Here is a 49,041-nt window from a genome sequence, read left to right on the forward strand (position 1 = left end):
AGCGACCTTGGGGTATATCCACTTAAATTATTTAGGCTGCAACTTCCTTTTGCAATATTATAAATCTTATTTCCTACCTTAATTGTTTCATATTTCATTAGTTATTCTCCTTTTTTATGAATTGGTTAGGTACGTGCAATTAAGTGAAAAACTATATCCTATCGGAAGATTAACCAATGGATAAATTTGTATATTACCATTTCTAATATAACACGATCCAATTTCATTAACTTGGCTAGGGCTCACAGCCGTATCAATAACAACTTCTTTTGGAAATCCATGTAATTGATATAGCACTCCTGCTGAAAGAGTTGTTATACATGAGAGATGTATGTTTATGGTTACCATTGCTGTACCACTCACGTTTCCATTCCTAATATAACCACCAGTATTGATCTTTCCCCAAGTACAAGATAATCCGGAGGAAATTATGGCTGATATTTGCGTACCAGACTCATTGAAAAGCGCAGCTCCGCCACTGCGTACAATCCCATTAGTTGACCCTGGAGAGGTACCAATTACTTTTATAGTAGCGTCACCTAATGTTGAAATTCCTGTAGTATTACTGGAGCCTGTACAATCCCAAATATATCCACTAGAGTCCATAAACTCTATTGCTTTGTTTCTGAATGATAAATCACAGTGATATAGTTTTATATGTATACCCTTAGAAGCATAAACACCAGTATTACTGGACGAGTTTGCTATTTGTAGATAGTGAAGATATACATCAGATGATGATATAATAAAGACTGCCGAGACATTTGTAGTGTTTGAAAATTTAATACCCTTTACTGATATAGATGCTGTGCAATATGAAATATCCATTCTGTCCACAGTTACAGAAGAGGAAATGACATCTGGGGATTTACTCGTAATGGTTAAGTATCCATTATAATAGCCTACCACATTCACAGATTCATCATAGACTCCGTTGGCAACACTTATCACCACTTGATGACCGCCTAGATCTTTAGGAATCATCGTTAAGGCTTTTTGTATAGTTTTAAGGGGTTGTGCTTCTGTACCTGTTCCGAATTCATCAGATCCTGTTGCAGAGACATACCATGTAGTATTGTACGGAAGTGTTCCAATAACCCCACCATAATGGCTAACTACTATACTGCTATTGCGTGCAGTAGTTTCAGTAGGGGTTATAGCAGACAAATCATTTTTTTGCCAGCTTACCTGAGAATTAAGCCTTAAAACAGTTCCAACTGCAAATCCACTTCCTGTAATTGTACCAAAATAACCAGTGGATGAAGCACTTAGGTAAATGGCAACGTCAGTATTACCTGTAAAAGTTATATTGCCAGTTGCATAAATTTTGCTGCATAAAGATGCATAAAAAGATACTTCATGATCTGATGGATTAAAAGATCCAGTAAGCATAATGTTTATTTGTAGATAAGATGTCCATGAAGCATAATTAGTAACACTAATCCACCGAGAAGTAATTGTATGAGAAGTTGTATCGAAACTCCTGCAAGTTAGAGTGGTCTTATTTACTATTATACTAGTTACTGTGATATCTCCACTTAATAACAACTGTAATCCTCCAGTAAATCCAGAAATAACTAAATCTTCCGGGTAAGTTCCGCCAGCAACCACAACCGAAGCCGTATAGCCACTTAATGTCTTTGGAATTTTACTAAGCGCATATGTAATAGTTTTATACGGTGCAATCTCAGTACCATCCCCCTCGATATCACTTCCAGTAGTTGCAACATACACCGTCATGTCTGCTTCAAGAGGTTTGACGTGTTCCATAAACCTTTTAACCTTAGCCATGTAAACTTTCGCCGTCTCCCCTGCCTCAGGAATGGGATACTGTTCATTACCTGTTTCCAGCGTTTCAATTACCGTCTCTGATATATCCCCACCTAAAGCCGCAACCTTCCCATTCCAGTCGCCTTTCTCCTTCTCCGTCACAAACCGGTGGGCTGCATCAGGAATAATATCCTTTGCTTTGCCGGAAAAAGCCACATCTTTCATTTCTGAAAACCACTTTTTTACTTTCCCATGAGTTGTAGATAGTGTTTCACCGGATTCAATGTTCTCTCTTAATACTTCCTCTTCAAATTCCGTAACAGCTTGGGAAGCATCTCCCGCTTTATCCAGTTTTGATTCATTCATCTCCGTAAGGGAATCATCCAAAGCATCCATTGTCTTGTTATATTCCCTGATGTCATAAAAATCGTCCGTTTCCGGCTTTAGAAATTTATAATTTTTTGTTTCATTCGCCATCAATAAGCACCTCATCTCTTATATGCCTGTGACTCCAGGCTCCTAATTGTTTGTGTTTGTAGTTGCTGATTAAACTGTGCTGATTGTAAAGTAAATCTAAATCAATCACCATATTGCAGGGTACAAACTCTTCCAGCATTTCCTTTACTTCATTTAAATTTCGTTTGCTCTTTAACGCCACCCGCACAATAACTTTCTTTTGAGGATCAATTTCCAACGTATATCCATCTTCCCCACACAATACCGCCAGTCTTTGCTTTAACGTTACTTTGGTATAGGGAATAATCCGGTTCCACTTTGTTAATGCTTTAAACCTTCTGTCTTCTAATGTCTCATGAGGCATTACCGGCAGTTGGAGCATTTTTTCATAACGCCTTAAACTCTCCAAATTGGAACTTGATATAAATTGATTATCAAATAGAACCTCCGTTTCATTCTCCATTGTTTGAATCTCTGGTTCCATAACTTCCTGAATTACCCGCATTTCTGTATAATCCTTAAGAAAATCAGGGATATAGGAAAGTAAACTAACTTCTCGAATCAATTTTTATTCCTCCATATACGGGAATCTGAATTTTATCCAGTTCCAAATTTCCTGCAACTCCATTAATCTGTGTGTTTTTAATATCATAAATTCCTTTTACGGTTAAAATTCTTGCTTCTACCTGGGATATTCTTACCATGCAGCCATGATCACCAAGTCCTTGCCAGGATGTCCGAAGCTCTTCCAGATAAGCTTCAACCGCACCTTTGATTTCCTCCAGTAGACCTTCTTCCCCATAACTGTTCTCATACTCCAGCTCACATTGAATGTGAATGATTACTTCTTCCGCTGTATCAACCGTCACCATATGGTCAATGGGAGCCAGACCATCTCCATTGCCAGCTACAGGATCCATGGTTTCCTGCACCGTCTGAATCAACACATCTGATGCTTTGTTATAATTGGAATCCAGAATGGTCAGCTTTACTGTGGACGGACCATTAAAGGCTCTTGTGATTTTTGTTGCTCCCACTCCTGGAATGCCATTGGTCTTATCCAGATAATCTTTTCGGTTTCCGCTAAATGCTTTTTCCATGAAGGACTGGATGTATGCCTTTCGAAATTCCTCCGTACCTTCTTCATCCTCTCCAGGTATCAGCAGATCGGTTACCTCCATAGAGACAAGTCCCGTAATGCTTTCCACTGGAATCAATCGTCCTGCCTGACGGTTTCCAATTACACCCGGTGTTTCACAGGTTAATTGAACCATTCCATCTCCCAGTAACTTTGTGATGGTATAATAAAGAGTTCCATAACGGAATCGCTGACCAGCTTCCAATACCACGGTCTGGGGTTCTGCAATGCCTTTTAAGACAGCTTTTGTTGCAGGATCCGGTTCCATTCCCCTTTCCGAAGCTCTGCGAACCAGATTCTCTCTGGAAGCGGTTTCCGCAAAGGTTTCTTTTAAAATCGTATCAAACTCTATGTACATCACCTGCATTTCCGCTGCCGCCGCCGATAGTGCTGTATAAATAAGAGAACCTTCCCTTTTATCCAGCCCTTTTGGAACCCGGTCCAGCATTCGCTTTATGATGACCTCATACGTCATATCTTCATACATTAAATCTTCACCTCTTTCTCTGCTTCAATTTCTCCCCATAGGCTATGTACGGTAAACGTCACATGCAGACTCCGTTTCGACATTTCAAACGAAAATGAATTCACTTCTGTTATTCTGTCATCCTGCTTTAGAGCTTCCCTGATCCGCTTCTTTACCTTGGCTTTTACAAATCCTGCTGATTTACCAAATAAGTCATTTAATTCTGTACCATAATTCCAGCTATAGATCAGCCATTCAAATCTCTCTGTATTGAGAATACAGTATACAGATTGTCTGATTGCTTCCAGACCATCTGTCATATCAACAATCCTCTTTTGATCCGTATCCAAACGAAATGTTTTGGAAGGTTTGTATACAATTTTTAAATTTTTTTGTAAAATATCTCCTGTTACCGGAAGCATTACACTCCTCCTTTCTACCAGGTTCCAATGACTGCAAACTGTTGTCCGCCCTTTTTTTGTAAGAGAAGGACCTTTTGACCGGTTTTTAACCCATTTTTAATGAGAACAGATACTTCACCAATGCCCGGAATGCTCATAATCTGAGTGTAATCGGTAAATTGTTTTGGAATAATAATCTGGGATTGAAATAAAACGGTCTTTTGTCCGATCTGTATCTCCATTGGATTATTCCTGAGCACAGTTCCTGTTATTACATCACAAGGATCCTGAGCTTCAACTGCCTGAACAACAATTTTTTTAATATTTTCCACCCACTGAACATCAGCCATAAATATTTGCTCCTCTCAATGTCAAATCCATAGTATGAACACCGGCATCAATTTTATGGGTTACCGATTCCACCAGAAGGTAGTTATTCAGTTTCATATCTTTCAAACCCAAAGTAACAGGAATCAGACAGCCCGCCCGAACTCTGATATCCCCAAATGCATCCTTGATACTCAGTGTTTTGGACGGCTGGTTATATAAGGTCAAATACTGTTCTGCAAGCTTCTGTCCGTCAATTCCTTCATCAATGGATTCATCTTTTTGAAGAATCCCCCACTTGTTAATGGATTCGGTGTTTTTGGTCATGTAGACCTCTCTTTTTTTTGTAGTACTATCGTCATGATATACCTTGATCTGATTAAATGTATTGCTGTCAATGCTGATCTTATAGTCATAATCCTGTGCTGTCTGGTCATCAATTAAAAGATCCAACTGCATCTGTTCCATGTCCCGCAATGTCAGCTTGCCAACATCATCATAAAAAACATACAGCTTCTTTTTACGAATCATTGTCAGATTCAGACTGTTCATGATAATGTCAAATAACGTTTTGTCCTTTTCATTTCTTTCCAGCTTCTCTCCGGTATCCTCCAGTTCCCCAACGTTTAAGTTGTAATCCCCGGCAATCATTTTAATTACATCTCCAGTCGTTAAACCTGAATAATTGTAGCTATCTTTATTTTTTAAATACCGGAGCTGGTCATAGGCAGTCACTTTCATTTCACCAGTACTGTTCCAGTTTCTTTCAAATATAAACCCGAGAAAAACCGGAGTTCCATTTACATCCAGCCGTACCGCATTCCCCTCTTCGATTTTTAAAATCTCATCAGGCATTACGGTAAATGTACATTTTCCCGGCTGGCTGCTGCGTTGTATTTCCCAGTCTATGCTTCCCTGGACAACGGGTTCGTAGACCTGCTGTTCATGCTGTATATATAAATGTACTTCCACTGTTTATTCCTTTCTAAGGCATTGTAAGAACCTGTCCCGGATAAATAAGATTTGGGTTCTTCACCTTGTCCTGATTTAACTGATGGATTTCCTGCCAACGATTCCCATTCCCAAGCTTCTTTTTTGCAATGGACCAGAGACAGTCTCCTTTTACTACGGTATAACTGGACTCTAACACTGGTTCCCCTGACCGTTCTCCTTCTGTGTTCTCTCCTTCCGCTGTCTCTTTATCAACAATCTTAAATGTTTTAAGTTTCGTCCCGTAATGTCTGTACTCTTTTAAAGTAAGGGAAACGGATAAATCAAGCCCCTCACTGACATCATCGGAAACCTTAAACTCTTCCAGGGTCACATCCATACTTGTATCAAACAGACTTTCTCCTCCCATGCTTTCCCGGATTACCAGAAACTCAAACGGTTTTCCCTGCTGTTTCAGTTCTTTCAGTTTTTCTAAAAAATCTTCTGCGCTTTCTACACTTCCATCCCAGACTGCACTTGGATAATCCATCTGCGGTATGATTACGTCAATGCTGATTTCCGCCAGAGCTGCAGGCTTTACAAGATTGATTTCTTCTCCACTGATTAAATTTACCGTCTTATTCTGCCCTCCATATTTTACCGGAATCTTCTGGGGAGGCAGGGGCAGAAGCATATCATCAATATAGATTTCATAAGCCATTATCCATTTACTCCTTCCGCCCAGGAACTAAGCACCTCTGATGTGGTATCGCTGAGCATACGAATCACATTGTCCACATCTGCTACATTCTTTATTGTATTGTTATTGTTGATATCCAGTTTTAAATCTGCAAGGGTAAACCGGTTGATAATCTCCTGTTCTGCGGCATCCCTCATATATTTCAATTCCTCATCCATAGAGTCCATCTGATCTGCCATGGCGGCGGTATTCATTGCCGTATCTCCTGTGTTTTTTGTAATACTTTCTGGAATTCCGGCTCCACTAAGCGGATTATTCTCAGCAGGATTTTCACTATAAGCAGATTGATCAAAGGCATCTGTCTTACCTTTTAAGATGCTTCCAAAATCACCTAAGCCATCCTTTAAAGACTTCATCCCTCCTTTTCCGGCCTCGTAACCCTTTTTCATGTTATCCCCATAACTGATATGATTCATAGATAAATTCATATCCGCCATGACCTTATCCATATCAAGAGGTCCCTGTTTCCTTTCGTACTTTCCGTTACCCAGCTTATCTGCCAGCTTATCTCCATAGGAGGTTAAATTTTCACGCCATACGGTTACAGTTGCTGCCATTTTTGTTCCAAAAACCAGATCAATTGCTTTTGCTATTTTTTCAATTACACTTAACACTCCATCTGCCATATCAAAAAACAGATGAATAATGGAACCTATGGGATCATCAAACAGATTCCCAATAAAGTTCGCAAATGCAATAAATGGATTTACTAGAAACTCAATTACACCAAACACAAGCTCCACGAAAGCCATGAGAATATTTTCAATGAATGCCAGTGCACCCATAAATGCCCCACATATAATTCCTGTAGCACTTACAGAAGTTCCAGCTAACTTATTAAAAACTGCTACTGCAGCAAAGAACAATGCGATGATTGCAATAATTAATATAATAATCCAGGTAAGAGGACATGCTGCTAAAGCTGCATTTAAGCCATTCTGGGCTATAATCATTGCAATGATTGCCGCGGTTTCAGCCCAGTCACAAATTGTTTTCCAAGCCATGACTGCTGCTCCTTTTAGTGTTGTAAGCCAGCTTAACCCTGCTGTTGAATTATATACAATTAAGGCTGCAATTGCTCCCCATATAACAGGTTCCAAAATGGACCACGAATCAGAAATGATGCCGCCTATGGTTCCGGCAACCAAACCAATTCCTCCAAATATTCCACTGATTTCACCCACATTTCCCTGTAGACCAGTAGTAAAGTCCCTGATCGCACCTGCAATATGATTCACCATATTTCCCACCGTCTGTGCCAGCCCCAGATTTATTGTATTAACAAGGGAACCAATGGCATCACTTGCATTGTTATACTTTATCTGATTTAACTCCTCTAAACGACTAGTGGAAAGTTCCACCGAACCATTTAAATCCGCCATTGCATTGATACCATTCTGACCGAGTTCCCCAAAAGAACTTCCAAACAACTGCATTCCTGCTGCATTTCTGCTTATGGGATCTTCTATTTCATTTAGAGCTGCAATTGTCTGTTCAAATGCCGCCCTCGCCGTTTCTCCGCCGCCAGCAAAAGCAGTCTGCATACTTTCTGCATTAAGCCCCAGAGCGGAAAAAGCCTCTTTAGCCTCTGCTCCCCCGCCTAAAACTCTGGTTGAAAATTCATTCATTGCATTTCCCATGGTACTGATCGAAACATTTCCACTTGCTGCACCATTGATCAGCATATTAAACATATCCTGTCCGCTGAATCCCAGTTTCTTAAAACTGTCTGCATTTGTATTAATAGTACTTAGAAGTTCTCCATTCTTATTCAGTCCTGACTGGGTTCCCTGAATAATCAAATCAAAGGCCTGTGCACCTGTTACTCCAAACTTCTGTTCCAGAATTCCCGCAGATTGAATGCTGTCAGTCAAACCGTATCCAAAGGTATCCTGCATTAATAATCCAGCTCGGGTTAATTGCTCAAGTCCAGCTCCTGTCTTCCCAGTCATCTGCTGCACCGATGCAATACTGTTTGCGGCATCTTCTGGACTCTTACTGACATGATCGGCATAAAGATTATTCGCACTCTTTTTTGCCATATCAAGGTCAGCTCCCCCCATACCTGTTTTGGCCTGTATCATATTACCGGCATCTTTTACGCTGCTTGCCCGGTTTACCAGATCCATAAGACTGGTATCAACACCTAATTTCCCCAGCTTAGAAGTTACACTGCCAAATCCTTTCGACAGCTTCTTCCATACGTCTTTTAAATCTCCAGTCTTTTTCTTTCCATCTTCAATGCTCTTATTTAATCCTTTTTGCTGTTTTTCTGCTGTAGAGATGCTATCTGTAATCTCCACATACTTCCCATCAATAATATCAAGATTCTTTCTTATTCCTGACATTCCTGGAAATACCAAAGATTTTGAAGCACTTATCTGAAAAGCCTGCAGCGATCTGCCTGCCTTTTGAATGGATTCATCAATCACCTTTAGTGCCTTACTTGAACCATCATAAACCTGAAGTGCATATTGTACTGAAGCCAATTGTCATTCCTCCTTTCCTCCCTATTAGGAAGAACGTTTTCAGGCGTTCTTCCTTTCTACTATCTTCTTCCTGCCTTTGCTTTCGCAGCTTCCTTTTTGTCATTTTCCAGTTTTAGCTGTACTGCTGCAATAATAAAAGCCCGTTCCCTTCGTTCCAGGTTTAAAAATTCATGAGGCCATCTGTGAAGCTTGTGGAGGCAATAATAGGCAATGTTTGCCTCCATATCGCCTCCTTCAATTAGTTTTTTGCTTCTTCAACCTGTTCTTCCAAAGTAACATCAAAACCATTTACCTTCTGAATCTGCTCCACATATCCAGCATACTCTCCTGCTGTCAGCATGACCTTTAATAAAGCATCTGCCCCCATTGCCTGATAGGAATCCTGAAGAGTCTTGTCATTTAAATTTGGATAAACAGTGCATTCTGCCGCCAATTTACCAAGGTATAAGTTAAAATCAGTCTCCTGGGTGTACTGTCCTTTTTTTCCTGTTACTGGAACCCGTTTGGTGCATTCTTTTCTTAATTCTTCATCTTTTCTGGAAGTAATGGCTTTGATTTCCCATTCAACCGGTTTTTTATCTGCTCCAACAAACCTTTTTGAGGCTATAAATTTTTCTTTGTCTACCTTAATTGCATTCTGACTTAAAAAACAACTTAATTCTCCCATTGCTTTACACTCCTTTTTTCTTTACTGCATTCCTTCTACTGTTCCAAAACGTTCCGGCATCTCCCAGCTTTCAAATGTAAACTCAAATTCATCTTCCAGATATTCTCCAGTTGCATCAAATTTGGTGACAAGACCGCCATTTAAGTTACAATCTTTTAAGATAATAGTCTGTCGTCCAACACTGGAAGTAGGATCTTCGTTGGTAACCTGGATATCAAAATAAATATCCTTTCCAGACTGCTGGTATTTGTATAAGAGATCCCTGAAAATACTGGTGTTATAATGAAATGAAGCAGAACCGCTTCCTTTCATCCCTACCGTCTTATTTCCTTTCATTGCCCGTCCCAGAATCGGGATTTCGGATTTTACTTTCTCAATTTTTGCCTCCAGCTTTAAAGCCTGCATAAAATTGTAACGTTCATTTTCAATTGTAATATAGCACTCCGCTTTTGCAGCACTGATTGCATCCCATGCGTTCATCGTAATCTGATTCATTTTTTAATCCCCTTTCTTATGATACAACGACTGTCATGTATAAAATACTCATGCAGTTCACCGGCTGAACCGGGAAGTTAACAACAACAGATCTTTTTCCTTCGCCTTTATCTACGGTAATAGATTCTGCGTCAAGCCCTTCAATGGCTCTTAAAACCGCTAGCTGTTTTCCATATGTAACAACATCATTCCAAAGCCCTACCCTGCCTGCAGCATCATTGGAAATCTTTCCAAGATAGCGGGTATTAAATAAAGATGCAATATCATTTCCAATCTGGTCAAGAATCCGGACTGTCTGATTATTTGAGAAATCCTCTCCTTTTTCATCCGTATAGGTAATCAGAGTATTCATATCGGAAAGTACGCGGACATGGTCCCCTACTTTATGGAAGAAAAACTTACCAGCCCTCATACCATTTTCAAGCTGTGCCTGTGTATAAGAAGTTTTCACGGTATATTCTCCATCGTAGACCTTATTCTCATTGGTTTTATTGATTTCACAGGCAGCTTCTGCACCTGTCACCCAGTAAACAAGACCTGCTGCCGATTCTTCCGCTTCGTTTTCAACGGAAATAATTCCTTCATAGTCAGCTTTTGAATACTGATGGACAATTGTCTGAAATTTAATCCCCCCTTCCTCTCTTAATCGTTTTGTATAAGCCACAAACAGAGCTTTTACTTTGTCATCTGTAGAAGGACAGCACAGAGTCTGGAATGATGTGCTCTCGATCCTGCCTAGAAATTCCGCATAATCTTCTCCTGTCACGCTGGCCCCATTGGTTCCTCCTGTGAAAGAAGTCCCAGCAGTTTCTGCAAGATCTGCCTCCTTTTTAAATGCAGCATAAGAGTTGTCTTTTAGTTCCATAGCACTTGCAACAGTCTGAGAATCCACCTCTTTTCCTGCAAACAGAGTCTTTACATCAAACTTATTTTCATCGTCCACATTTTTTGAAATCACTGTCATCAGACTGTTTCCACGCTCTCCGGAGTATCTTGCTTCCGCATAATCATTGGAACTGCGAGTACCTGTATTTAACCTGTAAAAAATGCCCTTTGTCATATTTTTAAACAGTTCCCGAACCGGAAGCATGGAGGGTTCATCTGAGGAATAACCAAAGATCTCCTTTGCATTTTTCTGAAAATCTTCAGAAGTAACTTCAAATACCTCTTTTTCTGGTCCCCAGGAAAGAACCATGGGAATTGCTGCCACTCCTCTCTTTCCAACGAATACATCTGCTGATGCGCGATTCACAAAGTTTATATACGCACCTGGAAATACTTTGTTTTGAATTGTAAATTTTCCTCCACCTAACATACTTTCACCTTTCCTTTCATAAATCGTTTCATAATTTCATCTGCTTCTGACAGAGAATACAACTTCCCGTCATCAAGCAATGCACAGAGCAGATCGCTCTGATTGCAATACTTCTCTGAACACACAAGCTGTCTTTTTGTAAAACGTTCTGAACTTGTCTGTTTTTTTGTTTTCTGTTCACTCTTTGCCATAACTGCACCTCTTTTATCTTAGTTCCACATGATCCATGGATTCTTCTTCCTGGCGGGTTTTTAAAACATAATTTCTATACTCCACTTTAAAATCCAAAATCCCATCTTCCATTGACGCATTTTTGCTGCTTCCCCGAAAAGAACAGCCATCTTCTCCTGTAATCTGATCCAGACAATCCATTAACATTTCCAGTACACGGCTGCTCTCTTCTCCTGCTTTCGGTCCTTCTTTTGGATAATATTGAATAGAAACCTGTGTATTCCGAACCCATCGGTTTCCATTTACCGGACTTTCTGTTGCCCGAAGAAGGGAAACTAAAAAATATGGTGTTTCCTTCTCTTTCTCACTCCAGGATGAAGCAACTTTTATTTCCGGAAAAAATTCAATAAGCTTTTTTTCAATGGCTTTTGTCATCTGATTATACATGTTTCATTACCTCCCTCCCCCTCCTTCTCTTTCATATGTAGTCATATCGTCTACATCTTCAGTAAAAAAAATTTCGCCCATCTTTTTCAGCGATGTAATTCTCAACAACTGGCACAGCCGTTTAATCTCTCCAGCCTTAAACTGGTTTTGATTCTTCATCTTTCGAAGAAGACCATAACTGGACAAGCCAAGTTCTGATGCAATCCAGCTTTTTTTCAGCCCCGACTGTCTGATTTCCTCGTTGAGACGAATGGTATCTGTCATACCGTCCCTCCTTTCCTGTGATTTTTTGTAGTCATTTCGTCTACAGTCATTATCATACTCTACTGTTCTGCCTTTGTCAACACTCTTGGGAAAATTTGTTGAAATTATTTCTACAGCGTGGTATAATCATAGTATGGAGGTGATCCCATGGATATAGGACAGATCATTAAAAAGAGACGGGAAGAACTGGGAATTTCACAGGAAGAACTGGCACAAAAAGCAGGATACAAATCCCGCTCTTCCATTAATAAGATTGAAGTGGATGGCAGAGGACTTCCTCAGGCAAAGATCGAAGCAATCGCAAAAGCACTGAGAACTACCCCTTCATTTTTAATGGGATGGGAAGATAATACTTCTTCCCCGTTGGAATATGTAAACAGCAGTTTTGGAACAGAAGCAGGAGAGATCCTTGAGAGTTTCAACTGTCTGAATGAAAAAGGCCAGAAAGAAGCATTGAAGCGTGTAAAAGAGATGGTGCACATTCCAGAGTATCGGAAAGAACAGGAACTTATTAAAATTCCAGATACCAGAGACCGGTCCTATCTGATACCGGTTGCCGCCCATGAAAGGACAGACATCGAAGTAACGGACGAGATGCGGTACCATGATGATGCCTTTTTTGATGAATAAACTTTATTTTCTGAGGTGATTTATTTGAACTATGACACATTATTAGAAGAGGCAGAGTCAACGGGTATTACAATCAAGGAAAAACCGCTGATTGCCAATGACGGACGAATCCGTGGGACAAACATCTTAATCCGCCAGGACATGCCTGTCTGCCAGAAGGCTTGTGTTCTGGCAGAGGAACTGGGCCATTATTATACGACCACAGGTGACATTTTAGATCAATCGGAGATTTCTAATAAAAAACAGGAACGTACTGCCAGACTGTGGGCATACAATAAGATGATTACAGTAGAAAAACTCTTAGCTGCAAAGGAAGCCGGTTGCCAGAATGGATATGAGATCGCAGAGTATCTGGAAGTGACGGAAGAATTTCTAAAAGAAGCCATCTCCTGCTATGGAGCGAAGTACGGAAAAGGATTTCAAAAAGATCAGTATATTATTCTTTTTGAACCCTTTAATATCTATAAATTAATGGATTGAATGATTTCTCTGTCTTGTATGAGATTTCATACATATACTACTTAGAGGTGATGTCTTTATGCAATCCTGTGAACTGGTCATGTTTATCTCCTCTCTCGCCTGCTGCATTGCCAAAGACAGGACCGATGAGGAGATCGCATTGCTCAGTTGTATTTTTTCCCAACTGGGCGATACTCTGGGCACAATCTCTGCCCAGGAAGCGCTATGTACTTATTACGAGGAGAATCCATCCTGCTGTGAAAAAGAGTTCTGAAAGGATTGGTCAGGATACACTGGAAAACCCAAAAGTGCCATAACACTTTTGGGTTTTTTATAATAGAATAAATCAATATTTATGAGTCAGCAGCAGTTCTACCGCAATCCGGTCTCCCAGTTTTCCTGTTTTAACCGCTTCTTCTGCATCCACACACAAGGTTACATAAGATAATATATCTTCTTTGGAAAATGACCTTGCCTGAGGCATAATCTTTCCTGCTGCAAAAGGAGGAATCTTGAGCTTCGAAGCAATGCCGCTTTTATCCACGCCCTTTCCCATCAGCTCCTTTACCTGAAGCAACTGGTTAAACTGGCGGGCAACCAGGAAAAGAATTCTCATGGGAGGTTCTTTTAATGTAAGCAAATCTTCATACAGATCCATGGCTCTCTTGGTCTGCCGGCTGACGATGGCAGAAACCATTTCAAAAATTTTATTGGTGATTCGTTCCGTACAGATAGCCTCCACATCCTCAGAGGTAATTACATCTCTTCCCAGGGTATAACTGATGAGTTTCTCCAGCTCCATACGGATATTTTCCATATCATCTCCTGTTTTGCTGAGAAGCAGCTCCATGGTATTACCTGTAATCTTCTTTCCCTCTCTGGAAAGAATCGTACCTGCCCATTTACCAAGCTGTTTCATATCCTGGCGCTGCATCTCACAGGCATAGCCAAGCTCTTTTACTTTTTTATACATCTTGTTCCGCTTGTCCACTTCTGATTCTACAAATAAAAGGCAGGACGTGTCGGGAATCTGGGGAAGATAAGCTGCCAGTTCCTCTGCAGAGCTTTTAAAAAAACCGCTGTCTTCAATCAGAATAAGACGTCTTTCTGCAAAAAAAGGCATGGTATCTGCCAGACTGATCAGTTCCCTTACATCAATTCCTTTTCCCTCAAACTGATTGAGATTAACCGTATCGCCTTCCGTTATGGCAGCTTTCATTCTGTTTTTATAGCTGTTCTTTAAAAATGTTTCCTCTCCATAAATGAGATAAACCGGCTTAAAGCTACGATCCTGCATATCCTTATTTAACGTCTGCATGATATGTTTCCTCTCCTTTTTTCCTTCTTTTATTATACCCATGGAATCCGTCTCCGTCAATGTAAGTGGAAAAATGAACTCTTTTTCCATCGGTCCACAGCCGGATGGCACCGCTTTCTCCTGTCTTAAATACTTCAGCGTTCAGATCTTCCAGACGCTCTAATACTTCCCTATGAGGATGTCCATAAGTATTACGTTCCCCATAAGAAATAACAGCCCAGCGGGGAGATACCACCTGGAGAAATGGTTCACTGGAAGAATTCTTTGATCCGTGGTGAGCCGTCTTTAATACGTTAATGATAGAAAGCCCCTTTTCTCCCACACGCTCCAGCAGACGTTCCTCCTCCTTCTCTCCCATATCTCCGGTAAAAAGCATATGGCAGTCTCCATAATCCATCCGGAGCACTTCCGACTGCCCATTAACCGTATCTGCCACATCATCTGTTCCAGGATAAAGACAGGCAATCTTTAATCCTTCCACGGAAACCCCATCTCCTTCTTTCAGATAGACCACTCTGGTTCCCCTCTTTCGTGCAAGCATATCCAGATTCTTTATTTCCTTATCTTCCTTTCCCTGATACGGAAGCATCACAGTTTCAATCTTCACATCTTCACTTTCTTCCAACAGATACCGTACTCCGCTTAGATGATCCAGATCTCCATGGCTTATAAACGCATAAGTAATGACAGAAACTCCAAGACTTTTAAGACAAGGTTCTAACGTGTACTCTCCCAGCGATTTCTTAGAAGAACTGCCTCCATCTACAAGAATCACAGAAGTCTTTGTGCGCACAAGGATACCGTCCCCCTGACCTACATCAAGAAACAGAACCTCTAATCCCCTGATTGGAGCCGGTATAAAAAATAACATGCAGCATCCATAGACAATAAATAAAAGGAAAAGACGTCTGAGGCAGGAACTTATGGGTTCCTGTTCCTCTTCATTCTGATCTTTTTTCTGTTTTTCTTTTCTTCTCCGCATCGTATAAGCCAGATGTAAAAGAAAAAGAACAGCCAGAACAAAAGATCCATAGCCAATTAACCGCTCTGGTCCAGGTCTTCCAAAGGTCAGATTGTAAAAGGGAAGTCTGGCAAACCATTTACAGGCGAATTCATAAAAGGTAAGAATATAATTTCCAATTCCAGCCGCATAAGTCCCAAGAACCGGACAAAAGCTTCCAAAAAAGATCACAGCCAGACCAGAATAAACAACACCGTCCATAAGGGGGATTGCTAAGAAGTTAAGAAAGATTCCATAAAGAGGTAACTGATAGAAGTGATAAAGAATCACCGGAAGTGTAACCATCTGAATGGCGATTGAAGTGGATATTGTCCGGGCAAACAGTTTTTCTGTTCCTACCCAGTCAGCGATTACAGGCATCACACCGCCAATGGCAAATACAGCACCAAAAGACAATTGTACTCCGCCCTGCATGAGAATAAAAGGAGATTGAAATGACAAAAGAATAATTGCAAAAGATGCAGAAGACAGAAGATCATATGTTCTTCCAAGATAAGAAGCATAAAACCCAAGAATCATCATGATTACAGCCCTTGCCACCGATGGAGAATTGCCGGTTAACAGCCCGTAGAATACTACAACCACAGAACTAAGGACTCCTGCCAGACCATAACCAAGACCAGCCCTTCGAAAAATCCGATAGAAGAACAGTCCAATGACTGACATGTGCATACCGCTGATGGCTAAGAGATGGGCAATCCCATTTTTCTGATACAGATCCTTGATCTCTTTTGCAACTCCCTCTTTATCGCCAATCACAGAAGCCACAAAAATTCCAGCTTCTTTTTCCCCAGTCAGCCTGTAAAAAGTCCCGATAATCCACAATTTTGCCCGTCTTATCCCCTCAGGCACTACATCTTTCTGACTATTTACAATGGAAAACTCCTGGCCATAAATTTTCATATCCAGGTTCATTGCCTGATAAAACTTTTTTGAGTCGAACTCTCCGGGATTCCTGGGTTTTGTAAACCGTTTCCCCGTTCCCCTTAGGAAAATGGTCTCTCCAACTCCCAGAGCTTTCATAGAGGGCGCTTCTCCCTCTTTTTCTTTCTGTTTATAATCCTGAATGGTTACAAGCAGCCCATGGATCTGAATGCCTTTTTGAGCCTTTTTTCCTTTGTCGGCTGCTTTCCACAACCGGTTATCTTTCATGGAAAGTTTTAGAATCCCATCTGATTCTTCAATTGAAGTAATTCTTCCAAGAATCTCAAGCTCCTGATCTTCCAGTTCTTTTGTTTGTTGATCTCTTTTCTCCCAGTTATTTTGCTGTATCTGGGTCCAGCCGGCACCCAGGAACAGACAGATCAGAGGCAGGAACAAAAAGCGAAAATCTCTGCCTCTCAAATAACCATATAAAATCATTCCGGCAACAAGTAAAGCCGGAATCGTAAGCCATGATGTCAGACCCAGCAAAGCGGCAGTCTCTCCAAGTACAAATCCCCCTGCAATCAGACATAATGGACGTTTTATTATTCATTTCCTCCTGTTTCACTTATTGCTTCTTCATTTTCTGCATTGTAATCCAGATTCCGTTCAAATAACTGATTCAAAGAAATGGAATCCCGGAACATAAATTCCTGAGAACCATTGACTGTAATCTGTACCTTATTGATTGAAGTTACAGCAGCCAGAGAATTGACAATCGAATAAATGGGAATATATTCCTTTACTTCCAGGGTGTTATTTAAAAAGGAAGAATCAAAGTTTATATAGCAGACATTTTCATTCACTGACACATTGAGAAGTTTTGTCTCTTTCGGCAAGGTGGGATTTAATCCCGGTCTTCCAGGTCCGCTGATCAATTGTTCAATAACCAGCTTCTCAAGAGATGAATTCACATTATGAACCACTTCCCTGGTTTCCCGCTCCAGCTTCTCTCCCGTCTGGTCAGAAAAATACAAAACCAGTTCCGTCTTTTCATAGGAATTGACGTTACTGATGTTATCAATAAAATCAGCATTTGCCATGGGACCTACCGGGCTGCCCGAATTATCCATCAGAGGCTGCTCTGCCGTATAGAGCACCACATAATCCACCCCTTTGATCTGGGTCAGAGTTCTGACTAAAGAAGCTCTGCACAGAATCTCCCTGGTGTTGTTCATCATGGCATAATTATTATCAAAATACAGATAAAGTACCTTATCCTCCAGTTTATACCGTTCAAATCCCACTTTGTCAGGCACTGCTGCCTGCCGGTCTAAATCATTGGGTACGGTACGAAGCTGTTCCAACAGATTCATAATCTCCCAGTCTGTCTGCGCTTGTTCATAATCCTCTGGTTTCTCCGGCAGCACATAATCCTGTGGCTCCATTCTGGTCATTGCTGAATTCAAATAATAAATCTTATATTGTTCCACCTTATTCTGTTCTAAGGGATTCCTTCTCTCACAGCCAGTGAGACAGAGTGCCATAACCAGGAGAATTAAGTATACCGTTCTTCTTTTCATCATCTTCTCCTCCTGTTTTATGAAATATAAGTAAGAGGTATCCGGACGGTAAACGTGGTTCCCTCTCCTTCCTTACTTTGAAGTTTCAATGCTCCCTGATGCATCAGTATGATCTTCTTTGTAATCGACAGACCAAGACCTGTTCCTCCGGTTTCCCTGGACCTTGCCTTGTCCACCCGGTAAAAGCGTTCAAATACATGTTCCTGGAATTCTTCTGGAATTCCAATTCCCGAATCAGCCACTTTTACATAGAAAAATTTATGGTCCGCATCAAGGGTAACCCGTACCCAGCCGCTTTCCACATTATACTTAATGGCATTTTCCACCAGATTGCTGAGAGCCAGAGAGAGTTTCATCTCATCCACATCTGCAGTCACCTCACGAATGCTCTCAAAGATCAGCTCGACGTTACGCTTTCCTGCAATTGGACGAAGTCTTTTTAAAATCAGTTCCATCAGACCGTTGATGTTAACCTGGGCAATATTTAAATTCCCACCGGAAGTTTTGTCCATGCGCACAAGAGCCAGAAGGTCATCAATGATCTTGCTCTCCCGCTCAATCTCGACAGAGATATCACTCATAAACTCCCGGTACAGCTCTACCGGAACTTCCTCCATTCCAATGAGTGAATCTGCCAGCACACGGATTGATGTAATGGGAGTTTTCAACTCATGGGAAACGTTTGATACGAATTCCTCTCTTGACTGATCCACTGCCTTAAGTTTTTTCAGCGTAAGATTAATGGAATCCGTAATCTTCATGGTTTCCTTATAAGCATGGGAACTTATGGTTTCATCCAGATTCCCTTCTGCCGACCGGTCAAGAAGCCTTTGTAGTTCCTTAAAAGGCTTCATAATCAGCTTTGCAATAAGCGCAACCACAATGGCAAGAATGGACAGAATCATCAGGTTTAAAAGAGCACCCTTTTCCGATACATCAGAAACCCGGCTAATGAGATCCTCACTGGAAGCCGTAACAATCATCACGCCTTCAATCTCTTTGTCCTGGCTATTGGAATAGATCGGTATGGTGAGAGCCGAATAACGCTTTTCCGGATTATATTTGTTGGTATTTTCTCCGTTAAAACACCGGATCACTTCTTCTGACACATTCAGTCTTCCAAGGGAAAGAGAGAACGTGTCGCTGATGATTCTGAAATTCCGGTTAATGACCGCAATCCTTCCATTAAACATGTCGGCTTTCACGGACATCTCATTGTCCAGCAAAGGATCTTTGGGTTCCATGGTCAAATAGCCGCTTCTGGTCATCTTATTGCTTAAAATCCAGCACTGATTCTGAATATCCTGCATCCTGGATTCAATCAGACTTTGCCGGTAAGAACTGAGTAAAACGGGATTCTGAATAAAAACCGGGATACTTCCTACAATGAATAAAACAATAATAAGGGTCACACGCAGGCTTATGGTGTGCTTTATCTGAAAAAACTTAAACGGAAACATATCCGCATACCTCCAACTTCATCCCCGTCACAGTTCCAGATTTTTCGTACAGGCAATGGCAAGTGCACCGGAACCAGTGTGGCAGCATACACTTAATGATAAATGATCCACATAAATCTCACCTGTTTCTGGAAACAGCTCTTTCAATTCCTGTTTCAGTTCCAGAGCCGCCGCTTCATTGTTGGAATGAACAACAGCAATCTTTGTATGCTTCCCATACGGATCATGAAAACGTTCTGCCATGTCCTTTTGAATCGCTGTAATCATGATGCTCCTTGCCTGTTTCATGGTTCTGGCTTTTGCATGAGCATCTAATTTATCTCCCTGAATGGTGAGCACTGGTTTAATCTTTAAAAGTGATCCGATCATGGCAGCAGCAGGAGTAATTCTGCCTCCCTTTTTTAAATGTTCCAGTGTGTCCACTGTAATATAAATCGTGGACTCCATCTTAGTCGCTTCCAGCTTCTCCTTTATTTCACTGCCCGTCATTCCTGACTCTGCCATCTGCTTTGCATCAAGAGCTGACTGCCTTAAAGTAACAGATATTCGCTGATTGTTGACAACAAAAACTTTTCCTTCATAATCTTCCGCCAGCAACAGAGCCGTCTGACACGCACTGCTTAAACCGCTTGACATGGGAATATGAACAATCTGATCAAAGTCTTTTAGTATCTTATTCCATAGATCCAATATGTCTGCCGGAGAAGGCTGGGAAGTGGAAATATCCACTCCGCTGTCCAGCTTTTCATAAAATTCACTCCTGCTCAAACTCACATCTTCATAAAATGTCTCTCCGTTCATCATAAACGGCATGGGCACTACATAGATACCAGCCTCTTCTCCCTGCTTCTGGGTCATTCCGCTGTTACTATCTGTGATGACTGCTACTTTCATATCTTCTCCTCTATTCCTCAATCTCAGCACCCTGTTCCTGTTCCCTTACAGAAGTATAAAGCTGATAATACATTCCACGTTTTTCTAACAATTCTTCATGATTGCCTTCCTCTATGATCTTACTGTCAGAAAGAACCAGAATCCGGTCTGCATTCTGAATCGTCGTAAGGCGGTGTGCAATGGTAAGAGTGGTACGTCCCTTTGACAGCCGTTCTAAAGACTGGGATACCACCTGCTCGCTCTCATTATCCAGGGCAGAAGTTGCCTCATCAAGAATCAGTACCGGTGGATTTTTCAAAAATACTCTGGCAATGCTGATCCGCTGTTTCTGACCACCGGAAAGCTTGACTCCCCGCTCGCCTACATAGGTATCGTATCCTTCTTTCAGCCCCAGAATAAATTCATGGGCACCTGCCAGTTTTGCTGCCTTATAAACATCTTCTTTGGATGCCCCCGGACAACCGTATTCAATGTTCTCAAAAACAGTGCCGGAAAAGAGATATACATCCTGCTGGACAACTCCCACAGCCCCTCTGAGACTTTCCAGCGTCACCTGTCTGATATCCTGTCCATCAATGAGAATCTTTCCTTCTGTTGGATCATAAAAACGGGGAATCAGATTACAAAGGGTCGTCTTTCCACCGCCGGAAGGGCCTACGAGAGCCACTTTCTCTCCCGGTCTGATCTCCAGATCAATATGACTCAATACGGAATTATGATCATCCGGATATTCAAAAGACACATCTTTTAAAGAAATGCTTCCTTCTACCTTTGTGAGAGGAACTGCCCCTTCTTCATCAAAGATATCCACATCTGCATCCATAAGCTCAATAAAGCGTTCAATTCCCGTGGTTCCTCTCTGGAACTGTTCCGCAAACTCAATGATTCTGCGGATGGTGGTTAAAAGGGTGCTGACGTAAAGAGTATAAGCAACCAGATCTCCTGGTTCAATCAGTCCCTTAATCATGAAAATACCGCCGGCAATAATAACCACCACATACATCAGTCCGTCAAACATGCGGATGGTGTTCTGGAATGCAGCCATATATTTGTAAGTGGTTCTCTTAATATTTAAGAACTCCTGATTATCCTGGTTGAACTTTTCAATCTCAATCTTTTCATTGGCAAAAGCACGAACCACACGGTTTCCTAAAAGACTGTCTTCAATCCTGGCATTTAATTCACCGATATGGTTTCTCTGATGTTTGAATGCCCTCTTCACCTGCAGGTTAAAATAGATACAGGAAACTGCCATAACCGGAATTAATAAGAATATAATGAGGGTCAAAGGAAGGCTGATTCTTGACAGAATGATAAAAGATACCAGAGTCTTTATAAATGCAATAAAAAATTCTTCCGGACAATGGTGGGAAAACTCGGTCACGTCAAATAAATCACTGGTGATCCTTGACATGATCTGCCCTACTTTGGTGTTGTTAAAATAATTATCAGACAGCTTCTGCAAATGAGAAAATGCATCCTGTCTCATGTCGGTCTCAATGGCTGCTCCCATAACATGTCCGGTATAAGCCATATAAAAACTTGCCAGCCCATCAATAATCCGAAGGAGGAAATAAATCATACCAATGCTGACAATGGTCTTAACCGACAAGGAGGCTAAATCTCTTAGCCCCTGATTGGTTATGTAGCGCAGCATCAGCGGCAGCACCATCTCACATATGGTGGTCAGGGATGCACAGAATAAATCCATGACCATAATTTTAGTGTATTTTCTATAATAAGGCACAAAACGTCTCAGTAATGCGCCTGTTTTCATCTCTTTTTCTTTCATATTATCCTCTACTCTGTAATTTTAATATTCTTTATCAGCTCCATTGCCCAGTCTTTTTCTCCTGGCTGTCTGCTGATAATATTTATATTCATACGCTGCTCTTTATAAATAATCTGAGCGGATACTCCATAAAGAACTTCATCTTTTTTCTCTTCTGGTTTATAAACGGCGGCTCTTGCTTTCGCATCCCCAATGTCAAAATCAAGCATCTCCTCCACACTTCCCTGTTCAAACCATTGCTTTTTAAACTCCGCCTGGCGTCCCTCAAAAACCGCAGCATAAATATAATAATCATGCCCCCCGTACAACGTTCCGTCAAAATAGTGGTCCATGACTCCAGGATTGTCTTCATCATATAAAAAATTCCCTGGAATGCCAAAACTCATATTCCCAATCTTACGGTAAATCAGGTTTTTCCGGCATCCAATAAAGCCCTCTTCCTCAATCGCACTGGTCCCGGAAAGCTCAATGGGTGTATGGGAATCAAGCTCACAGACCTCCAGATACTCTTTCTTTGGGAAAGGAATACCCGGTTCCATCCGGATTGCCTTTTCCAGAAGTTCTATGATGGCAGAGTTAACCTCCTGATCCTGTTCACTCCGCTTTGACGGCATAAAATAGCAAAACTGATTTAATAAAACCAGCCCGCTGTTTCTGTAAAACCACGCATCTTTCTCCAATTCGTTCCACACAAAAAAGTCTCTGGCAAACGCCACGCTCATGCCAGAATTCGCCATTCCTTTCAGTTCCTTTAATGAAAATGCCCGAATATGGGTAATCAGTTTTTCTTTCTGCCGCTCCGGTATGTAGTAGACTGCAGGCCAGCAAAACATATACTCTTCACCCTCATCCCACTTCGATACCAGATCCACAAGCTGTGAAAACCACTGATAAAAGTACTTCTGCCTCATGCCAAGAAAATCCCGTCCGATAAAATACCCCGTCCGGTCTTCTACTTTCAGCTTTAACCGCTCTTTCCCTGCAAGACGTTCCAAAAATTCAATTACTGCTGCATGAAACCCGGGTCCTGCTATATTGGTCTGACTCTCCCCTTGAAACTTATTCCGATTCCATTTGAACCAGATATAGCCTTCGGGACAGAACTGCACCAGTAAAAAGCCTTCCAGCCGGTAACAATGATATCCCATCTCCTCTACCAGATTCCTTGTCATCCGTTCTGCATTCTGCCTGCTCCACACAACTCCGGAGAAAATCTTCCTCTTTGGTTCCAAAGAAAATCTGATTCGAATACTCATCTGAAACCCTTCCTAACATATCTTTATCTATTCTATCTTATTTCTGTTAGAAATGGAAGCCCAAAATATTGGAGGACGAAATCTTCTTCTGGTTAAAATAAGGGCTTTCCAGTAATCTATACCGGAAAGCCCCCACTTTTAGTACTTTATTTTATGATCAATGATTTTCCTGTCATCTCTTCCGGCTGCTTCATACCCATAAGTTCAATTAAAGTAGGAGCAATATCTGCCAGGCAACCGCCTTCCCGAAGCTTGTAAGAAGGATCAGCATTTACCAGAATAAATGGTACCGGGTTGGTGGTATGTGCGGTAAATGGCTCTCCTGTCTCATAGTCCAGAAGCTGTTCTGCATTTCCGTGATCTGCACAGATAAAGAGCACTCCATCGGTTTCTTTAATGGCATCTACAACCTTACCGACACAGTTATCAATGGTTTCAATTGCCTTAATGGCAGCAGACTCAATGCCTGTATGACCTACCATATCCGGATTTGCAAAGTTGACAATAATCACATCATATTTACTGGATCTGATTGCATCTGTCAGCTTTTCGCAGACAATAGCAGCACTCATCTCTGGCTGGAGATCATAGGTGGCAACCTTTGGAGAAGGAACTAAAATCCTCTCTTCTCCCTTATTCGGCTCTTCCACACCGCCGTTAAAGAAGAAAGTTACATGGGCATACTTTTCCGTTTCGGCAATTCTCGCCTGAGTTAAATCATGATCAGCAAGGAACTGGCCAAATGTATTGCTTATAGACTCTTTCTTAAATGCAACCAGCTTATGCTGAATCGTCTCATCATAATTAGTAAAGCACACAAACGTGAGATCAAGGCGTCTGCCTCTTTCAAATCCTTTGAAATCATCATCACAGAAAGCTCTTGTCATCTCTCTTGCCCGGTCAGGACGGAAGTTAAAGAATATAACCGAATCATGATCAGATACAACAGCAAGCGGTTTTTGGCCTTCTGTTACAACAAGAGGTTCTACAAATTCATCATATACTTCTTTATCATAAGAAGCCTGGATACCTGCAGTGGCTGATTCAGCATAATTGCCTTCCCCTTTTGCCAGAGCATTGTAAGCCCGTTCCACACGGTCCCAGCGGTTGTCACGGTCCATAGCATAATATCTGCCTGCGACAGACGCCACTTTACCAACACCAATCTCTTTCATCTTTGCTTCCAGTTCCTCAACAAACCCTTTTCCGGAAGCTGGAGGTGTATCACGTCCGTCTAAGAAACAGTGTACATAAACTTTTTCAAGACCATTTCTCTTAGCCAGCTCCAGCAACCCATAGATATGGGTGTTGTGGCTATGCACACCGCCATTTGAAACCAGTCCCCACATATGAAGGGCAGATCCATGCTTCTTACAGTTTTCCACTGCCTGTAAAAACTCAGGCACACCATAGAAATCACCGTCTGCAATGGACTTGGTTATTCTTGTAAGCTCCTGGTATACGATTCTTCCGGCACCCATATTGAGATGTCCTACCTCGGAATTTCCCATCTGTCCATCGGGAAGACCTACGGCAAGACCGCTGGCATTGCCCTTTACAAACGGACACTGGCTCATTAACTGGTCCATAATCGGTGTCTTTGCTTCACAGACAGCGTTATGTTCACAGGTATCATTTAATCCATAACCATCAAGTATCATTAATACAACTGGTTTTTTACTCATAACTGGTTCTCCTTTTCCTTAAAAAAATGCCGACCCTGGTAATTTCAAAACAGAGCCGGCAGAATTCCTTTATTTGTTATAATTAACAATTGATCCAAACTCCGGCTTTAAAGAAGCTCCGCCTACCAGACCACCGTCAATATCCGGCTGTGCGAATAATTCCGGTGCACTCTTTGCAGATACAGAGCCGCCGTATTGAATGCGGATAGCTGCTGCAGTCGCTTCATCATAGATCTCACCAATGCAGGCGCGGATTGCACAGCAGACTTCCTGTGCCTGTTCGGTTGTTGCCACTTTTCCGGTTCCAATTGCCCAGATCGGCTCATAGGCAATAACTGCCTTTTTCGCCTGATCGGCTGAAACATTTAAAAATGCAATCTTAATCTGCTGGCGAATCCAGTCAATGGTGATTCCCTGCTCTCTCTGAGTCAGAGACTCTCCGCAGCAGACAATCGGAGTAATATCATATTCAAACGCTTTCAACACCTTTTTATTTACAGTTTCATCAGTTTCTGCAAAATATTCTCTTCTTTCAGAATGTCCTAAAACTACATATCTGACACCGGCATCTTTTAACATTACAGGTGAAATCTCCCCGGTAAAAGCTCCCTTGTCTTCATAATACATATTCTCTGCACCGATGTTAATGTTAGAACCTTTTGCAGCTTCCATGGCTGGTATAATATCAATAGCAGGCACACAGAAAACAACATCCACTTCATCACTTGCTACCAGAGGCTTTAATGTATTCACAAGCTCCACAGCTTCTGTTGGAGTCATATTCATCTTCCAGTTTCCTGCTACAATTTTTCTTCTTGACATGCAATTACCTTCTCTCTCCTCATCATACATCAGGTTGAACCTTCTGCTTTAAAAGCCCGGACGTAAACGCCCGGGCAGGGAACTACTACTGATTATCCGCTGCTGCTACACCTGGCAGTTCTTTTCCTTCAAGGAACTCTAAGGATGCTCCGCCGCCTGTAGAGATATGTGTCATCTTATCAGCAAAACCAAGTCTCTTCACTGCATTAACGGAATCACCTCCGCCGATTACGGTTGTTGCATCAGAAAGATCTGCAACAGCACGGCATACTTCTAAGGTTCCTTCTGCAAAGTTAGAGAACTCAAATACGCCCATGGGACCGTTCCATACAACGGTCTTAGCGCCCTTTAAGGCATCTTTGTAAAGGTCAATGGTCTTTGGTCCAATATCAAATCCTGACCAGCCTGCATCAATGGTCTCCACAACTTTTCGTTCTGTATCGTTAGAGAATTCTTTTCCTTCTACGTTATCAACAGGAAGAAGCAGTTTTACTCCCTTTGCTTTTGCCTTCTCAATCATCTCAAGGGCATAGTCAACTTTGTCTTCTTCGCATAAAGAGTTCCCGATCTCCTGGCCAAGAGCCTTTAAAAAGGTATATGCCATACCGCCGCCGATGATTAAGGTATCTACCTTATCAAGAAGGTTATTGATTACATTGATCTTATCAGAAACTTTTGCTCCGCCAAGAATTGCAACGAAAGGACGTACCGGATTCTCCACTGCCTGACCAAGGAATTTAATTTCTTTTTCCATCAGATATCCAACAACATTGGTGGAAGTATATTTGGTAACACCCACATTAGAACAATGTGCTCTGTGAGCAGTACCAAATGCATCATTAACAAAGATGCCATCGCTGAATGAAGCAAGTTCTTTTGCATATACATCTGCAGCTTCATCTTTGCCGTACTTTGTCTCTTCTACTCTGTAACGGGTGTTTTCAAGTAAAAGCACTTCACCGTCTTTTAATCCAGAAGCAACCTTCTGAGTCTCTTCTCCAGTTACTTTTGGATCATTTACAAATTTTACGGAAACGCCAAGTCTCTCACTTAAAGCTGGAGCAACCGGCTGTAAGGACAACTCTTTTAAAGGCTCTCCCTTTGGTTTTCCTAAATGGGAGCAGAGAATTACTCTTGCACCCTGATCTAATAATTTCTTAATAGTTGGAATGGCTCCGTCAATACGGTTGTAGTTCTGGATCACTCCATCTTTTAACGGCACATTAAAATCACATCTTACTAAAACTTTCTTTCCCTTTAATCCTGTTAAATCATCAACTGTCTTCTTGTTAAGCATACTTGAATGCTCCTTTCCAATATGGTGTATACAATATAATTATAAAATAATAAAAGGGTCCGGTCCTTAAAACGACCGGACCCTTTCGTGGATCATTAGCCTAATTCAGCAAAGTACTTAATTGTACGAACCATCTGGCTTGTGTAAGAATTCTCGTTGTCATACCAGGAAACAACCTGTACCTGATACAGATCATCACCGATCTTGGAAACCATAGTCTGAGTAGCATCAAACAGAGAACCAAATCTTGTACCAATGATATCAGAAGATACGATCTCATCTGTGTTGTATCCGAAAGATTCGCTTGCTGCTGCCTTCATAGCTGCATTAACACTTTCTTTTGTTAAATCTGTGCCCTTAACAACTGCTACTAAGATTGTAGTAGAACCTGTAGGAACTGGAACACGCTGTGCGGAACCGATTAACTTACCGTTTAATTCCGGAATAACCAGACCAATTGCTTTTGCAGCACCGGTAGAGTTAGGAACGATATTAGCAGCACCTGCTCTTGCTCTTCTTAAATCACCTTTTCTGTGAGGTCCGTCAAGGATCATCTGATCACCTGTGTAAGCATGAATTGTGCTCATGATACCAGACTGAATCGGAGCATAATCATTCAGTGCTTTTGCCATAGGTGCCAGGCAGTTGGTTGTACAGGAAGCAGCGGAGATAATCTTGTCATCTGCTGTTAATACTTTCTCGTTTACGCTGTATACGATGGTTGGAAGATCATTACCAGCCGGAGCAGAGATAACAACTTTCTTAGCGCCTGCTGTGATATGAGCCTGTGCTTTGTCTTTTGATGTATAGAAACCAGTACACTCTAATACTACATCAACACCGATCTTACCCCAAGGAAGATTTGCAGCATCTTTCTCAGCATAAATTTTGATGTTCTTTCCATCAACAGTAATAGAATCGTCTGAAGCTTCAACTGTATGAGCATTCTCGCCGTAGTATCCAGCATATCCGCCCTGTGCAGTGTCATATTTTAATAAATGTGCTAACATCTTTGGATCTGTTAAATCGTTAATTGCTACTACTTCATAGCCTTCTGCACCAAACATCTGTCTGAAAGCAAGGCGTCCAATACGTCCGAAACCGTTAATTGCAACTTTTACTGCCATAATTCAATTCCTCCTAAGAATAAAATTGATGTGATTGTTAAATAATAATCAACTACCTTTTATTTTACCTAATATGTGAATAAATAGCAAGTCCTTTTTTGAAATTATCGAACCTTGCTTATTATTCACAATCACTTGGTCCTGTGCCCATAAAAAACTGTACTATTTTCACATTTTCTAAACATCTTCATCTATTATAATCCTCTTTTTTGATTTCATACATCCCTTAAAATCAAACAATTTAATTTGTAATGTATGATACATAAATTATAAGGTTTTTCATTTATTAAAGAAACCTGCCCCTTGTCCTCATTGCTTTTCTTACCTGTTTTGATTATAATAAATCTAATTTTTGAAAGGAGACTCTTATGCTGCCAGATTACCATTTTCACACCTTATTTTCCGGAGACTCTGAAACACCGGTACGGGCACAACTGGACCAGGCTGTCAGACTTGGAATGAAATCTCTCTGTGTCACCGATCACCATGATTATGATGTGGATTCTGATATTGATTTTACGCTTGACATCAGTCAATATTTTCAGACCATGACCCGTTTGAAAGAAGAATACAAAAAAAAGCTGGATCTCAGAATCGGAATTGAATTGGGTCTTCAAACCCATTTAAAAGAGTATTTTCAAGAATTGTTAGCGGCTAATCCGTTTGATTATGTCATCGGTTCCACTCATTTTATTAACCGCAAAGATCCAGTTTATCCAGAGTTTTTTGAAGGCAGAAAAGAGGAAGAAGCATATCTTCAATACTTCCAGGTCACACTGGATAATCTGAAGAATCTAACCACCTATGATACTGCCGGACACATGGATTACATTATTCGTTACGGTCCAGGCAAAGCGGATAACTACCACTATAAACAGTACCGTGATGTCTTTGATGAGATTTTAAAAGCAATTATTTCAAATGGCAAAGGAATCGAATGCAATACCGCCGGTTTCAGAAAAGGAATCCACCAGCCAAACCCAGGGAAAGAAATCTTAACCCGTTACCGAGAACTGGGCGGAGAGATCATCACCCTTGGATCAGATGCCCATATTCCAGAAGACATGGGAGCCGATTTCGACAGGGCAAGAGATCTTTTACTCTCCTGCGGATTTGCTTATTATACAGAATTCAAACAGCGGAAACCTGAATTTAAACCTCTATAGAGAAAAAATCTTGAAATTTGGAGAAACAACATGAACGTATTTGATATCATAGGCCCTGTCATGATTGGACCTTCCAGTTCTCACACTGCCGGTGCTGCACGCATTGGCAAAACAGCAGCTTTGCTCTTAGGTGCTCCCGTCTCCCATGCAGATATCTTATTCTCCGGCTCGTTTGCAAAGACATTCCGGGGACATGGAACGGACAAGGCGATTGTAGGCGGCATATTAAAAATGGACCCCTGGGACCCTAAGATCAAAACCAGCCTGCAAATAGCCGAAGAAATGGGAATTGCCATCTCTTTTCGCACAGGAACCATTGAAAACGCCCATCCCAATACGGCACTTATCACCTTAACTTCCGCTGAAGGAAACACCATTAAAGTCCAGGGTGCATCCATTGGTGGCGGTAATATTGTTATTAACAATGTAAATGATATGGAAGTTAATTTCACCGGGCAAAAAACCACTTTAATCGTAATGCACCAGGATGTCCCCGGAATTATTGCCCATGTAACCAATTTAGTGGCTGAGGAGAATGCCAATATCTGTAACTTCCGGCTGAACCGGGAAGAAAAAGGCGGACTTGCGATTATGACACTGGAAATGGATTCTGATTTCAGTGAATCCTTACTTGTAAAGCTTAAGAAGATTCCTCACATCTATAACACCATATTACTTAAATTGAATTAACAGAAAGCACAAACCTTAGGAGATACACATGAAACTAAAATACAACAGTGTGGAAGAATTGGTGAATGCCTCTCTTTCAGCCAACAAAAAAATATCAGAAATCGTTTTAAAAGATCAGGCTGATGATATGGAACTGACGGAAGATCAAGTCTATGCTGCCATGGAACATAATTTTCAGGTTATGAAAGAATCTGTTAAAAATGGCATGGAGAAGACACTTCGTTCCGCCAGCGGATTATCCGGTGGTGCCGCGTTTCGTTTAAAACAGGCAGTGGATCAGGGCAGGAATCACTATGGACACCTTCTGGGCAATGCCCTGAGCATGGCTCTCGCTGTAACAGAATACAATTCCTGTATGGGACAGATTGTGGCAGCCCCTACAGCCGGTTCCTGCGGTGTCATTCCTGCAGCTCTGATATCTGTTATGGAAGAATATGAGCTTCCAGAACACCATATTGTCATGGCACTGTTTACTTCTTCTGCCATTGGCATGGTTATTGCAAAATGTGCCAGCATTGCAGGTGCAGAAGGCGGATGCCAGGCAGAAGTAGGCTCTGCCTCTGCCATGGCGGCTGCAGCTCTTACCGAAATCTTTGAGGGAACACCTAAGATGATCTCCGACAGTTGTGCCATTGCCTTAAAAAACACCCTGGGTCTGGTATGTGATCCGGTGGCAGGACTGGTAGAAGTGCCCTGCATCAAACGCAATGCCATGGGAGTTGCCAATGCCTTTACAGCCTCAGAACTGGCTCTTGCAGGCATTGAAAGCGTCATCCCTGCAGACGAAGTCATTCTGACCATGAAACAGGTAGGGCAGCAGATGCCTTCCACTCTCAGGGAGACCGCTGAAGGCGGACTTGCTGCCACTCCCACCGGATGCCGGCTGTGTAAAAAAATCTTTGGATAAGAAAAAAAATCCATATCAGAAATTGCAGGTTCAATGAATCTCTTCCTCATTTCTGATATGGATTCTTTTTTTACTGTGCCAGCTTCTTTTTATAGATCTCAATAACTTTTTTCATGGCTTCCTGACCTGGTGCTCCAATGGTCATTCTCTTTTCCACGCAAGTCTTTAAACTGATGGCATCATAAATATCCTGTTCAAATACGGGACTGATTGCCTGATATTCTTCTAAAGTCATATCATCCAGCGCAATTCCCTTTTCAATACAAAACAGTACAAGCTGTCCTACCACTGCATGGGCATCCCGAAATGCCACTCCATGATTCACAAGATAATCGGCTGCATCCGTTGCATTGGTAAATCCATTCTTTGCACTTGCCTCCATCACATCTTTTCTAAAGGACATGGAAGAGATCATTCCGGTAAACAGAGCAAGACAGCCCTTTACCGTATCAATGGCATCAAAGGTCAGTTCTTTGTCTTCCTGCATGTCCTTATTATAAGCAAGAGGAATTCCTTTCATTGTGGTCAGAATGGATACCAGGGCACCATAGACCCGTCCTGCTTTTCCTCTGATCAGTTCCGCAATATCCGGATTTTTCTTTTGGGGCATGATACTGCTTCCAGTGCTATAGGAATCATCAATCTCCACAAAGCGGTATTCATTGGTATTCCAGATAATAATCTCCTCACAGAAACGGCTTAAGTGCATGGAAATAGTAGACAATGCACTTAAAAGTTCAATGAGGTAATCCCGGTCTGCCACAGAATCCATACTGTTTAAAGTAGGACCATCAAATCCAAGAAGCTGTGCTGTATATTCCCGGTCCAGAGGGTAGGTTGTACCTGCCAGTGCTCCAGACCCCAGGGGGCAATAGTTCATTCTCTTTCTTATATCCGAAAGTCGTGAGTAATCCCGGTCAAACATTTCAAAATAAGCACCCACATGATGAGCCAGGGTAATAGGCTGTGCCTTCTGCAAATGAGTAAACCCCGGCATATAGGTATCCAGATGTTCTTCCATTAAGGTTAAAAGTTCTTTTAAAAGGCTTTTTAACAGTAAAGAAATTTCATCAATTTCATCTCTTGTATAAAGCTTCATATCAAGGGCAACCTGATCATTTCTGCTCCGTCCCGTATGAAGACGCTTTCCAGCCTCTCCAATCCGTTCCGTTAATACTGCCTCAATAAAAGAATGAATGTCTTCATGCTCCGGAGTGAATGTAAGAATTCCCTCTTCCAAATCTTTCCGGATTCCCAAAAGTCCTTCTACAATCTGATCTCTGTCCTGCTGGGTAAGAATCCCCTGTTTTGCCAGCATCTTTACATGAGCAATACTGCCTTCAATGTCCTGGTGATAAAATTTCTGATCAAAGGATAATGAAGCATTAAAATTGTGTACAAGCTGATTCGTCTCCTTTGTGAAGCGTCCGCCCCATAATTTCATAATTATTTCCTCTTTTCGCTGTTAGTTGTTTGTGTGAACCCGCATATGGCTGTTCTTTTTTCTGTTCTTAAAGGAAACACCTGCAATTCCAAGTAAAATAAGTATACTTCCTGCTGTAATGGCACTTCCCGTCTTTAATCCCTGAGGCATATATTCCAGTGTCACTTCATGGGTTCCCCCTGTCATGTGTACACTTAAAAACGTATCAAAAATCTTATAGGAATCCACTTTTTTCCCATCGACTCTGACTGTCCAGCCTTTGTCATAAGGAATACTTAAGAATAACAGACCTGCCCGTTCAGTCTCAACAGTCCCTGAAATCTTTGTATCGGTCCATGCCGTAAGCTTCATGGAACCTTTATTTAAGATATTATAGACAGATTCAAGCCCCTCCGGTACAAACCGGTAAGCCACTGCAACCAGATCCTGTTCATTTTCTTCATTGCTAAGCGTCACCGGCTCTTTACCCTTTAAGAATCCAAGATCCAGCAAATATCCCCGGCTTATATTGTCAAAGCTTTTGGTTCTTTCACCCAAAAAGGCATTTACTTTTTCCACCTTTTTATTGCTTACATATACATAATAATTCCCATCTGCTTCCGGAGTAAACTGAAAACTGGTTCCTTTTATCTCACTGGGTACTTCTTCAAGAACCGGTTTGGCTCCTAAAACTACAGACAGATCATTTTGAACTGCCGCCGGATTGGTCAAGTCAAGCTGCCAGTTATTCTCAAGATCATAAGGCATCATAAATCCCAGGGACAAAGCATAAGTATTCTGCCTTAAATACATCTCATCTCCTGCCCCTAATAAGGTGGATATATCCTCCTGCCCTTCCACATCTTCTGAGTAAAGCCCGTACTTCACTGCAAACAGGGCGTCTACCAAAGGAGTGCTTCCTGTAATGCTGTAGGCATTGGTAGAGCTTTCACACCCTATCTTTTTGAAGAACTTAGTCAGGTCTGCGTTAGCCGTTGAAGAAAACAGGGAAACGGTGGGGAAATTAAGCCATGCACCATCGTTCTTGGTTTTTCTGGTCACCTTTTCAATCCGATAAAAAGAATCATTAGGCACCAGACTGGCAGCCAGTTCCGATGATTCCTTATTATCCTTCATATAACTGGTTCTGCTGGTGGTGGTCACACTGGTTACAGTGGTATTGACTGCCGCCTCTAACGAGACAACCAAAAGCGCAACTAAAACCAGAACATTTCTGCTGATTCCTCGCTGGAACAGGCGGATAAGACCTGCATAAGCTGCCAAAAACAAAAGTGCCACATAAAAAACAGAAAAATGAAATGCGTCATCAGTCACCAGCTTCTGAGCCATTAAAATGAAAATGACAGAACCAAAGAATGCCAGCACAATATGTTTCCAGGGCGTCTCATGCAGATGGGCATAAGCATGATAACAGACCATCAGCATTAAAAATATATAAATAAAGGACTGTCTGCAGGGAAGACTATTGGGATAATGAAATCCATGCCATATAAAATTCAGCACATTCACGGAAAAACTCACAAAGAAAAAGAGCAGTAAGGAACACATTATAATCTTATCTTTCTGACGTATCTTCCGGTTGCCAAGGTATAACAGGAAAAACATTAAAATAGCAACTCCACAGTATAAATTAGGCCAGTGATCCAGCCCGATCTCTGTCTCCACTGCCGGAAGATGTCTGGCGATCATATCAAAGATGGAAAAATAAGAACTAAACGTCTGAGGAAAATTCACATTTCCGGAAGCAGTCATCTGCAGCGCATAAATCTCAGGCAGCAGGACAATGGCAGCAAGACCTCCCGCTAAAAGAGAATATAAAGCAAAATCCCCTGCGTTTCTCACATATCCTTTCCATTGCTTCTTCCCTTCTAATATAAGAAGAGAGATGAAATAAAGCACCATAAAAATACATATCATAATTGAAATGTAATAATTTGACAATATTGATAACCCCAGAGTTATGCAATATAAAAAACATTTCTTTTCCTTTACCAGTCGTTCCAGTCCCAGCATAATCAAAGGGAATAACAGGATGCAGTCAAGCCACATAATGTTCCAACTGTATGCCGCCATATAACCGGACAAGGCATAAAAGATTCCAAAGAAAGCAATACCAAAATCATTCGTCTTAAAATGCTTCCGTAAGTACCAGGAAAAAGTCAAACCACTCAATCCGATCTTAAATACAATCATATAAGTCATAAACTCTATGACATAATTCTTTGGACATAAGACCAGAAGCCAGTTTAAAGGGCTTGCCAGATAGTAAGCATAAAGGGCTGCAAAATTCACGCCCATACCGATATCCCAGCTATAAAGCAAACTTCCTCCGTGGGTCAGCTTATGACGAAACTCGGAAAAAAACGGTGCATACTGATGATACATATCCGTCCTTAAAAAGCTTTCCTCTCCAAATGGAAAGATACCTCTTTGAGCGAATATAATGATCATTATCACCATTGGTACAAAAAAAGCTGCAAGAAGTCCATCAGCAGGGCGGATCAGACTGCCGCCTTTTGATTCCGCTTTCCGACGTCTGCGTCTCCTGTCCGTCTTCTCTTCCAGGTCTGTTTTTTCTGTCTCTGTCTCCATCTCCTGGTCTAAATCTTCCAGTTCCAATGGTTCCTCTTCTTTGTATTGTTCTTCCAGTCTATCTGCAGAAAGTATTTCTTTTACTTCCTCCTGCTCAGAAGAACCCGTTTCCATAACTTCTGTGATATCTTTATTTTCATCTGATGTCATTTTTAGCATATCCTCTAGTTCTTTAGATATCTTTTCAATCTCGTCATCGTGTTCCATTTCATTTACCTCTCTTTACAGGGGTTTTTCCTCACTCTTACGGAATATGAAAAGTTTGCTGAATACATAGTTCACAACAACAACAACTATGGATACCAGTACTTTACTTACATATTCATCCATATTGAGCCAGGAAACCATTATCACCATTAGAACCATTTCCATGACGCCTGACGCTGCTCTGCATGCAGTAAATGAAACCATCTCTTTGAAAATAAAAGCAGGATGCAGGTCATAGCTTTGAAATACAAAAATCTTATTGACAACATAGGCAAATACAACCGACACCACCCATGCCGCTGCCGTTGCAACCCGGTAGTCTACGCCGGCTCTCACCATGATCGCATAGACAATCCAGTTCACCACTGTAGTCATAACTCCAAATACCAGATAGGAGATTACCTCACGGCTGGTGAACTTGTCCCATATTTTTTTTAACATTTCTTTTCTCCTGTAAAATCGCATTTCTTCTATTGTATTATAGGGATGGAAAATTGTAAAGAAAATCTAATGTCCTGCTTCGAGAAACTGCTTTGCCCCATCCGAATAATAGACTTCATAATCATCCGTAATAAAGATTCCATAAATATCATCTAAGGAGTTGGCCAGTTGAAGCCCTTTTTCCAGTCCAAGGGAAAAACAGGCTGTGGTCAGTCCATCTCCATCTGTGGATTCCTTTGACAGAATGGTCACAGATACCAGCCCATTTTGAAATGGATATCCATCCGCCGGATTTAAAAGATGATGGTAGTTGGTTCCATCCTTTATAAAATGTCTTTCATAAACACCAGAAGACACCACAGATAAATCCTTAATCTGGAACGTCTCAATTGTCTCATTCCGGTCTGCAAAAGGTTTTTGAAGACCTATTTTAAATGGTTCCCCATCAGGCTTTTCTCCAACACAAAGTACATTGCCCCCCAGATTAATGACTGCACTTTTTACTCCCTCTTTAACAAGATATTCTTTTAAGCGGTCTGCAATATACCCCTTTGCAACGGCTCCAAAGTCAATGGCAGTATCCGGTGATAAAAAAGTAAGGGTATTTCCCTCCAGTTTCAGATTCCGGTAATCCACTTTTGCAGCAGCTTTCTGAATCTCATGATCTGGAGGAACCACAGGTTTTTGAGAAGTAAAATTCCAGAGAGAAGACAAAGGTTCTATGGTAATGTCAAAACCGCCATCTGACAGTTCAGAATAATGTTGGGACATGGATATAAGATTTCTCACATCATCAGAAACTGTAACCGTCTGCTGATTGGCAGGTCTGTTATTTATCTGATATACTTCACTCTCTTTTAATGTCCTGCTTAACATATTTTCATAAGAACGGCATAAGTCCAGGCAATCATCCAGTATCTCAGGATCATCCTTATCATAGATTGTCACTGTAACAAATGTATTGAGCATAAAACCGGACTTGGTAATCGGTTCAATCTTTCTTTGACAACCAGAAAGCAATATGGCTGCAAGCCCGGCAATAAAAAGCATTTTCTTTCCTTTTTTCATATTCTGCCTTTCGAATTTCATTTTCCAGATTACCATATCACAGATGATTTTTGCTGTCAAACTGCTTTTTTACACACCACAGGCGCAGAACCTTAAGGTCCTGCGCCTGTAATTATTCTCTCATTTATCTTCTTGTAATTTAAAAATCTACTTCTGTGTCATAGTAACAGCAGGAAAGCAGTTTTTCCATCTCAGCCGGCGTAATGGACCTTGGATTGGAGCCAGTACAGGCATCACCAACCGCAAGTTCTGCTACGGAAGCTAATTTTTCCTTAAACTCTGCTTCATCAATGATTCCGCCATCGTATTCTTTAATGCTGAAAGGAATACTCAGTTTTTCATTCATAGAGCGAATCTCTGCAATCAGTGCATCAACCAGGTCCTTATCGCTATCGCCTTTTAAGCCCATAAAACGGGCAATCTCACCATAACGTTTTTCTGCTTCCTGATTCTTTGCATTGAACCGGATTACCTTCGGCAGATACATGGCATTGGCACATCCATGTACAATATGTCCGCCGGAATAAGCCGCACCTGTTTTATGTGCCATGGAATGAACGATTCCTAACAGCGCATTGGAAAATGCCATTCCTGCAAGACACTGTGCATTGTGCATGCGGGCACGGGCATCCATATCACCGCCATAGGATGAAATCAGATCATTATGTATCATCTTAATTGCATGAAGTGCTAAAGGATCAGTAAAATCACAATGCAGAGTGGACACATATGCTTCTATCGCATGAGTCAGCGCATCCATTCCGGTATATGCGGTCAGCTTCTGAGGCATGGTTTCTGCAAGATCAGGATCAACGATTGCAACATCCGGTGTGATATTAAAATCAGCAAGAGGATATTTAATTCCTTTTTTATAATCTGTAATAACGCTGAATGCCGTTACTTCGGTAGCTGTTCCGGAAGTAGACGGAATTGCGCAGAATTTTGCTTTTGTTCTTAAAGACGGGAAATTAAACGGAACGCATAAATCATCAAACGTAACATCCGGATACTCATAAAATGCCCACATTGCCTTTGCCGCATCAATGGGAGATCCACCGCCGATTGCAACGATCCAGTCCGGTTCAAATTCACGCATGATCTCTGCGCCTTTCATTACAGTATCTACACTGGGGTCTGGTTCTACCCCTTCAAATAATTTCACTTCTAATCCGGCTTCTTTTAAATAAGCCACAACTCTGTCAAGAAATCCAAATCGTTTCATCGAACCGCCGCCAACTACCACGATTGCCTTATGTCCCTTTAAATTCTTAAGTTCCTCCAAGGCTCCCTTTCCGTGATACAAGTCTCTCGGTAATGTAAATCTAGCCATATTATAACCCTCCTTATGAATTTCCAGTTCTCACTACCTTTTTATTGTAGTCCAGCCCAACAGAAAATGCAAAGGTAAAAAGCTATATATCAGTATATAATTATTGATATATATTTAACATTCTTGTCGAAACTGGGAGCTGCACAATTCCAGTTCTTTCAGAAAATCTTTTTCCTGACGGGTATAAGAACAGCCTTTTTTACAGATCAGGGAATCCCGGTAATCTCTGGTCTCTTTCCTGCACTGGCGTTCCACCAGACAGTATCGTTTCAGCAAATGTTCGGGCATGGGAGAGACCCACATATAAGTATCCGGGTTTTCACACAGCAGATCAAACTGGCTTCCACGCTCAAAAACAAAGATACGCTTTAAAGACCCAGCCGCTAGTCTCTCTCTTTCTAAATTCCCTTTGTAGCTGGATACACCATCACCAAGGGTAATCTCTGTATAAGGAAAAAGATCCTCTGGCTGTATCTCCGCCTTTTGCGCCAGGGGATGCTCTCTCGACAATAAAAGTCTTAAAGAATAATCAAACAATGGTTCTAAAACCATACCTTTTGCAGTTATCACCTGATGGTAATAAGACTCTGAAGAAAACTGGTATCTGATAATACCTAAACGATATTCTCCGGTATCCACATCGCTTAAGGTGCCGGAAGTATTGGTTTCTCTCAGCCAGACAGTCATGGACTCTTCTGCATGAAGAGACTGGATGAATCTGGCACAGGCAAGACTGATATAGCTTGCTCTTGGCATGGACAGAGAAAATGTGATATTTGCCGGCTGCTCCGGTTTGTATAGCCGTTCCATCTCCTCAATCTGAACCAGTACGTTTCTGGCATATTCCAGAAACACACTTCCCCGCTCCGTAGGAACAACCCCTTTGGGCGTCCGACGAAATATGGGAGCACCAAGACTTTCTTCCAGACTTTTGATGGCTTTACTCAGATTAGGCTGATCCATATAAAGGTTGGCTGCCGCCTGAGTGATGGAACCTGTCTTTTCCACTTCTACTGCATATTGCAATAATACCGTATTCAATCATCTTCCTCCTTTGTCTAATGCTTACTGAGCCCTTCTTCCATTCCATGCTCCTATCCGCTTAAAAAGACAGGCTTCTGCACCGGTTAAATGCTGCAAAAATCTCCTGTCTTCTGGGAAGCGCCAGATTAACAGGTATATATCCCTTTTCCCCGGGGAAATCAATTCCTTTTGTATGCAGCATTTCCTCCAGCGCATCCACAACCTGCACCAGCGTTCTCTTTTGGTCAATCAGATGTTCCTCTGCATATGGAAGCAAAAATCCCAAAGCAGCGATCTGCTCCGCGTCAACGATCTGTTCCACATAGCGTAAATCTACAACCTCATGATCAATCTTTAAACTGTCTTTTCCAAGTACTTTTGTTTTCGTTCTTTTTTCCTCTCTCTTGATTCCAAGAGAAGTAGGAACCCTGTGAAATGTGATTTCTGGCAGATCAAGAGACAAAATCTCTTCTCCATAATCGTTCGCCTTTTCTTTGGCAAATGCAGTGATTTCCTTTGGCACATAGGAATCCATCTGAATGACGTGATCGGCTGCATGAAAATAAGCACCAGAACTTCCCGCCACAAGAATGGTGGAAATACCCTTTTTTTCATATAAACTTCTGACCCGTTCAATAAATGGAATAATTGGTTCGTGGCTCCTGCTCACCACCATCTGCATCAGACGGTCACGAACCATAAAATTAGTTGCACTGGTATCCTCGTCCACCAGCAGAACCCTTGTTCCACTTTCCATTGCCTCCATAACACCCGCTGCCTGGGAAGTGCTCCCACTGGCATCCTCTGTGGAAAAGCGGACCGTGTCCCGACGATCAGGAAGATTATTAATAAACGGAGAAATATTTACCTGTTTCACACTTCTTCCATCTTCTGCACGCAGTTTCACCGCCGAATCATCTGTAACAACAAATTCTCTGCCATCTCCGCCAACGTGATTATACACTCCCCTTTCCAGTGCTTCTAAAAGCGTGGATTTTCCATGATAACCACCGCCCACAATCAGGGTAATTCCTGTTTTTATTCCCATTCCCTTGATCACTCCCCTGTTTGGAAGTACGATTTCCACCTCCATGGATTCCGGAGACTGAAATGGGACTGCATGTTTCATGGGTTTTTCTGAGACTCCGGATTGTCTTGGCAATATGGCTCCGTTGGCAACAAAGGCTGCAAGTCCCTTCTCTATAAGCTGGCTCCGCAAAGAATTCTGATCTTCAGCAAGTTCTATCACCTCTGACATTCTCTGTTTTTCCTGTGAAGGATAGGAGCTATAAAATGAAACTCCCGCCGCACAGGAGGGAATAAACTCAAATAAAATCCTGATTAACTCTCCAGAGCGGATAGACCTGCCATTGGCAGGAAATCCCACCTCCAGGCGAAATATCACGTTCCCGTTTTTGGAATCAATTCTACAGGCGGTTCTATCCAGAACTTCCTGTCCGGGATGACTGATTGACAAAAGACCGCTTTTGCCAGAGCCTTTTGCTTTAAAAGAACAGGGATTGAGTTTCTCTCCAAACTTTCTTAACAGGGCATCACAAAGAGCGGTTTTTTTATATTCCTGATCATAAAACGCAACAGGAAATCCCGCCTTTTTCCCATCTATATGCAGACTGATCTTAGAAGGTGCTGCAAAGGGATCTCCCTGAACATGATCAATGGAAAGCACATAGTCAGAAAAAGCATATTCTCCCTTTGACCCCTTGTATGCCGGATATCCTTTTCCATCAACGGAATTAAGAAATTGTCTCAAATCCCCCGCTGTTTTCACTGCACAGGCCTCCCATCATTTATTTCTTCATGAAGATCAGTCAGAAACATGGCATCTCCAAAGCTGAAGAAACGGTAACGCTCCCTGATCGCCTCTTCATAGGCATGGAGCACATGCTCCCGTCCTGCAAGTGCTGAGACCAGCATAACAAGCGTGGATTCCGGCAAATGGAAATTGGTAATCAGGCAATCCAATGTTTTAAAACGGTAACCAGGATAAATAAATATCTCCGTCCAGCCAGTCCCTGCTTTTAAAACTCCCTCTTCCGTGGATGCAGACTCAACGGTTCTGCAGCTTGTGGTTCCCACGCAGATAATTCTGCCTCCGTTTTTCTTCGTGTCGTTGACTTTTTTTGCTTCTTCTTCCTCTACTACATAGAATTCTGAGTGCATATGGTGATTTTCAATGGTGTCAACTTTCACCGGGCGGAAGGTTCCAAGCCCAACATGAAGTGTGACTTTTGCAATGGTCACTCCCATGGTCTTGATTTCTTCTAACAGCTCCTTGGTGAAATGAAGTCCTGCAGTTGGTGCGGCAGCAGAACCTTCGTGTTTTGCATAAACGGTCTGGTAACGGTTCTTGTCCTGAAGCTGATGTGTAATATAAGGAGGTAAAGGCATCTGTCCCAAACGGTCCAGTATCTCCTCAAATATTCCTTCATAGGAAAACTGGATCAGCCGGTTCCCCTCTTCCACGACATCAACCACGGTTCCCTTTAACAAACCATCACCAAATGAAATGACAGTTCCAGGCTTTGCCTTTTTTCCCGGTTTAACAAGCACCTCCCAGATATCATGTTCCTTCCGTTTTAATAAAAGGATCTCAACCTTCGCCTCTGTTCCCTCTTTGACGCCAAAAAGTCTGGCTGGAATTACTTTCGTATCATTAATGACCAGACAGTCTCCCTTGCGGAGATACGAAAGTATGTCTCTGAAATGTCTGTGCTCTATCTCTCCTGTATGTTTATCCATCACCAGCAGTCTGGAAGCAGAACGATCAAGCAGAGGGTCCTGGGCAATCAGTTCCTGGGGCAAATCAAAATTAAAATCTTTAACATCCATAACTATTTTCTCCTTTGCCAAAAATGCCCCTCTGCACGGTGCCACGCAGAGAAGCATCTGGTTTACATATTGTTTGGCTGGCTGCCAGTTTCTGTGGCAGCTTCCGATTCTTCTTTGGAACTTTCCTCAGGCTCTTCCTTCTTATCTTTCAGCATATGATATACTGCCAAAAGATTCTCATCGGATTCTAAGACCTTTCCAAGGCTTTCATTGACTTCTTTTGTCATCTTCTGAACTTGTCTGGAATGATTCACCTGATCAATCAGTGCGGACTGTTCTTTGTCAGCATCAGCAACCAGATAATAGGTTCCATCGGTTCCTTTCCTGACATAACTGGCGGTCAGGCTCGGGGCAGGTGTTTCTGCCTGGCGGAACTTAACATCAAACCTGGCGTAGACAACATAATCTCCATCAGATACACCAGGAGCTGTATAACATTCCAGATTCTCATAATCCTGATAGAACTTAACCTCTTCTTCCAATCTGTCGCCCTGCTTTTTTAACTCTTCCTCAGAAACAAGCCCTCCGTAAACCTTGGAAAGCAGTTCCAGATCACAGGTCTTTCTTGCCTTAAAATAAGACTCCATTAATTCATGAATCTCCGGTACAGCCTCTTTTTCTAACGTAACCTCTTTTGATTCCTCTTTTTCTGTTCCACTCTCCTGCTTTCCCGTCTGGGACTTCGCTTCTTCTTTGTTCTCAACCGGTCGGTCCATTACTACCACAACAACCATAAGTACAATTGCAACCAGCGGAATTGCAAGAAATTTTAAATATTTCATCATCTCTTCTTTTGAACCATTTTTCCATTTTTCCAATAAGTGTTTCATTTAGGCGTGACCTCCTGGAGAATGAATCTCTTCCTCATTTTAACAAAAAAAACGATAAAAATCAACAAATACTCTTGCGCATTACAGGAACTTATAGTAGAATGTAAAAGATGCATCTGTAGCTCAGTGGATAGAGCAATGGCCTCCGGAGCCGTGTGCGTAGGTTCGATTCCTATCAGATGCACTATTTTTTTGGCTTTTTTAGTCTCTTAAAAAGCCTTACTTTATAAGGATTCTCTCGCGCTTATCAGCTTTTCGCTAATTTTCCCAATTCCTAACTTTTACTGATTTCTACTGGTTTTTGCTGTTTTTTACTGAAAGATAAGTGGTCATTAGTGGTCAGATAAGTGGTCAAAATCTTCCCTTTTAAACCTTGCAGATACTGGACATTACATCGGTCATCTGATCATTTAGAACGTGAATATATGTACTGTATGTGGTGTTAATATCGGCGTGTCCTAAGAGTTTGCTGACAACACTAATCTCTATCCCTCTCTTTAACAGTCTTGAAGCAAATGTGTGTCTAAGCGCATGGATTGTGTAATCTTCTGCTCCCACTGTACCAAGAACACTTTTATATGTTCTGAGTATATTACGTTCTGATACATATCCTCCATCTACCGTACATGCAACATAATGAGTCTCAATCTTTTTACGCTTGTTATAGTCTTGTATCTGCTTCAAAAGAGTGTATTAATGCCATGTTAGACACTCCTTTTCTTTCCCAGTATAAAGTTTATTATTCAAGTTCTGACTTAGGTAAATAATATTCTAAATAATATAGTGCGTCAGCAACAGAGTTAAATAAACTTTGATCTATTTTACTATTGGATCGTGATGTAAACCCCTTTGCACTAGCTTCCATTACTCCTGCTTTATAGCAATTATGCACGACAGATATATCGTCCATACACTCGTTCGAAGACTTAGAAAGATACTTATATTCCTCGTTTATGTCTTGCTTTAACTTTTTATATTTTTCGCTGATCGAGTGAGAATCTCCATTATTATTTTGCATATATTCAGAAATTGAATTTTCTAATTCATTTAACTGTTTAATATAATTTGATAATCTTTCAACTAATACTCCTTTTGATAACTTTTTCAAATCTATCATTTTAATTCCCCTTGTGTTTTGTATTTAGTATAATCAATCATACCATACCCACAAAATAAAAAAAATAGGGTATACTAGATATTTCTATCCAATATACCCTATAGAAGTGATTACTGATAATAGCATTGTTTCATATTACATTAAGATTCTTTCACCAGTAGAGTTTCTAAATTTCAAAAATAATCCCTCTTGTGAGACTAGTTTCTGTAATATTTGCAGAACTTCATCAGTCAGTTGATAAAAACTAACTAAAAATCCACCATTAATACTCATAAGAAACTGAGGTTCAGAAAAGAGAATCTGTACCGAAGAAAAGTCCATTGATACAATTTTCTTTATTATATACGCCAATTTATCAGGAGAACTGTTTCTAATATTTACGTTAAAAGAAATCTCATGTTCCAGATCAACAGGTATTGGAGATTCAGTTAGATAAATCTCGCATAGGTAGAAATAAATCAACTTCAACGCAATACGGGATATTTTTTCTGCATATAGCGGAAGATAAGAGGTTTCGAAATATTCCTCCAATTCCAAAAAATGCACGTCCGATGTTTCATATGGAATAAAATCAATATAATAATATTCATCTAAATCTTGAAGATTTTCAATTACCTCAAACATAAAATTAAACCTCTTTAATCTCTTAATACCTCACCATTTTCTCCTAATGAGGCAACTCTTTTACCTTGTTTATCTTTCAGTTTCCACTTACTCTGCCCGTGTCCTGAAGTGTCTTTATCAATCGACCAACCACCTTTTTCTTTATAAGTAGTTTTTCCACTAACCTTTTGGTCAAACTTTCCTAAATCCACATCGCCATTATCATCTCTTAACCTTGAAGGAATTTTACCTTTTATCTTGGCAATTGCACGTGCATCAGAATCACTGAGCCAATCAGTAATAGTATTATATAACCATGATCCTGCTGCTATCGTTACACCAGCTACAATTATAACTCCTGTTGCGGCAATCAAAACCTCTCCTACCCCAGGAATAAAATATGCTCCCGCCGCCATTGCCATCTGTGGTTGTACAATTCCATTGCTTGAACCGCTTACTTCAACCGCCTGATTAAGTAATTTTTCAAACTGACTTTTTGTATAATACACACCATTAATTGTCACTCCATCTTCTGTTACAATAACGCTTCCAGAAGTTTTTGATACACTTTGGCTATTTGTATTTACAGAATGATTTTGAGCAAAAGCTGTAATACCTGTATTTAAAGTCATTAATGCTGCAAGTAAAAGGGCTGTGTATTTCTTATAGTTTCTTTTCTTCATATGCTTCCTCCATATTATAGTTTTTAGTTACATTGCAACGTTGTCTATCATTTTATTTAGTTTTAATCACCTTCTTAATACAAAAATAAATAGATATATTTATTTATCTCTTAGAAGGTATAGCGTAACAGCAACCATAAAGCATAGCAATACTTGTTCCAAAATTATACACTTTGAGTGCCAAAATTTGCTCATTGATCTTACATAGAACTTCTACAATATGGAAAACCACTACAAAATTCTCTAAAATACCTCAGTCTTTTAACATATTATTTAATCATCAATTTCAATCTTCCATTCCATCATAGCACGATAAACCTTATATGGTATTTTATCTTTACTTCTTTCAGCCATATCCTTTATAAATTTTTCTTTGTATTCTTTATATTTTTCAAAAGCGGCAACGGAATCATTGAATGTACCAAGCTTAATTACTTTTCCAAAACAATTTAACTCTGCACGATATTTACCACTCTCTTTATCCCTATGAACACCAAGGGGTAAATCTCCCCGATTCTTCTTGCAACTTAAAAATAGAGTATTGATAAAATGAGGTACAAGGCAACAAGTTTCAGAACTATAAATAGTGTTTCCCTTAAATAAAATATCCTTATCAAGATCTAAAGATTCAATTCCATATTTATTCTTCTCATACCATATCTTAAAATTACAATAGTTATGCCATTCTTCACCAACAGCATGACCCTTATATTGTGGCTGCCTCTCATGGAATTTGTCATTATAACAACGATTCATCATGTCATGCCATTTTATGTAAGACTCTGACTTACAATCCACATCATCACTCCCCCAGTATCCAACTCCACACATAGTCGGTGTTTGTTCTGGCTTGCTCCAATTGTCAGGTTTATACCTTATATCATTCATTACATTTACAATAAAGGCTTCTGAATCATCTCCATTTTTCATAAAGTTCTGCTTAACAATTCTATACTGCTCCTGATTTAGAGGATATAGATTTCTGAAATAGTTGTCTTCTTTATTAAATCCACCATGCCAAATATAGATGTTATTTTCTATATCAGAATTTACAATAAATGTTTCTACCACCACTTTAGGAGCATATATATTTTCACTCTTATCATTCCATTTTCCATTATAAAAATTATTCTTTGTCGCAGTATATCTTAATACCCCATATTTATCATAACTACCTGTAAGCAAGACGGTTTGTCCGTTGACGCGACGAATCATTCTCCCATAATTAGATATCCAGTAATCTTTATAATCCATCAATTTAACAAACTGCTCATCTGTACCAAGAGGAAGTATTTTAGTTGCTGATAAATCCAGTATTCTTTCTGGCTTAATCTCCTTGTATTTTCTATGTATCAATATTTCTACATTATCATTAATTTTAATCTGTTGCTTGCTTTCAATATATTTTCTTTGAGACTTATATTCACACTCTTTACATTGCCCCAGGTAATATGGAGCAGATACCTTATTGTCCATAAGTCTAAAGCTGTTTGTTGGTAATGCTCTCCCACATTTATTGCATATCTTAGTTTCTAGGTTATGAGAAACCTCATTATTCTGCTTACTACTAATTCTATTGTCATTCATTGAACCTCCTTTTTATTAACCAGAAATTCAAGAAAATTGCTATAGGGGGCATGGTTTAACATTATGGCTTCTATATACAGGGGGTGATCCCAAGAACGCCTTATTTTGAGATATATTTTAACCGAAACCCTTGTAAAATAAAGCTCTCTATATGGTCCCAATGAATAAACTCTTATTCTATAAGCAATTCTCCATTACTCACCACACTAGAAACCGCCATTTCTCGTTAATTCAGTCCCATAGCAAATAAGCCCAGAATACATTATCCTGAACTTTATAAATCCAATATTCTATTTTTTACTTTTCGTGTCTTTATCACATGGAATAGTTGTGCGGATATATCGACGACCACCGATCAGGGGGGCGTGGATTGCACATAGAAAATTAGAAATATTCTTGAATCGTGGCATTGCCTTTCTTTTACTTCCCGGCAACTAGGAAATACAAATACTTATAAATTCTTAATGGCAGCAGTTGTTATCTTCCATTATCTCATCAATGGCAACTGCAATATGCTTATTTACAATTCGCTCCAGATCATCATGTGTCATGTTTCCATATAACTGATTCAATCCATTCATATTTTCGTTGCTGATAACTGCTACTCTGTTACTTAATTCCATTATGTAAATCCTCCTATGCTCTTACCGAAAAGCCTTTACTCTTCAGATATTCAATTGCCAGTTTCAACAATTCCCCATTCTCAACGGTATTTTCTATTGTCTCGTCCCAAACACGGGGAGTACTATTTCCTACATCTAAACCACCATGCAATCCCTGACTTGCCCATGTAACAACTTCAAATCCTGTAGCATTGTAATAATTATCCATGGAGTCATAATCAATGTATACAGACGCTACCACCTTATTTCCTACTCTCTTAGGCTCAACTTTTACCGCTGATCGCAAAAAATCATATGACCTTCTGTACGATAATGGATCATAGGCATCGTAATAGGATTGTAAATAATAATTCAACGTCTCATAGACTCTATCGGCCATCACACCAACCATACTTTCCATCGTTGGCATGAGTGCAGCAGTCAATTGGTTCATATTACTTATTCTTTTTGCCATTCTTATATTTCCTTTCTGCGGCTTCAATCACAGATATATTCATGGCATTATAATCACTTCTATCTGTTGAATACACATCGAAATTTACCAGATAGCCACTTTCAACATATTCCCCGTTTAATTTTGACCAATGGATAAAATACTGCTGTCCATTCTCTCCACGAATAAACCCAAATCCCTTGTCTTCAAAATACTTTGTTACTGTTCCAAACATTCGTCTTCTCCTTTCAATCCATGAATCCCTTTTTCCATATTCTTATTTAATCTTTCTTTCAAACTCTTTTTAAATAAATCATTTGTGTGGAAATGCAACCTTACAAATGTACGAAGCTCACCTTCCTTGTCCTTCATCGTGCCAAGTCCACAATGTGAAGTTCTAACGATAGTAGGACGAATTGTACCTACTCCCTTAATGCTGACCTTTTCACCCTCCATTAATGCTTTGAGACATTCTTCTGCATACATTTTCAGAATATTTTCAATTGACTTCTTGGTGTAAGCATTATCCTCCCTTCTCCAAACCCGTTCTATTGCTCTCCAGATTGTAAATCCATGGTCATGTTTTTCTTTGCTCACTTTAATTTCCTCCTTGATTTTTATAAAATTGTTATCGGTGGTGCCGATATCTGCTGAAACCTCCGGCCATTACCGGAATCTCAATTTTCATTAAATTGTTGTTTGCTAGTGTCATGTATTAGTGCTGTTGTAATGCCCCCGGTGGTCACCAGAATGTCCATATAGACGGTTTACTGGTGGGTAGGGGGATTTGTTTACGTTAGAATTTAAGGCACTAAAATAAGCCCACATACTCATATTTTTCATACCAGCATATAGACTTATTTAGATTTCCAAATTATGGATAATGGGTCAATAATGGGTCAAATTGATTATTGCCTACCTCCAAACTATTGATTTTACTACATTTTTTCTTAATTAACCGTAGGTTCGATTCCTATCAGATGCACTATTTTTTTGGCCTTTTTAGTCTCTTAAAAAGCCTTACTTTATAAGGATTCTCTTGTGTCTATCAGGTTTTCATGGATTGTCAACAGTTTTTTAGACAGTTTTTTTTAGGGTATTTATTCTATACTTCACCGGAGTCAGGTATCCCAGCGAAGAATG

The 49,041-nt window shown here is 40.7% G+C and carries 50 protein-coding genes and 1 tRNA gene; 7 read left to right on the forward strand and 44 right to left on the reverse strand.

What is annotated here, in order from left to right; all coding sequences use genetic code 11:
• Positions 1-114 precede the first annotated feature (114 nt).
• From FAY33_RS09140 to FAY33_RS09205, 15 genes are read right to left on the reverse strand one after another with little or no spacing between them, the layout of a single operon-like run.
• Positions 115-2,247, reverse strand: a complete 2,133-nt coding sequence (locus tag FAY33_RS09140) for a hypothetical protein (RefSeq protein WP_143320914.1) — start codon at positions 2,245-2,247, stop codon at positions 115-117.
• Positions 2,237-2,791: a putative phage tail protein gene (locus tag FAY33_RS09145; protein WP_143320915.1), complete on the reverse strand. Its 555-nt coding sequence runs from the start codon at positions 2,789-2,791 to the stop codon at positions 2,237-2,239. The genes FAY33_RS09140 and FAY33_RS09145 overlap by 11 nt, the downstream gene beginning before the upstream one ends.
• The gene (locus tag FAY33_RS09150) at positions 2,775-3,851 is read right to left on the reverse strand and encodes a baseplate J/gp47 family protein (protein ID WP_143320916.1); all 1,077 of its coding nucleotides are present in this window, start codon (positions 3,849-3,851) and stop codon (positions 2,775-2,777) included. Before FAY33_RS09150 ends, FAY33_RS09145 begins: the two co-directional genes overlap by 17 nt.
• A complete protein-coding gene (locus tag FAY33_RS09155) occupies positions 3,851-4,252 on the reverse strand; it encodes a DUF2634 domain-containing protein (RefSeq protein ID WP_143320917.1) in 402 nt (133 codons plus the stop codon). The genes FAY33_RS09150 and FAY33_RS09155 overlap by 1 nt, the downstream gene beginning before the upstream one ends.
• Positions 4,253-4,266: 14 nt before the next feature.
• Positions 4,267-4,581, reverse strand: a complete 315-nt coding sequence (locus FAY33_RS09160) for a DUF2577 domain-containing protein (RefSeq protein WP_143320918.1) — start codon at positions 4,579-4,581, stop codon at positions 4,267-4,269.
• On the reverse strand, positions 4,574-5,530 hold the full coding sequence (locus FAY33_RS09165) for a hydrolase (RefSeq protein ID WP_143320919.1): 957 nt from the start codon (positions 5,528-5,530) through the stop codon (positions 4,574-4,576). The genes FAY33_RS09160 and FAY33_RS09165 overlap by 8 nt, the downstream gene beginning before the upstream one ends.
• Before the next feature lie 13 nt (positions 5,531-5,543).
• On the reverse strand, positions 5,544-6,209 hold the full coding sequence (locus tag FAY33_RS09170) for a LysM peptidoglycan-binding domain-containing protein (RefSeq protein ID WP_143320920.1): 666 nt from the start codon (positions 6,207-6,209) through the stop codon (positions 5,544-5,546).
• Positions 6,209-8,737 (reverse strand): phage tail tape measure protein, encoded by a 2,529-nt coding sequence (locus FAY33_RS09175; protein ID WP_143320921.1) that lies wholly within the window; start codon positions 8,735-8,737, stop codon positions 6,209-6,211. Before FAY33_RS09175 ends, FAY33_RS09170 begins: the two co-directional genes overlap by 1 nt.
• Before the next feature lie 59 nt (positions 8,738-8,796).
• Entirely contained in the window at positions 8,797-8,961 is a 165-nt protein-coding gene (locus FAY33_RS19365) for a hypothetical protein (protein ID WP_185967559.1), read from the reverse strand.
• 14 nt (positions 8,962-8,975) lie between these two features.
• On the reverse strand, positions 8,976-9,404 hold the full coding sequence (locus FAY33_RS09180; protein ID WP_143320922.1) for a phage portal protein: 429 nt from the start codon (positions 9,402-9,404) through the stop codon (positions 8,976-8,978).
• A 21-nt stretch (positions 9,405-9,425) separates the two neighbouring features.
• Positions 9,426-9,899: a phage tail tube protein gene (locus FAY33_RS09185; protein ID WP_143320923.1), complete on the reverse strand. Its 474-nt coding sequence runs from the start codon at positions 9,897-9,899 to the stop codon at positions 9,426-9,428.
• A 16-nt stretch (positions 9,900-9,915) separates the two neighbouring features.
• Positions 9,916-11,214, reverse strand: coding sequence for a phage tail sheath family protein (locus FAY33_RS09190; protein ID WP_143320924.1), 1,299 nt, complete (start codon positions 11,212-11,214; stop codon positions 9,916-9,918).
• Entirely contained in the window at positions 11,208-11,405 is a 198-nt protein-coding gene (locus FAY33_RS09195) for a hypothetical protein (RefSeq protein WP_143320925.1), read from the reverse strand. Before FAY33_RS09195 ends, FAY33_RS09190 begins: the two co-directional genes overlap by 7 nt.
• 13 nt (positions 11,406-11,418) lie before the next feature.
• The gene (locus tag FAY33_RS09200) at positions 11,419-11,832 is read right to left on the reverse strand and encodes a DUF6838 family protein (protein ID WP_143320926.1); all 414 of its coding nucleotides are present in this window, start codon (positions 11,830-11,832) and stop codon (positions 11,419-11,421) included.
• A gap of 6 nt (positions 11,833-11,838) precedes the next feature.
• The gene (locus FAY33_RS09205; protein ID WP_143320927.1) at positions 11,839-12,096 is read right to left on the reverse strand and encodes a hypothetical protein; all 258 of its coding nucleotides are present in this window, start codon (positions 12,094-12,096) and stop codon (positions 11,839-11,841) included.
• 147 nt (positions 12,097-12,243) lie between these two features.
• Between FAY33_RS09205 and FAY33_RS09210 the strand changes: the two genes are divergently transcribed.
• The 3 genes from FAY33_RS09210 to FAY33_RS09220 are packed head-to-tail and all read left to right on the forward strand — an operon-like array spanning position 12,244 to position 13,459.
• Positions 12,244-12,726 (forward strand): helix-turn-helix transcriptional regulator, encoded by a 483-nt coding sequence (locus FAY33_RS09210; RefSeq protein ID WP_143320928.1) that lies wholly within the window; start codon positions 12,244-12,246, stop codon positions 12,724-12,726.
• 24 nt (positions 12,727-12,750) lie between these two features.
• Positions 12,751-13,206: an ImmA/IrrE family metallo-endopeptidase gene (locus FAY33_RS09215; protein ID WP_143320929.1), complete on the forward strand. Its 456-nt coding sequence runs from the start codon at positions 12,751-12,753 to the stop codon at positions 13,204-13,206.
• A gap of 58 nt (positions 13,207-13,264) precedes the next feature.
• Positions 13,265-13,459: a DUF6774 domain-containing protein gene (locus tag FAY33_RS09220; RefSeq protein WP_143320930.1), complete on the forward strand. Its 195-nt coding sequence runs from the start codon at positions 13,265-13,267 to the stop codon at positions 13,457-13,459.
• Positions 13,460-13,531: 72 nt separating this feature from the next.
• Here FAY33_RS09220 and holA read toward each other — a convergent pair whose 3' ends face one another.
• The 11 genes from holA to gap form a co-directional block, all read right to left on the reverse strand.
• Complete coding sequence (holA, locus tag FAY33_RS09225) at positions 13,532-14,503, reverse strand: DNA polymerase III subunit delta (RefSeq protein WP_143320931.1); 972 nt, start codon at positions 14,501-14,503, stop codon at positions 13,532-13,534.
• The gene (locus FAY33_RS09230) at positions 14,487-16,937 is read right to left on the reverse strand and encodes a ComEC/Rec2 family competence protein (protein WP_143320932.1); all 2,451 of its coding nucleotides are present in this window, start codon (positions 16,935-16,937) and stop codon (positions 14,487-14,489) included. Before FAY33_RS09230 ends, holA begins: the two co-directional genes overlap by 17 nt.
• A 56-nt stretch (positions 16,938-16,993) precedes the next feature.
• Entirely contained in the window at positions 16,994-17,974 is a 981-nt protein-coding gene (locus FAY33_RS09235; RefSeq protein ID WP_347562674.1) for a GerMN domain-containing protein, read from the reverse strand.
• A gap of 14 nt (positions 17,975-17,988) precedes the next feature.
• Positions 17,989-19,431: an ATP-binding protein gene (locus FAY33_RS09240; protein WP_143320933.1), complete on the reverse strand. Its 1,443-nt coding sequence runs from the start codon at positions 19,429-19,431 to the stop codon at positions 17,989-17,991.
• Between the two features lie 27 nt (positions 19,432-19,458).
• Positions 19,459-20,325, reverse strand: coding sequence for a DegV family protein (locus tag FAY33_RS09245; RefSeq protein ID WP_143320934.1), 867 nt, complete (start codon positions 20,323-20,325; stop codon positions 19,459-19,461).
• A gap of 10 nt (positions 20,326-20,335) precedes the next feature.
• A complete protein-coding gene (locus FAY33_RS09250) occupies positions 20,336-22,117 on the reverse strand; it encodes an ABC transporter ATP-binding protein (protein ID WP_143320935.1) in 1,782 nt (593 codons plus the stop codon).
• 8 nt (positions 22,118-22,125) lie between these two features.
• Positions 22,126-23,373, reverse strand: coding sequence for a hypothetical protein (locus FAY33_RS09255; protein ID WP_143320936.1), 1,248 nt, complete (start codon positions 23,371-23,373; stop codon positions 22,126-22,128).
• A 146-nt stretch (positions 23,374-23,519) separates the two neighbouring features.
• Positions 23,520-25,058 carry a 2,3-bisphosphoglycerate-independent phosphoglycerate mutase gene (gene gpmI / locus FAY33_RS09260; RefSeq protein WP_143320937.1) on the reverse strand — a complete coding sequence of 513 codons (1,539 nt, stop codon included), beginning with the start codon at positions 25,056-25,058 and terminating at the stop codon, positions 23,520-23,522.
• Positions 25,059-25,127: 69 nt separating this feature from the next.
• Entirely contained in the window at positions 25,128-25,880 is a 753-nt protein-coding gene (gene tpiA / locus FAY33_RS09265; RefSeq protein ID WP_143320938.1) for a triose-phosphate isomerase, read from the reverse strand.
• Between the two features lie 85 nt (positions 25,881-25,965).
• The gene (locus tag FAY33_RS09270; RefSeq protein WP_143320939.1) at positions 25,966-27,177 is read right to left on the reverse strand and encodes a phosphoglycerate kinase; all 1,212 of its coding nucleotides are present in this window, start codon (positions 27,175-27,177) and stop codon (positions 25,966-25,968) included.
• A 95-nt stretch (positions 27,178-27,272) separates the two neighbouring features.
• A complete protein-coding gene (gene gap, locus FAY33_RS09275) occupies positions 27,273-28,304 on the reverse strand; it encodes a type I glyceraldehyde-3-phosphate dehydrogenase (RefSeq protein WP_143320940.1) in 1,032 nt (343 codons plus the stop codon).
• Positions 28,305-28,672: 368 nt separating this feature from the next.
• On the opposite strand from gap, the gene FAY33_RS09280 reads away from it, so the two are divergent.
• The 3 genes from FAY33_RS09280 to sdaAA are packed head-to-tail and all read left to right on the forward strand — an operon-like array spanning position 28,673 to position 31,067.
• On the forward strand, positions 28,673-29,470 hold the full coding sequence (locus tag FAY33_RS09280; RefSeq protein WP_143320941.1) for a histidinol-phosphatase HisJ family protein: 798 nt from the start codon (positions 28,673-28,675) through the stop codon (positions 29,468-29,470).
• A gap of 30 nt (positions 29,471-29,500) precedes the next feature.
• Complete coding sequence (sdaAB, locus tag FAY33_RS09285; protein ID WP_143320942.1) at positions 29,501-30,160, forward strand: L-serine ammonia-lyase, iron-sulfur-dependent subunit beta; 660 nt, start codon at positions 29,501-29,503, stop codon at positions 30,158-30,160.
• A 28-nt stretch (positions 30,161-30,188) separates the two neighbouring features.
• Positions 30,189-31,067: an L-serine ammonia-lyase, iron-sulfur-dependent, subunit alpha gene (gene sdaAA / locus FAY33_RS09290; RefSeq protein ID WP_143320943.1), complete on the forward strand. Its 879-nt coding sequence runs from the start codon at positions 30,189-30,191 to the stop codon at positions 31,065-31,067.
• Positions 31,068-31,137: 70 nt separating this feature from the next.
• Here the strand turns inward: sdaAA and argH are convergent, their stop codons facing one another.
• The 9 genes from argH to FAY33_RS09335 all read right to left on the reverse strand — a co-directional run bounded on the left by argH (position 31,138) and on the right by FAY33_RS09335 (position 42,852).
• A complete protein-coding gene (gene argH, locus FAY33_RS09295; protein ID WP_143320944.1) occupies positions 31,138-32,511 on the reverse strand; it encodes an argininosuccinate lyase in 1,374 nt (457 codons plus the stop codon).
• A gap of 21 nt (positions 32,512-32,532) precedes the next feature.
• Positions 32,533-35,310 carry a YfhO family protein gene (locus tag FAY33_RS09300; RefSeq protein ID WP_143320945.1) on the reverse strand — a complete coding sequence of 926 codons (2,778 nt, stop codon included), beginning with the start codon at positions 35,308-35,310 and terminating at the stop codon, positions 32,533-32,535.
• Positions 35,311-35,325: 15 nt separating this feature from the next.
• Entirely contained in the window at positions 35,326-35,751 is a 426-nt protein-coding gene (locus FAY33_RS09305; protein WP_143320946.1) for a GtrA family protein, read from the reverse strand.
• A 66-nt stretch (positions 35,752-35,817) separates the two neighbouring features.
• Positions 35,818-36,819 carry an FAD:protein FMN transferase gene (locus FAY33_RS09310; protein WP_143320947.1) on the reverse strand — a complete coding sequence of 334 codons (1,002 nt, stop codon included), beginning with the start codon at positions 36,817-36,819 and terminating at the stop codon, positions 35,818-35,820.
• 139 nt (positions 36,820-36,958) lie between these two features.
• Positions 36,959-38,149 (reverse strand): iron-containing alcohol dehydrogenase, encoded by a 1,191-nt coding sequence (locus tag FAY33_RS09315; RefSeq protein WP_143320948.1) that lies wholly within the window; start codon positions 38,147-38,149, stop codon positions 36,959-36,961.
• A 114-nt stretch (positions 38,150-38,263) separates the two neighbouring features.
• Complete coding sequence (locus FAY33_RS09320; RefSeq protein WP_143320949.1) at positions 38,264-39,190, reverse strand: LysR family transcriptional regulator; 927 nt, start codon at positions 39,188-39,190, stop codon at positions 38,264-38,266.
• 61 nt (positions 39,191-39,251) lie between these two features.
• Positions 39,252-40,961, reverse strand: a complete 1,710-nt coding sequence (locus tag FAY33_RS09325; protein WP_143320950.1) for an ABC-ATPase domain-containing protein — start codon at positions 40,959-40,961, stop codon at positions 39,252-39,254.
• Positions 40,958-42,022 (reverse strand): tRNA preQ1(34) S-adenosylmethionine ribosyltransferase-isomerase QueA, encoded by a 1,065-nt coding sequence (gene queA, locus FAY33_RS09330; RefSeq protein WP_143320951.1) that lies wholly within the window; start codon positions 42,020-42,022, stop codon positions 40,958-40,960. Before queA ends, FAY33_RS09325 begins: the two co-directional genes overlap by 4 nt.
• Positions 42,023-42,084: 62 nt before the next feature.
• On the reverse strand, positions 42,085-42,852 hold the full coding sequence (locus FAY33_RS09335; protein ID WP_143320952.1) for a hypothetical protein: 768 nt from the start codon (positions 42,850-42,852) through the stop codon (positions 42,085-42,087).
• A gap of 112 nt (positions 42,853-42,964) precedes the next feature.
• Between FAY33_RS09335 and FAY33_RS09340 the strand changes: the two genes are divergently transcribed.
• Positions 42,965-43,036 (forward strand) — tRNA-Arg (locus FAY33_RS09340).
• A 182-nt stretch (positions 43,037-43,218) separates the two neighbouring features.
• Here FAY33_RS09340 and FAY33_RS09345 read toward each other — a convergent pair.
• The 9 genes from FAY33_RS09345 to FAY33_RS09380 form a co-directional block, all read right to left on the reverse strand.
• The gene (locus FAY33_RS09345) at positions 43,219-43,536 is read right to left on the reverse strand and encodes a tyrosine-type recombinase/integrase (protein WP_143320953.1); all 318 of its coding nucleotides are present in this window, start codon (positions 43,534-43,536) and stop codon (positions 43,219-43,221) included.
• 55 nt (positions 43,537-43,591) lie between these two features.
• Positions 43,592-43,969 (reverse strand): hypothetical protein, encoded by a 378-nt coding sequence (locus FAY33_RS09350; protein ID WP_143320954.1) that lies wholly within the window; start codon positions 43,967-43,969, stop codon positions 43,592-43,594.
• A gap of 135 nt (positions 43,970-44,104) precedes the next feature.
• Positions 44,105-44,593 (reverse strand): hypothetical protein, encoded by a 489-nt coding sequence (locus FAY33_RS09355; RefSeq protein WP_143320955.1) that lies wholly within the window; start codon positions 44,591-44,593, stop codon positions 44,105-44,107.
• 14 nt (positions 44,594-44,607) lie between these two features.
• The gene (locus FAY33_RS09360) at positions 44,608-45,255 is read right to left on the reverse strand and encodes a hypothetical protein (RefSeq protein WP_143320956.1); all 648 of its coding nucleotides are present in this window, start codon (positions 45,253-45,255) and stop codon (positions 44,608-44,610) included.
• A 273-nt stretch (positions 45,256-45,528) separates the two neighbouring features.
• Positions 45,529-46,842 (reverse strand): hypothetical protein, encoded by a 1,314-nt coding sequence (locus FAY33_RS09365; protein WP_143320957.1) that lies wholly within the window; start codon positions 46,840-46,842, stop codon positions 45,529-45,531.
• Between the two features lie 461 nt (positions 46,843-47,303).
• A complete protein-coding gene (locus FAY33_RS19370; protein ID WP_185967560.1) occupies positions 47,304-47,465 on the reverse strand; it encodes a hypothetical protein in 162 nt (53 codons plus the stop codon).
• Positions 47,466-47,478: 13 nt separating this feature from the next.
• On the reverse strand, positions 47,479-47,898 hold the full coding sequence (locus tag FAY33_RS09370; protein WP_243126666.1) for a hypothetical protein: 420 nt from the start codon (positions 47,896-47,898) through the stop codon (positions 47,479-47,481).
• 1 nt (position 47,899) lies between these two features.
• On the reverse strand, positions 47,900-48,133 hold the full coding sequence (locus tag FAY33_RS09375) for a cold shock domain-containing protein (RefSeq protein ID WP_143320959.1): 234 nt from the start codon (positions 48,131-48,133) through the stop codon (positions 47,900-47,902).
• The gene (locus tag FAY33_RS09380; RefSeq protein ID WP_185967561.1) at positions 48,118-48,495 is read right to left on the reverse strand and encodes an HU family DNA-binding protein; all 378 of its coding nucleotides are present in this window, start codon (positions 48,493-48,495) and stop codon (positions 48,118-48,120) included. Before FAY33_RS09380 ends, FAY33_RS09375 begins: the two co-directional genes overlap by 16 nt.
• Between the last annotated feature and the right edge of the window lie 546 nt (positions 48,496-49,041).

Origin of the sequence: Clostridium sp. HBUAS56010, from assembly GCF_007115105.1 — a bacterium.
Classification (GTDB): domain Bacteria; phylum Bacillota; class Clostridia; order Lachnospirales; family Lachnospiraceae; genus Lacrimispora.

Bases quoted from the DNA above. Each gene is read 5' to 3' on its own strand.
- FAY33_RS09200 (WP_143320926.1), bottom strand. From the start codon at position 11,832: ATGTATAATCAGATGACAAAAGCCATTGAAAAAAAGCTTATTGAATTT.
- FAY33_RS09245 (WP_143320934.1), bottom strand. From the start codon at position 20,325: ATGAAAGTAGCAGTCATCACAGATAGTAACAGCGGAATGACCCAGAAG.
- FAY33_RS19365 (WP_185967559.1), bottom strand. From the start codon at position 8,961: ATGGAGGCAAACATTGCCTATTATTGCCTCCACAAGCTTCACAGATGG.
- FAY33_RS09250 (WP_143320935.1), bottom strand. From the start codon at position 22,117: ATGAAAGAAAAAGAGATGAAAACAGGCGCATTACTGAGACGTTTTGTG.
- FAY33_RS19370 (WP_185967560.1), bottom strand. From the start codon at position 47,465: ATGGAATTAAGTAACAGAGTAGCAGTTATCAGCAACGAAAATATGAAT.
- FAY33_RS09195 (WP_143320925.1), bottom strand. From the start codon at position 11,405: ATGGCAAAGAGTGAACAGAAAACAAAAAAACAGACAAGTTCAGAACGT.
- FAY33_RS09140 (WP_143320914.1), bottom strand. From the start codon at position 2,247: ATGGCGAATGAAACAAAAAATTATAAATTTCTAAAGCCGGAAACGGAC.
- FAY33_RS09210 (WP_143320928.1), top strand. From the start codon at position 12,244: ATGGATATAGGACAGATCATTAAAAAGAGACGGGAAGAACTGGGAATT.
- FAY33_RS09170 (WP_143320920.1), bottom strand. From the start codon at position 6,209: ATGGCTTATGAAATCTATATTGATGATATGCTTCTGCCCCTGCCTCCC.
- FAY33_RS09350 (WP_143320954.1), bottom strand. From the start codon at position 43,969: ATGATAGATTTGAAAAAGTTATCAAAAGGAGTATTAGTTGAAAGATTA.
- sdaAA (WP_143320943.1), top strand. From the start codon at position 30,189: ATGAAACTAAAATACAACAGTGTGGAAGAATTGGTGAATGCCTCTCTT.
- FAY33_RS09355 (WP_143320955.1), bottom strand. From the start codon at position 44,593: ATGTTTGAGGTAATTGAAAATCTTCAAGATTTAGATGAATATTATTAT.
- FAY33_RS09310 (WP_143320947.1), bottom strand. From the start codon at position 36,819: ATGAAAAAAGGAAAGAAAATGCTTTTTATTGCCGGGCTTGCAGCCATA.
- sdaAB (WP_143320942.1), top strand. From the start codon at position 29,501: ATGAACGTATTTGATATCATAGGCCCTGTCATGATTGGACCTTCCAGT.
- FAY33_RS09365 (WP_143320957.1), bottom strand. From the start codon at position 46,842: ATGAATGACAATAGAATTAGTAGTAAGCAGAATAATGAGGTTTCTCAT.
- FAY33_RS09190 (WP_143320924.1), bottom strand. From the start codon at position 11,214: ATGTTAGGTGGAGGAAAATTTACAATTCAAAACAAAGTATTTCCAGGT.
- FAY33_RS09240 (WP_143320933.1), bottom strand. From the start codon at position 19,431: ATGTTTCCGTTTAAGTTTTTTCAGATAAAGCACACCATAAGCCTGCGT.
- FAY33_RS09155 (WP_143320917.1), bottom strand. From the start codon at position 4,252: ATGCTTCCGGTAACAGGAGATATTTTACAAAAAAATTTAAAAATTGTA.
- gpmI (WP_143320937.1), bottom strand. From the start codon at position 25,058: ATGAGTAAAAAACCAGTTGTATTAATGATACTTGATGGTTATGGATTA.
- FAY33_RS09335 (WP_143320952.1), bottom strand. From the start codon at position 42,852: ATGAAACACTTATTGGAAAAATGGAAAAATGGTTCAAAAGAAGAGATG.
- holA (WP_143320931.1), bottom strand. From the start codon at position 14,503: ATGCAGACGTTAAATAAGGATATGCAGGATCGTAGCTTTAAGCCGGTT.
- FAY33_RS09235 (WP_347562674.1), bottom strand. From the start codon at position 17,974: ATGATGAAAAGAAGAACGGTATACTTAATTCTCCTGGTTATGGCACTC.
- FAY33_RS09180 (WP_143320922.1), bottom strand. From the start codon at position 9,404: ATGGGAGAATTAAGTTGTTTTTTAAGTCAGAATGCAATTAAGGTAGAC.
- FAY33_RS09220 (WP_143320930.1), top strand. From the start codon at position 13,265: ATGCAATCCTGTGAACTGGTCATGTTTATCTCCTCTCTCGCCTGCTGC.
- FAY33_RS09375 (WP_143320959.1), bottom strand. From the start codon at position 48,133: ATGTTTGGAACAGTAACAAAGTATTTTGAAGACAAGGGATTTGGGTTT.
- FAY33_RS09270 (WP_143320939.1), bottom strand. From the start codon at position 27,177: ATGCTTAACAAGAAGACAGTTGATGATTTAACAGGATTAAAGGGAAAG.
- FAY33_RS09305 (WP_143320946.1), bottom strand. From the start codon at position 35,751: ATGTTAAAAAAAATATGGGACAAGTTCACCAGCCGTGAGGTAATCTCC.
- FAY33_RS09360 (WP_143320956.1), bottom strand. From the start codon at position 45,255: ATGAAGAAAAGAAACTATAAGAAATACACAGCCCTTTTACTTGCAGCA.
- FAY33_RS09160 (WP_143320918.1), bottom strand. From the start codon at position 4,581: ATGGCTGATGTTCAGTGGGTGGAAAATATTAAAAAAATTGTTGTTCAG.
- FAY33_RS09185 (WP_143320923.1), bottom strand. From the start codon at position 9,899: ATGAATCAGATTACGATGAACGCATGGGATGCAATCAGTGCTGCAAAA.
- tpiA (WP_143320938.1), bottom strand. From the start codon at position 25,880: ATGTCAAGAAGAAAAATTGTAGCAGGAAACTGGAAGATGAATATGACT.
- FAY33_RS09205 (WP_143320927.1), bottom strand. From the start codon at position 12,096: ATGACAGATACCATTCGTCTCAACGAGGAAATCAGACAGTCGGGGCTG.
- FAY33_RS09370 (WP_243126666.1), bottom strand. From the start codon at position 47,898: ATGAACCAATTGACTGCTGCACTCATGCCAACGATGGAAAGTATGGTT.
- argH (WP_143320944.1), bottom strand. From the start codon at position 32,511: ATGAAATTATGGGGCGGACGCTTCACAAAGGAGACGAATCAGCTTGTA.
- gap (WP_143320940.1), bottom strand. From the start codon at position 28,304: ATGGCAGTAAAAGTTGCAATTAACGGTTTCGGACGTATTGGACGCCTT.
- FAY33_RS09255 (WP_143320936.1), bottom strand. From the start codon at position 23,373: ATGAGTATTCGAATCAGATTTTCTTTGGAACCAAAGAGGAAGATTTTC.
- FAY33_RS09315 (WP_143320948.1), bottom strand. From the start codon at position 38,149: ATGGCTAGATTTACATTACCGAGAGACTTGTATCACGGAAAGGGAGCC.
- queA (WP_143320951.1), bottom strand. From the start codon at position 42,022: ATGGATGTTAAAGATTTTAATTTTGATTTGCCCCAGGAACTGATTGCC.
- FAY33_RS09280 (WP_143320941.1), top strand. From the start codon at position 28,673: ATGCTGCCAGATTACCATTTTCACACCTTATTTTCCGGAGACTCTGAA.
- FAY33_RS09150 (WP_143320916.1), bottom strand. From the start codon at position 3,851: ATGTATGAAGATATGACGTATGAGGTCATCATAAAGCGAATGCTGGAC.
- FAY33_RS09300 (WP_143320945.1), bottom strand. From the start codon at position 35,310: ATGGAACACGATGACGAGATTGAAAAGATATCTAAAGAACTAGAGGAT.